The 57,671-nt window shown below is 66.5% G+C and carries 53 protein-coding genes and 2 pseudogenes (1 of these 55 running past the window's edge); 22 read left to right on the top strand and 33 right to left on the bottom strand.

Annotation, left to right across the window (positions count from 1 at the left end):
- From A5688_RS16610 to A5688_RS16600, 3 genes are all read left to right on the top strand, one after another.
- Window positions 1-1,130, top strand: partial view of an MlaD family protein gene (locus A5688_RS16610; protein ID WP_067826456.1) — the 3' portion only. Its footprint begins 427 nt before the window's first position; 1,130 of the gene's 1,557 nt are visible here — the last part of the coding sequence; its start codon lies off the left edge, out of view; it ends in the stop codon at window positions 1,128-1,130.
- The gene (locus A5688_RS16605; protein ID WP_067909619.1) at window positions 1,127-1,606 is read left to right on the top strand and encodes a type II toxin-antitoxin system Phd/YefM family antitoxin; all 480 of its coding nucleotides are present in this window, start codon (window positions 1,127-1,129) and stop codon (window positions 1,604-1,606) included. The genes A5688_RS16610 and A5688_RS16605 overlap by 4 nt, the downstream gene beginning before the upstream one ends.
- Before the next feature lie 86 nt (window positions 1,607-1,692).
- Window positions 1,693-2,547: a pyridoxamine 5'-phosphate oxidase family protein gene (locus A5688_RS16600; RefSeq protein WP_067909616.1), complete on the top strand. Its 855-nt coding sequence runs from the start codon at window positions 1,693-1,695 to the stop codon at window positions 2,545-2,547.
- A gap of 49 nt (window positions 2,548-2,596) precedes the next feature.
- Here the strand turns inward: A5688_RS16600 and A5688_RS16595 are convergent, their stop codons facing one another.
- Window positions 2,597-3,238: a TetR/AcrR family transcriptional regulator gene (locus tag A5688_RS16595; protein WP_431602652.1), complete on the bottom strand. Its 642-nt coding sequence runs from the start codon at window positions 3,236-3,238 to the stop codon at window positions 2,597-2,599.
- Between the two features lie 106 nt (window positions 3,239-3,344).
- Here A5688_RS16595 and A5688_RS16590 point away from each other — a divergent pair, with 106 nt between their 5' ends.
- The 3 genes from A5688_RS16590 to A5688_RS16580 are packed head-to-tail and all read left to right on the top strand — an operon-like array spanning window position 3,345 to window position 6,915.
- Window positions 3,345-4,457, top strand: coding sequence for a VOC family protein (locus tag A5688_RS16590; RefSeq protein WP_082951006.1), 1,113 nt, complete (start codon window positions 3,345-3,347; stop codon window positions 4,455-4,457).
- Window positions 4,454-5,392, top strand: a complete 939-nt coding sequence (locus A5688_RS16585; RefSeq protein ID WP_067909610.1) for a fumarylacetoacetate hydrolase family protein — start codon at window positions 4,454-4,456, stop codon at window positions 5,390-5,392. Before A5688_RS16590 ends, A5688_RS16585 begins: the two co-directional genes overlap by 4 nt.
- On the top strand, window positions 5,389-6,915 hold the full coding sequence (locus tag A5688_RS16580; protein WP_242660240.1) for a bifunctional 3-(3-hydroxy-phenyl)propionate/3-hydroxycinnamic acid hydroxylase: 1,527 nt from the start codon (window positions 5,389-5,391) through the stop codon (window positions 6,913-6,915). The genes A5688_RS16585 and A5688_RS16580 overlap by 4 nt, the downstream gene beginning before the upstream one ends.
- An 8-nt stretch (window positions 6,916-6,923) precedes the next feature.
- Here A5688_RS16580 and A5688_RS16575 read toward each other — a convergent pair whose 3' ends face one another.
- The 11 genes from A5688_RS16575 to A5688_RS16525 all read right to left on the bottom strand — a co-directional run bounded on the left by A5688_RS16575 (window position 6,924) and on the right by A5688_RS16525 (window position 17,209).
- Entirely contained in the window at window positions 6,924-7,814 is an 891-nt protein-coding gene (locus tag A5688_RS16575) for a universal stress protein (RefSeq protein WP_067909604.1), read from the bottom strand.
- Window positions 7,815-8,070: 256 nt separating this feature from the next.
- Window positions 8,071-8,985, bottom strand: a complete 915-nt coding sequence (locus A5688_RS16570) for a formate/nitrite transporter family protein (RefSeq protein ID WP_067826473.1) — start codon at window positions 8,983-8,985, stop codon at window positions 8,071-8,073.
- Complete coding sequence (locus A5688_RS16565; RefSeq protein WP_067909601.1) at window positions 8,985-9,251, bottom strand: hypothetical protein; 267 nt, start codon at window positions 9,249-9,251, stop codon at window positions 8,985-8,987. The genes A5688_RS16570 and A5688_RS16565 overlap by 1 nt, the downstream gene beginning before the upstream one ends.
- On the bottom strand, window positions 9,248-9,874 hold the full coding sequence (locus tag A5688_RS16560) for an RNA polymerase sigma factor (RefSeq protein ID WP_067826477.1): 627 nt from the start codon (window positions 9,872-9,874) through the stop codon (window positions 9,248-9,250). The genes A5688_RS16565 and A5688_RS16560 overlap by 4 nt, the downstream gene beginning before the upstream one ends.
- Window positions 9,875-9,884: 10 nt before the next feature.
- Window positions 9,885-10,952 (bottom strand): acyl-CoA dehydrogenase family protein, encoded by a 1,068-nt coding sequence (locus A5688_RS16555; RefSeq protein ID WP_067909598.1) that lies wholly within the window; start codon window positions 10,950-10,952, stop codon window positions 9,885-9,887.
- Window positions 10,949-11,452 (bottom strand): cyanase, encoded by a 504-nt coding sequence (gene cynS, locus A5688_RS16550; protein ID WP_067826484.1) that lies wholly within the window; start codon window positions 11,450-11,452, stop codon window positions 10,949-10,951. The genes A5688_RS16555 and cynS overlap by 4 nt, the downstream gene beginning before the upstream one ends.
- Entirely contained in the window at window positions 11,449-11,982 is a 534-nt protein-coding gene (locus A5688_RS16545; protein ID WP_067909595.1) for an OsmC family protein, read from the bottom strand. Before A5688_RS16545 ends, cynS begins: the two co-directional genes overlap by 4 nt.
- A gap of 161 nt (window positions 11,983-12,143) precedes the next feature.
- On the bottom strand, window positions 12,144-13,460 hold the full coding sequence (gene efeB, locus A5688_RS16540; RefSeq protein WP_067909592.1) for an iron uptake transporter deferrochelatase/peroxidase subunit: 1,317 nt from the start codon (window positions 13,458-13,460) through the stop codon (window positions 12,144-12,146).
- A gap of 2 nt (window positions 13,461-13,462) precedes the next feature.
- Window positions 13,463-14,629, bottom strand: a complete 1,167-nt coding sequence (efeO, locus tag A5688_RS16535) for an iron uptake system protein EfeO (RefSeq protein ID WP_347503039.1) — start codon at window positions 14,627-14,629, stop codon at window positions 13,463-13,465.
- 86 nt (window positions 14,630-14,715) lie between these two features.
- Entirely contained in the window at window positions 14,716-16,284 is a 1,569-nt protein-coding gene (gene efeU / locus A5688_RS16530; protein ID WP_242660239.1) for an iron uptake transporter permease EfeU, read from the bottom strand.
- Between the two features lie 91 nt (window positions 16,285-16,375).
- Entirely contained in the window at window positions 16,376-17,209 is an 834-nt protein-coding gene (locus A5688_RS16525) for a DUF3097 domain-containing protein (RefSeq protein WP_067909625.1), read from the bottom strand.
- Window positions 17,210-17,430: 221 nt separating this feature from the next.
- On the opposite strand from A5688_RS16525, the gene A5688_RS16520 reads away from it, so the two are divergent.
- Window positions 17,431-17,718 (top strand): DUF3349 domain-containing protein, encoded by a 288-nt coding sequence (locus A5688_RS16520; protein ID WP_067826491.1) that lies wholly within the window; start codon window positions 17,431-17,433, stop codon window positions 17,716-17,718.
- Between the two features lie 84 nt (window positions 17,719-17,802).
- Here the strand turns inward: A5688_RS16520 and A5688_RS16515 are convergent, their stop codons facing one another.
- The 5 genes and pseudogenes from A5688_RS16515 to A5688_RS16495 all read right to left on the bottom strand — a co-directional run bounded on the left by A5688_RS16515 (window position 17,803) and on the right by A5688_RS16495 (window position 22,980).
- Window positions 17,803-18,873, bottom strand: coding sequence for an ABC transporter ATP-binding protein (locus A5688_RS16515; protein WP_067826494.1), 1,071 nt, complete (start codon window positions 18,871-18,873; stop codon window positions 17,803-17,805).
- A gap of 2 nt (window positions 18,874-18,875) precedes the next feature.
- Window positions 18,876-19,718, bottom strand: a complete 843-nt coding sequence (locus tag A5688_RS16510) for a carbohydrate ABC transporter permease (RefSeq protein ID WP_067826497.1) — start codon at window positions 19,716-19,718, stop codon at window positions 18,876-18,878.
- Window positions 19,705-20,609, bottom strand: a pseudogene (locus A5688_RS16505) (carbohydrate ABC transporter permease); the annotation flags it as partial. The gene A5688_RS16510 and the pseudogene A5688_RS16505, both read right to left, overlap by 14 nt.
- Before the next feature lie 60 nt (window positions 20,610-20,669).
- Entirely contained in the window at window positions 20,670-21,995 is a 1,326-nt protein-coding gene (locus A5688_RS16500) for an ABC transporter substrate-binding protein (RefSeq protein WP_067909586.1), read from the bottom strand.
- Entirely contained in the window at window positions 21,985-22,980 is a 996-nt protein-coding gene (locus A5688_RS16495) for a sigma-70 family RNA polymerase sigma factor (RefSeq protein ID WP_067909583.1), read from the bottom strand. Before A5688_RS16495 ends, A5688_RS16500 begins: the two co-directional genes overlap by 11 nt.
- A gap of 166 nt (window positions 22,981-23,146) precedes the next feature.
- Here A5688_RS16495 and A5688_RS16490 point away from each other — a divergent pair, with 166 nt between their 5' ends.
- Entirely contained in the window at window positions 23,147-23,497 is a 351-nt protein-coding gene (locus A5688_RS16490) for a DoxX family protein (RefSeq protein ID WP_067826508.1), read from the top strand.
- Between the two features lie 21 nt (window positions 23,498-23,518).
- Here A5688_RS16490 and A5688_RS16485 read toward each other — a convergent pair whose 3' ends face one another.
- Both A5688_RS16485 and pncA read right to left on the bottom strand, forming a co-directional pair.
- Window positions 23,519-24,319 carry a ketosteroid isomerase family protein gene (locus A5688_RS16485; protein ID WP_067826511.1) on the bottom strand — a complete coding sequence of 267 codons (801 nt, stop codon included), beginning with the start codon at window positions 24,317-24,319 and terminating at the stop codon, window positions 23,519-23,521.
- The gene (gene pncA, locus A5688_RS16480; RefSeq protein ID WP_082955056.1) at window positions 24,319-24,879 is read right to left on the bottom strand and encodes a pyrazinamidase PncA; all 561 of its coding nucleotides are present in this window, start codon (window positions 24,877-24,879) and stop codon (window positions 24,319-24,321) included. Before pncA ends, A5688_RS16485 begins: the two co-directional genes overlap by 1 nt.
- 93 nt (window positions 24,880-24,972) lie before the next feature.
- Between pncA and A5688_RS16475 the strand changes: the two genes are divergently transcribed.
- Window positions 24,973-26,028: a DoxX family protein gene (locus A5688_RS16475; RefSeq protein ID WP_067826518.1), complete on the top strand. Its 1,056-nt coding sequence runs from the start codon at window positions 24,973-24,975 to the stop codon at window positions 26,026-26,028.
- A 25-nt stretch (window positions 26,029-26,053) separates the two neighbouring features.
- Here A5688_RS16475 and A5688_RS16470 read toward each other — a convergent pair whose 3' ends face one another.
- The 5 genes from A5688_RS16470 to A5688_RS16450 form a co-directional block, all read right to left on the bottom strand.
- Window positions 26,054-26,632, bottom strand: coding sequence for an AAA family ATPase (locus tag A5688_RS16470; RefSeq protein ID WP_067826521.1), 579 nt, complete (start codon window positions 26,630-26,632; stop codon window positions 26,054-26,056).
- Between the two features lie 30 nt (window positions 26,633-26,662).
- Window positions 26,663-27,052 (bottom strand): TA system antitoxin ParD family protein, encoded by a 390-nt coding sequence (locus A5688_RS16465; protein WP_067826524.1) that lies wholly within the window; start codon window positions 27,050-27,052, stop codon window positions 26,663-26,665.
- Between the two features lie 69 nt (window positions 27,053-27,121).
- Window positions 27,122-27,616 carry a gluconokinase gene (locus tag A5688_RS16460; protein WP_067826527.1) on the bottom strand — a complete coding sequence of 165 codons (495 nt, stop codon included), beginning with the start codon at window positions 27,614-27,616 and terminating at the stop codon, window positions 27,122-27,124.
- Complete coding sequence (locus A5688_RS16455) at window positions 27,613-29,634, bottom strand: phosphotransferase (RefSeq protein WP_067826531.1); 2,022 nt, start codon at window positions 29,632-29,634, stop codon at window positions 27,613-27,615. Before A5688_RS16455 ends, A5688_RS16460 begins: the two co-directional genes overlap by 4 nt.
- A gap of 18 nt (window positions 29,635-29,652) precedes the next feature.
- Window positions 29,653-31,170, bottom strand: coding sequence for a carboxylesterase/lipase family protein (locus A5688_RS16450; protein WP_067826690.1), 1,518 nt, complete (start codon window positions 31,168-31,170; stop codon window positions 29,653-29,655).
- A gap of 79 nt (window positions 31,171-31,249) precedes the next feature.
- Between A5688_RS16450 and A5688_RS16445 the strand changes: the two genes are divergently transcribed.
- On the top strand, window positions 31,250-31,924 hold the full coding sequence (locus tag A5688_RS16445) for a hypothetical protein (protein ID WP_067826537.1): 675 nt from the start codon (window positions 31,250-31,252) through the stop codon (window positions 31,922-31,924).
- Here A5688_RS16445 and A5688_RS16440 read toward each other — a convergent pair.
- A complete protein-coding gene (locus A5688_RS16440) occupies window positions 31,914-32,882 on the bottom strand; it encodes an SDR family NAD(P)-dependent oxidoreductase (RefSeq protein ID WP_242660280.1) in 969 nt (322 codons plus the stop codon). The genes A5688_RS16445 and A5688_RS16440 overlap by 11 nt on opposite strands.
- A complete protein-coding gene (locus A5688_RS28160) occupies window positions 32,879-34,093 on the bottom strand; it encodes a cytochrome P450 (protein ID WP_067910674.1) in 1,215 nt (404 codons plus the stop codon). Before A5688_RS28160 ends, A5688_RS16440 begins: the two co-directional genes overlap by 4 nt.
- Window positions 34,094-34,185: 92 nt before the next feature.
- Between A5688_RS28160 and A5688_RS16430 the strand changes: the two genes are divergently transcribed.
- Complete coding sequence (locus A5688_RS16430) at window positions 34,186-34,815, top strand: TetR/AcrR family transcriptional regulator (protein WP_067826543.1); 630 nt, start codon at window positions 34,186-34,188, stop codon at window positions 34,813-34,815.
- Window positions 34,816-34,827: 12 nt separating this feature from the next.
- On the opposite strand, the gene A5688_RS16425 is transcribed toward A5688_RS16430, so the two are convergent.
- The 4 genes and pseudogenes from A5688_RS16425 to A5688_RS16410 form a co-directional block, all read right to left on the bottom strand.
- On the bottom strand, window positions 34,828-35,463 hold the full coding sequence (locus tag A5688_RS16425; protein ID WP_067826547.1) for a hypothetical protein: 636 nt from the start codon (window positions 35,461-35,463) through the stop codon (window positions 34,828-34,830).
- A 166-nt stretch (window positions 35,464-35,629) separates the two neighbouring features.
- Window positions 35,630-36,383: pseudogene (locus A5688_RS16420) on the bottom strand (mycofactocin-coupled SDR family oxidoreductase).
- Between the two features lie 76 nt (window positions 36,384-36,459).
- Window positions 36,460-37,542: an NAD(P)H-dependent amine dehydrogenase family protein gene (locus tag A5688_RS16415; RefSeq protein WP_067826552.1), complete on the bottom strand. Its 1,083-nt coding sequence runs from the start codon at window positions 37,540-37,542 to the stop codon at window positions 36,460-36,462.
- Between the two features lie 64 nt (window positions 37,543-37,606).
- On the bottom strand, window positions 37,607-38,395 hold the full coding sequence (locus A5688_RS16410; protein ID WP_067910677.1) for an SDR family NAD(P)-dependent oxidoreductase: 789 nt from the start codon (window positions 38,393-38,395) through the stop codon (window positions 37,607-37,609).
- 211 nt (window positions 38,396-38,606) lie between these two features.
- Here A5688_RS16410 and A5688_RS16405 point away from each other — a divergent pair, with 211 nt between their 5' ends.
- On the top strand, window positions 38,607-39,206 hold the full coding sequence (locus A5688_RS16405; protein WP_067826557.1) for a TetR/AcrR family transcriptional regulator: 600 nt from the start codon (window positions 38,607-38,609) through the stop codon (window positions 39,204-39,206).
- Between the two features lie 5 nt (window positions 39,207-39,211).
- Here A5688_RS16405 and A5688_RS16400 read toward each other — a convergent pair whose 3' ends face one another.
- Window positions 39,212-40,315, bottom strand: coding sequence for an NAD(P)H-dependent amine dehydrogenase family protein (locus A5688_RS16400; protein WP_067910680.1), 1,104 nt, complete (start codon window positions 40,313-40,315; stop codon window positions 39,212-39,214).
- A gap of 397 nt (window positions 40,316-40,712) precedes the next feature.
- On the opposite strand from A5688_RS16400, the gene A5688_RS16395 reads away from it, so the two are divergent.
- The 10 genes from A5688_RS16395 (at window position 40,713) to A5688_RS16355 (ending at window position 49,183) form a co-directional block, all read left to right on the top strand.
- A complete protein-coding gene (locus tag A5688_RS16395) occupies window positions 40,713-41,360 on the top strand; it encodes a hypothetical protein (RefSeq protein ID WP_207546685.1) in 648 nt (215 codons plus the stop codon).
- A gap of 259 nt (window positions 41,361-41,619) precedes the next feature.
- On the top strand, window positions 41,620-43,143 hold the full coding sequence (locus A5688_RS16390) for a nitric oxide reductase activation protein NorD (RefSeq protein ID WP_067826561.1): 1,524 nt from the start codon (window positions 41,620-41,622) through the stop codon (window positions 43,141-43,143).
- A gap of 22 nt (window positions 43,144-43,165) precedes the next feature.
- Complete coding sequence (locus A5688_RS16385) at window positions 43,166-43,972, top strand: CbbQ/NirQ/NorQ/GpvN family protein (protein ID WP_067910683.1); 807 nt, start codon at window positions 43,166-43,168, stop codon at window positions 43,970-43,972.
- Between the two features lie 15 nt (window positions 43,973-43,987).
- Window positions 43,988-44,116: a hypothetical protein gene (locus A5688_RS28340; protein ID WP_011724800.1), complete on the top strand. Its 129-nt coding sequence runs from the start codon at window positions 43,988-43,990 to the stop codon at window positions 44,114-44,116.
- A complete protein-coding gene (locus A5688_RS16380) occupies window positions 44,113-44,808 on the top strand; it encodes a hypothetical protein (RefSeq protein ID WP_067910686.1) in 696 nt (231 codons plus the stop codon). Before A5688_RS28340 ends, A5688_RS16380 begins: the two co-directional genes overlap by 4 nt.
- Window positions 44,809-44,829: 21 nt before the next feature.
- Window positions 44,830-45,270 carry a hypothetical protein gene (locus A5688_RS16375; protein ID WP_067910690.1) on the top strand — a complete coding sequence of 147 codons (441 nt, stop codon included), beginning with the start codon at window positions 44,830-44,832 and terminating at the stop codon, window positions 45,268-45,270.
- A complete protein-coding gene (locus tag A5688_RS16370) occupies window positions 45,267-46,319 on the top strand; it encodes an NAD(P)H-dependent amine dehydrogenase family protein (RefSeq protein WP_067910693.1) in 1,053 nt (350 codons plus the stop codon). The genes A5688_RS16375 and A5688_RS16370 overlap by 4 nt, the downstream gene beginning before the upstream one ends.
- A gap of 19 nt (window positions 46,320-46,338) precedes the next feature.
- A complete protein-coding gene (locus A5688_RS16365) occupies window positions 46,339-46,761 on the top strand; it encodes a hypothetical protein (protein WP_067910696.1) in 423 nt (140 codons plus the stop codon).
- A gap of 11 nt (window positions 46,762-46,772) precedes the next feature.
- Window positions 46,773-47,960: a cytochrome P450 gene (locus tag A5688_RS16360; protein ID WP_067910709.1), complete on the top strand. Its 1,188-nt coding sequence runs from the start codon at window positions 46,773-46,775 to the stop codon at window positions 47,958-47,960.
- Entirely contained in the window at window positions 47,957-49,183 is a 1,227-nt protein-coding gene (locus A5688_RS16355; RefSeq protein ID WP_067910699.1) for a cytochrome P450, read from the top strand. The genes A5688_RS16360 and A5688_RS16355 overlap by 4 nt, the downstream gene beginning before the upstream one ends.
- Here the strand turns inward: A5688_RS16355 and A5688_RS16350 are convergent.
- Together A5688_RS16350 and A5688_RS16345 are read right to left on the bottom strand one after the other, a co-directional pair.
- Window positions 49,180-51,789, bottom strand: a complete 2,610-nt coding sequence (locus tag A5688_RS16350; protein WP_067910702.1) for a sugar epimerase family protein — start codon at window positions 51,787-51,789, stop codon at window positions 49,180-49,182. The two genes, A5688_RS16355 and A5688_RS16350, sit on opposite strands and share 4 nt — an antisense overlap.
- Before the next feature lie 20 nt (window positions 51,790-51,809).
- Window positions 51,810-57,671: type I polyketide synthase (locus A5688_RS16345; RefSeq protein ID WP_120312552.1), on the bottom strand; the 5,862-nt coding region annotated here is incomplete at its 5' end.

The raw sequence follows: 57,671 nt of genomic DNA, 5'->3' as shown, positions 1-57,671 counted from the left end.
CCAACCGCGGCCTTGCGGTGCTGCCCAAGGAGAAAATCGGCACGTTGCTCGACGAAACAGCCCAAGCGGTCGGCGGATTGGGCCCGGCGTTGCAACGGCTGGTCGATGCGACGCAGGCAATCGCCGGCGACTTCAAGACCAACATCACGGACGTCAACGACATCATCCAAAACTCGGGCCCGATCATCGACAGCCAGGTCAACTCCGGTGACTCGATCGAGCGCTGGTCGCACAACCTGAACATCCTGGCCGCCCAAAGCGCGGAAAACGATCAGCACGTGAGAAGCATTCTGTCCCAAGGGGCCCCGACCGCCGATCAGGTCAACGAGGTGTTCGGCGACGTCCGCGAGTCACTGCCGCAGACACTGGCGAACCTCGCGATCGTGCTCGAGATGCTCAAGCGCTACCACAAGGGCGTCGAACAACTGCTGGTCGCCTACCCCCAGGGCGCATCGGAGGGCCAGACGGTCACGTCGGCCTTCCCGGGCTACGCGTCGCTCGGCACCTCGCTGACGATCAACCAGCCGCCACCGTGCCTGACCGGATTCCTCCCGGCCTCCCAGTGGCGGTCCCCGGCGGACACCAGCCTGGAGCCGATGCCGGGTGGAATCTATTGCAAGATCCCGCAAGACGCTCCCGCCAACGCCGTGCGCGGCGCACGAAACCTTCCTTGTGTCGATGTCCCCGGTAAACGCGCCGCGACGCCGCGGGAGTGTCGCAACGGCAAGCCGTACGTTCCGCTGGGGACCAACCCCTGGTACGGCGACCCCAACCAGATCCTGACCTGTCCGGCGCCCGCGGCCCGTTGCGACCAGCCGGTGAAGCCGGGGCAGGTGATACCCGCGCCGTCGGTCGACAACGGCCTTAACCCGGCGCCCTCCGACAAGGTGCCTGGGACGCCACCGCCGATCAGCGACCCACTGACCCGGCCGGGAACGGGAACGGTCGAATGCAATGGGCAGCAACCAAATCCGTGCGTGTACACCCCCGGTGGGCCTCCCCGGGCCGTTTACAGCCCGCAGAGCGGCGAACTGGAGGGGCCCGATGGCGTCAGGTACGCGGTTGAAAACTCGAGGAAGACGGGAGACGACGGGTGGAAGGACATGTTGACACCTCCCGGGGGCGGATGAGCACCGATCCGAGCGAAACTCGGGAAGCGATCGGCCTGGGCCAGCTTCGGAGTAACGCGTGCGCGTATCTCGAGCGGGTTGGCGCAGGGGAGGCATTCGACGTCATCCGTCGCGGCAGACTGGTGGCGCGGATCGTGTCCGTCGGTGACTGGCGGGCCGCCCCGATCCCGGCGCGGTCTGACGAAGCGGGTGGGTGGGTCGGACTCGACGAATTGCGAACACGCGCCGGACGGTGCTTCGACCGGGTCGCTGCCGGGGAGACGATCAGCGTCGTCCGGGGCGGCAGATTGCTCGCGCGGATCGTGTCCGCCGGCGACGCGAAGACTGCCCCGGCTCCGGTGAATGCCGGCGTGGGGATCGAGCTCGACGAGCTACGAAAACGTGCGGGGCGTTACTTCGATGAGGTTGCGGCAGGCCGGACCATCGAGGTCACCCGTGGCGGCCGGCCGGTTGCACGCATCGTGTCGGTCGCCTAGGAACACCGCCCGCCGCATTACCAGCCGCCGGTGGCCCCGGCGATACCGCTAGGAAGCATTGCGTCGCTGACATTGTTACGACGGGTATGACAGCGACCGGTTTCCACGAGGGGGAGCTCGCCATGCAGCGCCGCGCGGGCGTCGAAGCCCAGGCCGGGCGGCTCGAGAGCATGCTTGACTCGCCGGTATTGTCCCGGGGCGCCGCAAGCTTTCTCGCGTCACAGCGGTTCGCCGCGCTTACCGGACGTGACCACGACGGCGTCCTATGGGTCTCGCCGTTGGCCGCGCCACCGGGTTTTCTCCGCGGGCAAGCAGGTGTCTTGCAAGTGTCGGCGCTGCCCCGTGCCGGCGATCCCCTGCACCAGATCCCGATCGGTCAGCAGGTCGGATTGATCGCCATCGACTTCGCCACCCGCCGCAGGCTGCGGGTAAACGGCGAACTCGTCGGTGCGGACCACGCGGGCATGACCGTCCGCGTCGACCAGTCGTACGGCAATTGCCCCAAGTACATTCACCGCCACCCGATCGATGTCGCCAGTCTTAGCGCCCCCGCTTCGCAACTCCCCAGGCGCGCAACGGTTCTCGACCCGACAGAACAAGCCACGATTGCGACCGCCGACACGTTCTTCCTGGGAACAAGTCATCGTCGACGCGGTAGCGATGCATCACACCGGGGAGGCCCGCCCGGATTCGTCCGCGTCGACTCACCCGACCGGCTGTGGTGGCCGGATTTCCCGGGGAACAACATGTTCAACAGCTATGGCAACCTGGCCGTCGACGACGAAGCCGCTTTGCTGTTCCTGGATTTCGAGACCGGCGCCACTTTGCACGTCACCGGGACCGCAAACGTGCGGTGGACCGCGCCTGGGAATGATGGCGCCGCCGGAAGGAATGTCGCATTCGCGGTTGGCGCCGTCGCGGCGCTACCCGGTCTGGCATGAGCGTCGACATGTTCTGAGCCACCGATTGAGGGCGTGGCGGCGGCACTCGCTAACCCTCGAGGAAATCGTCGTCGGGCAGCGGCCGTTGGCAGATGGCGTGCGCCTCGGCGGCACCGACGCCGAACAGCCGCAACACGTTCTCGGTGACGACGTCGGCGGCGCTCGCGTCGTCCCGATCGGGATCGTCACGCAATAGGTTTCCGAGGCCCATCAGCGCACCGCCGGCCATGGCGAGGGCCAACTCGGGATCGTCGACGTCGAACCGCCCAGCCGCCACGCCGGCTTTGATGTCGCGCAGCGCGCGCGGCGCCAGGCCGTCGGTTGAGGACAACAGCGCCAGCCCGTTGGCCAATAGAATCTGGCTCTCCTGCGGGCGGCGCCGGAAGAGCCGGCCGGTCAGCCGGAAGCTGATGGCGAACGTCTCCGCCGGGTCCTCGATGGACTCGGTGAGCCGATCCAGCATCGCCCCGTAGGCGTCGAGTACGTCGGCGACGGCCGCGTCGAACAGCTGCTCCTTGCTATCGAAGTGGTTGTAGAAAGACCCCATCCCGACGTCGGCGGCCTGGGTGATCTCCAGGACCGGCACGTTGACCTTGCCCTCGGCGATCAGCCGCTGTGCGGCCTTGACCAGTGCCGCTCGGGTGCGCTGTTTGCGCCGCTCCAAGCGGTTGGGCGTCTGGCCGTCGGGCATCGCGTTCATCTCCAGCAGTATGCATCAGTTGTGAGGATTCCGTCAGAAACCTTGACTGAACATTGACTCGTATGTGACGATTTCGTCAGTTAATGGGAGGCGGTTGATGGACCTGACCAACAGCGCCCGGCAGGGCGCGCTACCCGACGAGCATCCCGGCCGAGCGCGCAACCCGGTGATCAGAGTCGTCGATATCGCGTGGTTGGCATTCGAGCGACCGGACCTGGCCCGCGCCGAGGCGTTCGCGCGGGCGTTCGGCTTTCAGACGGCGCAGCGCGGCCCGGATGAAGCGCAGTTGCGCGGCACGCTGCCCGGCGGTCCGTGCCTCATCCTGCGCCGCGGTCCGAGGCGGCGATTCGCCGGTGTGGCGTTCCGGGCTTGCGACGAGGCGGACGTGCAGAGGTTGGCCGATGCCCACGGTGCTCCCACGCGTCCGCTGCCCGACGCCATCGGCGGCCGATCGGTCGAGCTGGTCGACCCCAGCGGCATGTCCGTCAGCGTGGTTGCCGGCGTCACGGAACTTCCGGAACTATCTGCACAGCAGCCACTTTCATTCAATTTCGGAGCCGAACCACGACGCATCAACGAGACCCAGCGTCCCGCGCGCGCGCCCGCCCGAGTGCAGCGCTTGGGCCATCTGGTCATGCAGTCCACGAGATACCTTGCGGCACTGAACTGGTATCTGGACAACCTCGGGATGATCGTCAGCGACTTCTTGTACTTCCCCGGCCAGCGCGACCGAGGACCGACGATGAGTTTCATCCGCTGCGATCGTGGCCTCACCCCGGCCGACCATCACACCCTGGCGATAGCACTCGGTCCGGCCAACCGCTACGTCCACTCGGCGTATCAGGTCAGCGACCTCGACGCTCTGGCCGCCGGCGGCGAATACCTGCGCGAGCATGGCTATTTGCGGTCCTGGGGAATCGGCAGACACATCCAGGGCAGTCAGATCTTCGACTACTGGCGCGATCCCGACGGCTATTTGTTCGAGCACTTCGCCGACGGCGACCTGTTCGACAACACGCTCGAGCCCGGATGGGCACCGTTCACCGCCTCCGGATTGGCCCAGTGGGGCCCCCCGGCGACTAGGGACTTCCTCGGAACCGATCTGAAATCGGCTCGCCACGAACTGGTTTCGATCGCGACCGCCCTTCGCGAACACAACGAATTCGATATCGGCCGTCTGGCCGGACTACTGAAAGTGCCCACCTCATGACCCTTTCCGTCCTGCACACCGCCGACTCCTGGTGGCTCAAAACCGCCAACGGCGCCGTGAAGATCGACACCGCCGCTACCAGCACCGCAGCGCTCCTGGCCGACCGGGCCGCTATCCACAAAGCCGCCGACAGCGCCGACAGCGTGAAACTCGATGGTTTGCGGTTGGTGTCGCCGGTGACCAGGCCGTGCCGGGTCATAGCGCAGATGACGAACTTCGAGTCGCACGTCAAGGACGCGGGCATGGATCCGTCGGCGGTTCCCCTGACCTTCTTCCGCAAGGCGTCGGCGTCGATCAACGGCCCGTTCGACGACATCGTCAGACCGCAACACGTCAAGCTTCTCGACTACGAGGTGGAGATCGGGCTGGTGATCGGGCGCACCATCCCGGTCGGGACCAGCATTTCCGATGCGAATCTCGCCGACCTTATCGCCGGTCTGGTCGTCACCAACGACATCTCGGCGCGCGACGTCCAGCTTCCGCAAACTCAGTTCTACGAGGCAAAGTCGTATCCGACGTTCACCCCGGTCGGCCCGGAGTTGGTGCTGCTCAGCGCGGACGAACTCAAGCGGTTCGGCGATCTGCGGTTGCGATTGAGTGTCAACGGTGAAGAGCGCCAGAATGCGCTGGTGGAGCCCGACATGCTCTACCGTCCGCTACAGGCGCTGCAGTCGCTGACCCAGTTCCAGGAACTCGCGCCGGGCGATTTGGTGCTCACCGGAACCCCGGCCGGCACCGCGTTGAGCGCCCCGCCGAAACCGCTGCAGATCATCGGAAACCTGTTGCCGCCCAGCGTGAAATGGAAGGTCTTCTTTGCACGCCAGGCCGGTAACACGGATTATCTGCAAGACGGTGACGTCGTGGAGGCGTCGATCGCAAGCGATGACGGGGTCATCGATCTCGGAACACAGCGCGCCACAGTCCGATTCGCGTGAAGCCCGGTGACGCCCGGCGCAGCTCCGTGATCGTGGTCGGCGCCGGCCCGACGGGCATCACCACTGCGACCCTGCTGGCGCAATACGGCGTGGATTGCCTGGTGCTCGACCGTTGGCCCGCGGTGTATCCGCAGCCGCGGGCCGTGCACCTGGACGACGAGATCTATCGCGTCATCGCCGGCCTCGGCATCGCCGATGAGTTCAAGTCGATCTCCAGACCCACACGGGGATTGCGGTTGTTGGCCGCGGATTTCGGTGTGCTGGCCGAGTTCAACCGTGACCAGTCCCCCGATGCGAACGGCTTCCCGCAAGCCAACATGTTCGACCAGCCGGAGCTGGAGGCGCTGCTGCGCGCGAACCTCGAGCGCCATCCGAATGCGCAGTTACGCGGCAACGTCGAGGTCACCGGGATCACCCACGGCGCCGACGGCATCTGCGTCACGTTCACCGACCGCTCCGACGGTCGAGTGCACCGGGTCGAGACCGGCTATGTGCTGGGCTGCGACGGCGCCAACAGCATGGTGCGTGCCCACATTGGGTCCGCGATGCGGGACTTGAACTTTCAGCAGCGATGGTTGGTCGTCGATGTGGCCACCGACGCCGATCTGGGCCAGTGGGACGGCGTCCACCAGGTGTGCGACCCGGTGCGCGCGGGAACGTATATGCGCATCGGGGAAGCCCGCTACCGCTGGGAGTTCCAACTGCTGGGCGGCGAAACGGCTGCGGACTTCGGCACGCTGGAGGCGTTGCGGTCATTGATCGCACCATGGACGGACAGGGTCGCCAACGGCGAGCTTCGCCTGCTGCGCGTCGCCGAATACACCTTCCGCGCTCAGATCGCCGACCGGTGGCGCCGCGGCAACGTGTTCATTCTCGGTGACGCAGCGCATCTCACTCCCCCGTTCATCGGCCAAGGCATGGGGGCGGGGGTCCGGGACGCGGCGAACCTGGCGTGGAAGATTGCCGCGGTCCATCACGGCGCCATGGCCGCCGACGTCCTGGACACCTACGAGCAGGAACGCAAACCGCATACCCGGCAGATGATCCGGTTGGCGTTGGGCGTCGGTTGGGCAATGACCGGCGGTGGCCGCGCGGGCGATGCGGCGCGCCGGCTGGTGCTGCCGCGGCTGCGCTTCCTCCCCGGCGTGCGCCGCAGGATCGTCGACTCGACCACGCCGTCACTGCATTCCTCTGCGCTGGTGTGTCGTTCGCGGCTACCGCGCCGCCTCGCCGGCAGGTTGTGCCCGAATCCGTTGCTGCCTGATGGACGGCGCCTCGATGACGCGCTCGGCGCGCGTTTCGCGCTGATCACCACGATTCACCCGACTGCCGCCGACGAAACATCCCTGGTGCGCCGCGGCGTCACCGTCGTGCTCGCCCGACCCGGAGATCCCTTGGCGACGTGGCTACGTCGAGGGCACGCCAACGCGGCGCTCGTACGCCCAGACCGGACCGTTGCGCGGGCCGGGCGCAATGTCGCGGCTGTGTGCTCGTGGACGACTGCCGTCCTGCACGATCAGTGACGTCGCGATTATTCGGGCGCCGCCGGCCGGGCGACGATGACCGGTACCCGCACCGAGTGCAGAACCGTGTTACTGACCGAGCCCAACAGCATGCTGGCCAGCCCACCCCGCCCGTGACTGCCGACCACCACCAGCTGTGCGCCTTCCGCCTTGTCGATGAGGTGCCGCGCCGCCCGGTCGCGGGCGACCAGTCGATGAACGGCGACGTCGGGATAGCGTTCTTGCCAACCCGCCAGGCTCTCGGCGAGGCTACGTTGCGCCTCGCCTTCCACCGCCGGCCATTCGGCTTCGAAGATTTCTGTCACCGCGGTGTCGCTCCAAGCGTGGATGGCGACCAGATCGACGCCGCGCCGCGACGCCTCGTCGAACGCGATCTCGGTGGCGAGTTCGGACGCCGGTGAACCGTCGGTGCCCAACAGGACATAACCGTTCCGCGGATCCGGCAGCTCTTCGTCCCGGAGCACCGCGACCGGGCAATTCGCGTGCCGCACCACGGTCGAGCTCACCGAGCCCAGCACACCACGCGCCAGCAACCCGTGGCCGGAGCTGCCCACGACGATCATCTCCGCCGTATCGGACATCTTCAGCAAGGCCGGCACCGGAGCCGAATACACCAACTCCCGCCCGATGGGCACCTTGCGGTCCGCGGGCATCGCCTCGTCCGCGATTTTCATCGCGTGCATGATCGCCTTTTTGCCTTCGTCTTCCAGACTCGTGACCAGAGACTCGGGGTATGGCACCGGTGGGTACGTCGCGGTGGGTGTCGACACCGCGTGCAGGACGGTCAGCGGGACGTTCCTCATCGACGCTTCCCGGGCCGCCCAGGACGCGGCGACATTGGACGCTGGCGAGCCGTCAACAGCGACGACGATGCCGAGTTGTTTGTCGGGTGCCGACATTTCGTTCTCCCTCCGTCGTGGACGACGCTATCCGACGGGGGTTTATCGATCGTGAGGCTTTAGTCCTCAACCGTCGGGACGGAGGACTCCGGGCACATAACCCGCTGGTGGCGACCCGCTGCGCCCGGCTTCGCCGCGCTTGCGATCGCCACTAACCCGCTGGTGGCGACCCGCTGCGCCCGGCTTCGCCGCGCTTGCGATCGCCACTAACCAGCTGGTCAGGGGGAGGTCAGCCCCTGTTAAGGCACGGCCGCGGCTAAGTCTGGCGCCGCTGCAATCGCGCAATGATCCAGAACGGCAACGCCACGAACACCGTGCCACCGATGAGATTGCCCACGGTGGTGATGCCGATGTTGGTGAGCAAGCCGTGTTCGCCGAACCCCCAGCTGATCACGCCCCGCGGTGCGGCCGGGTGGAAGAGGTTGAGCAACAAGGGAAGACCGAGAAATCCGACGTTGGCGATCACGTGCTGGGTGCCGCCGATCACAAAAGCGAACGGGCCGTAGAACGCGAATGTCATCCGGGCGACGTCGCTACGCGCCTTGAAGAACATGCACATCGACGTCTGCAGGAACCACGTGCATACCACCGCGAGCAGCAGAGCCGTCCAGAACGGCTGCCCGGCCTTCAGCGTGCCGACGATCGCCGCCCGCTCGGCAAACGCACCCAGATAAGGGCCGCCGGCCGCGGCGCACACCGAAACGAACACCAGAGCGCCGACGATGTTGCCGATCAGTCCGACGGTGACCAACACGACGTAGCCGCCCACGGTCAGCGTGCGGTTGAGCACGGCGAGGAAACCCGCGGCCATGTCCGCGGTGATCAGTGACATGCCCGACACCAGGATGAGGACGAAGGACATGCCGAACGCCAGGCCCATCAGCAGGCTCGCCACGCCCGGTGTCTTGACGCCGGTGCTCACCACCAGGGCCAGCAGCGCCCCGAACGCCACCATGACACCGCCGACCAGGGAGCGCATCAGGAATGCCAAGGGGTGCGCGGCCTTTTCGACCGCCATGGCCGCCACCCGTTCGACCATGGCGCCGACCGGCAGCGGCTCGAACGGATCCTCGGACACGCCGCTCGCCCTGACGTCGGAAGGGAAAGCGGTCACGTTGTCCGCAATCACAACGTCGCTCTGACGCTGCGGCGCTTCAGCGTTGATCGTCATCAGTGTTCGCCTCTCCTCAAACTGTGGATCGTATTGATGACACCGGCAATGTGCTCCTCGCTGAGCCGCTCTCCGTCGAAGACGTGACTGAGCAGAATTTTGAGGTCGAGCATCTGTTGCAGGTAGACCAGGCAGGGTGGGCATTCGTCGAGGTGCTTGGCCACGATCGGCCCCCACTGCTGGGGGTCGGAGTCGACGAGATCGTCGACCAGGCGGACGAAGTCGACGCAGTCGATGGCGGGGACTGCGTTGTCATGAACGGTCATCGCTGATACCGCTTTTCCAGTTCGGTTCGAAGGTTTCCCCGGGCGCGGTAGAGCAGTGCCCGCTGCGCCTCGGCGGACAGGTCGAGAAGCGCGGCCGCCTCGTCGGCCGAGGTTCCGACGATGTCACGCAGGATGACCAGTTGCCGCTGTCGTTCGGGCAGCCCCTCCAGCGCCGCCCGCACATAGCCGAGGAGTTCGGTTTCGACGGTGTGATCTTCGGGCAGAAAGCGATGCGACGGCGGGACGCTCCAATGTCCGGCATCGGGGTGACCGGCGGGATGCATGCGACCCGACAGCGGATCGTCGGCTTCGCCGTCGGCGGCCAGCACCTCATGATGGCGGATCCGCGATTCCCGTTGCCGGTGCCGGGACGCGGTGTGTCTGACAATGCCGAACAGCCAGGTGCTGACCGACGAACGCCCCTGGAACGAATCCGCCGACTGCAGCACCTGCACCCATGCCTCCTGCACCGCTTCCTCGGCGACGGTGGGCGAATCCACCATGGTGCGAGCGAAATTCACCATCGGACGGTGAAAGTCGCGCACCAAGCTGGCCAGCGGAACCCCGCCGACCCGGCGTTCGGATTCGGTGCCCTCCGGTGGCACCGCCACCGGAGTCACCATCGACCCGCGCTCAGACGCATCTGGCCAGTTCCCAGCGCAGCTGTCCTTCGGACGGCGACTGGACGGGGATAAACGCCGCCTCGCGGTAGCGCCTGCTTGCCGGCGTTCTGCTCGCATATCCTTTTCCGCCGGCGGTCCGGATCTCCAAGTCGGCACTGGCGCTGGATAATTCGGCTGCGGCCAGTCGCAGCGACAGCAGTTCCTTCTTGGTGGGCGGCTCGGTTCCGCCCACGGCCGCGGCCAGAGTCGCCAGCGTGGCCTCGGCTTCGATCAGGCTCTGCGTGACGCGGTCGAGATCGGCGCCGAATACCTCGTTGACGCCGCCGATCCCCAACCGGGCCTGCGCCACGGCCGTCCGGGTCAGGCCCAGGCACATTGCCGACTGCAGGACAAGGAAAGTCGGGCGGGCCGCCTGCAGGAACCCCTCGAAGTCGCGCGACAACACCTGTCCGACGGAGACGTGAGCGCCGTCCAGATTCAGGTAGGACGAGGCGGTGCTGCCCATGGCCAGCAGATCGAAGTGATCGCCGAGAACCACCCCGGGCGTGCCCAGGGGCAGCGCGACGATCAGTTTCTCGCCGGCATCGGTCCGCACGGCGGTCACCATTGTCGAGTCGGGGTGCAAGTTACTGGCCCATCTGATCGGGCCGGACACCCGGTACCCGTCGACCACCGGTGTAGCGGTCAGCTCCAAGCTGCCACAGCCCGCCGCCTCCTTGAACGCCGCGGCCATGCCGGTCACCCCCAGCACGCTTCCCGTGAGCAGCGGTTCAGCCGCAGCCAGACTGAATTCCGTTGCGGCCCTGAGCAAATACTCGACCGTCATGCGATGCGCCCACAACGAGAACCCGGTGCTCATGCACGCCCCGGAGATCGACCGGATCACCTCGGCCATCACCGGAAGTCCGCCGTCGAGATTGCCCGGAGCGCCGATCCCGAGCAGACCGGCCGCTCCCAGCGCGGCGAAACTGCGCCGGGAGTGGTCCTCGCCGCGGTCCAGCGCCGCGGCGTGGGCCCGAATGTCTTCCAACAGTTCGACATCCAACCGGCTGGCGGCAGGATCCATGGTCGCCGTCATTTCGCTGCCTCCTGAGCGTGCGGGGCGGAGTGCTTCCACGCGTAGTCGAGGAACTTCCCGTCGAATGTGACGACCACCCTGTCGCCCTCCGGATGCGGGCGACGTTGCACGCTCAGTTGGAAATTGATGGCACTCATGATGCCGTCACCGAATTCCTCGTGGATGAGTTCTTTGATCGCCGGACCGTAGACGGCCAGCGCTTCGTGGAACCGGTAGATCGTCGGATCTTTCGCTATCGTCCCATCGGATCCCCGATACGGCATCATTTGCAGAACCGCGACCGCCCCATCGTCGAGGCCGAGAAGCGAGACCACCGTCGCGGCGTCGCCGGCCGAGAGCGGATGCTGCCCGAGTAGCGCGGCGACGGTCCATACCGGGTCCTTGCCGATCGATTCCGCGATCTTTGCCCAACTCAGTCCTTGCCGAACCCGTGCCAGCCTGATGGCGTCGCCGAGCTCGCTCTTGGTGAATGTCTTTGCTAGCGACAGGCTTTGCGTCATGATGCTGATTCGCTGATCAGGGTCGAGCCGACCGTTACCGGGTTGCGAAACGTGTTCACCACCGGTGACCAGGCGATGGCGTTGTCGTGGATCTCTTTCAGCGTCGCTTCGTCCGCGTCGCCGGCCAGGCTCACCGTGCAGCGGACCGCGCTGAAGCCGAGCTGCTTGCCGGGCGGGGTGTCCCCCACGCCCCACACCGCGGAGATGTCGATGTCGCCTTCCATCTCGACTTCGATCTTGGTCAGAGTCACGCCACGATGGGTCGCGTTGGCCAACAGTCCCACCGATACGCACGACCCCAGCGCGGCCAGCGCGGTCTCCGAGGGATTGGGTGCCGAGTCGTCGCCCAGCAGCGCGGGCGGCTCCCCCACCAGCATCGGCGCCAGGTCCCGGACATAGGTCATGTTGCGGAACCCGGTCTCGCACACCGTCTTGGCTTTGAGTGTCTTCTTGCCGGTCTCGGGGCTGGCCTTGGCGGTACAGGACAGCCGGTCAAGGCCTTCGGCGTCGATGACGAGTGCGTCGGTCATGTGAACTCCGTTTCTCGCTGATTGTGCGGCTTCACGGAGTTAGTGCGCGGCGGGCGCCGATGCGTGACGGCGGGCGCGATGGATTTACCGTCCCGACACGAAACATCACGCGTCCGAAACACAGCGCCACCGACCGGCCGCAGCCTATCGACGAAATTTGCTCAGCCGAACAGGCTTTGCGCGATGTAGTGGCCTTCGGCCGGCGCCGGCGGCACCGCGAAGATTGCTGACCCGATGTGGCGAATGTATTCGTTGAGCAGGTCGTGGGCACCCAGTCGGTTCTGCAGGCGGATAAAATCTTGGGGATCTTTTTGATACGAGACGAACAGCAGACCGGCGTTGAGTTGGCCGTTGGCGTCGAGACCGTCAGTGTAGTTGTAGGACCGCCGGCGGATCATGATGCCGTCGTTGTTTTCCCGGGCGGCAAGGCCGACGTGAGACATCGGATCGATGAGCGGGTTCCCGTCGGCGTTTTTGGCGGCGAAATCCGGTGTATCGAATTCGTGCTTGCCGCTCAGCGGCGCACCTTCCTCTTTGGTGCGCCCGAAGATCCGCTGCTGATTACCGATCCGGTCGACATCCCACGTCTCCATCAGCATCCGGATCTTGCGGACGACTTGATACGTCCCCCCGTTCATCCACGGCTGGTCACTGTTGTCGACCCAGACGAATTTGGCGTACTCGGCATCGGTGGCGATGTTACGGGTACCGTCCTTGAACCCCAACAGGTTTCGCGGCGTGTGCTGGCCGGGGCCGGCGGAGGCTCGCCCGAAACCCAACACCGCCCAGAACGGTGACACGATGTTGCGGCCGAGACGGGCCAGGTTGCGCACCGCGTGGTAGCAGACCTGGGGGTCGTCGGCGCACGCCTGCACGGACAGGTCCCCGCCATGCAGGCGGGGATCAAGGTTGTCTCCGTTCAGTGGCGGCAGGTCGGTGAACACGGCGGGCCGCTTGGCGGCCAGTCCGAACCGATCGCCGAACAGCGACGGGCCCAATCCGACGGTGACGGTGAGGCTGGCGGGGCTCAGTCCGTAGGCCTCTCCGGTGTCGGCGGGAGGCTGCACCTCGACCTGGGGCTGTACGGTCCCTACCGGCTTGCCCTGCTGCAGGATCGCTGTGGCGGCCGACCAGCGCGCCAACAGCGTCTGCAGCTCTCTGCGGCCAGTGCCGCCGACCACCGAGAACGACATGAACATGGCGTAACGCTGTGGGGGCGTGTCGATTCCGCCTTGGTGGGGCTGGCCGTAGAAGGGGTAGCTGCGGCGCAGATCGACGGTGTCATCGTCGTCGCCGCGCTGTCCCGCCGCCATCGCGTGGCCGGCGAAGCCGCCACCGACGGCGCCGATCGCGGCACCGCCCAGCCCGGCCAGCACGGCGCCGCCCAGCGCGCGCCGGCGCGACACTGTGCTGGATTCTGCCGGCGTACCGGCGTTGTCCGGGTCTCCGCCGGAGGGTTCGGTGATGTCGTCGGTCACGATCAGCCGGCCGTGACGACTTTTTGGGCGACGGTGGACAGGCTCTGGTGCAGTGGCTGGATGACCGCGGTCAGCTTCGGTGCGTCGCTGGCCTTCAGCGCCGGGGTGTAGGTCTTGTAGCCGCCGAGCGCGGCCGCGTCGCGATACCCATCCAGCGTGGCGAGCACGCTTTGGAACTGCTGATCGATCTGGCGGACGAGATTGCCGTCGATCTTTTCCAGGCCCGGCCTCAGCGAGGCGTACGCCTGTTGGGCGCCTTCGACGTTGCCCGAAAAGTCCACCAGGTCAATGTGACTGAAGGCCTCTTCCTCACCGGTGATCTTGGTGTTCTGGATCTCTTCGATCAGGTCGCTGGCGCCGTTGGCCAGGTCCTCGGGCTTGTACTGCAGGGTGGCGACGATGCCGTTCAATTTGCCGACGTTGCCGACTAATTCGGTGCTGAGTGCTTTTGTTCCGGGGGTGATCGCGGCGCCCTGCCACAGATCTCGCTCGATGGCGTGAAAGCCCTTCCAGCCGACCTTCGCGTCGACCGGTGTCGACTCGCGCATGTCGATCAGATAGTCCAAGCTGCCGGCGTTGTCGCCCACCGCGAAGCCCGGCAGGACGAAGCCCTCCACGGTGGACTCCGAACGCTCCCAGAACAACCGGGCTTTGGCGTAGGCAGCCTTCGCGGCATCGACATTGCCCGCCTGCACGGCAGCATCGAGTGCCTTGACGCCATCGTTGAGCTGACCGATCTGGTTGACGATGTAGGCCGCGTAGTCCTTGGTGCCCTGGCGCAGGATGCTGGCCACCGTGCCCGTCGGCGTCGCCTGCGTCTGGCCCGTCACCGTCAGGCTCTGGTATTCGGTGCTCGCACCCGGACAGTAGAGCTGGTAGGCACCCCCGTCCAGCGAAACCGTGAACGACACCGGGTCCAGGCCGGGCGCGAGGTTTTCCTTCTCGCCGACGATCCGCTGGTCCCTGAGTAATTCGACTTCACTGATGCCCGGCGCATTGGTATTTGCGACCGTGAAGGTCACCGGCCCGGCGGGCACGCTGGTGGTGTCCAGTGCGCAGCCGTCCCTGCCCCCGTCGTTGGCCAAGGTGACCTTGACCGCATTGGTGCCTCCCGGTTTCGGCGGTTGGGCATGGCTCGAGTTATCGGTCGAGTGGCCGCATGCGGTCATGGCCAATGCCGCGGCCGCGGCCAAAGCCGTTGCGGCGGGCCAGCTCGTGGAAGACCGGCGCCGTGCCCGGGCGATGCGACTCACCATCAGATCGATTTCCTCTCGTCTTGCCTGCGGTCCGCGCGCACCGCGGCTATCGCCGACAGCGCGCAAGCCAACGCAAAACCCGCTATCACCAATGGAAGCCAGACGTTCCAGAGCTGCCGCTCGCCGCGATCGCGGTCGCTCGAAACGAGCTCGGCGGCAGTCGAATGGTCCTCGGCTCTGGACGTGGACCAGTCCGTCGTCAGCCCGCCGAGGCTGACGGTCTTGGCACCGGTCAGCCCACCGCCGGTCAGAATCGCCGTGCGGTTGCTCGTCGCTTGCGCACTCACCACGGAATCGCCTTGCGCGAGCACGGTATACACGGTGATCGTCGACCATTGACCCTGAAACGGCCCCGGAGTGCGGCCGACCGCAAGACCGACCGGCAGCCGGCCCCCCGTCATGCTCCGCAACTGATCCAGCGTGACTGCCGGCGCACCATCGGCCCCGGCGGGCTCGGAAGCCTGCCAAACCTGCACCGGCAGACCGTCCACGGTTTGGTCGTCTCCCGGGACCAGCACGATGTTGTGGGCGGGCGAGGTGCCCTGGGGGACGACGGTCAGTTCGCGTCCGTGCGGCCCGGTCGCCATCGACACCGCGGCGGTGTGGCCGGAGCGGTCGGTGACGGTGCGCACCCGCACCCCCGGCGACGAGCTGGCGGCGGGCGTCACGATCGCCAGGGCCGCCGCGACGATGACCAGCACCGCCGACGTCGCCGCCAGCAGCCGGCTGCGGGCCCGCGGCTTGGCGGCGATCCGTGCGGGCCAGAGAAACACGACGAGTACCGGCACGGCGTATAGCAACCAGCCCAGCACCTCGATGAGGCGCGGGTCGGCGGGGATGCCGAACACCCCGGTCGTGGCCGCACCCAGCACCGAGTTGCTGGGTATCCAGCGGGACAGGTCGAGCACCTGCCGCTGGCCGATGCTGACCCAACCCGCCTCGTGCGCGGTGCGCAGCGCACCCAGCACCAGCCCGGCGGCGATCAGCACCAGAAACACCCCGGTGACCCGGAAGAACCGGCCGAGGTTGATCCGCAGGCCGCCGTAGTACAGGCCCACGCCCAGCCCGACCGACGTCGCGATGCCCACCGCGCCACCCAGCACGGCGAACCACCGGTTCCCGTGCGACGTCTGCGCGGCCGCCAGCAGGAAGACCGACGTCTCGAAGCCCTCCTTGAGGACGGCAAGGAACGCCATCACGGCCAGGGCGAACGCGCTGCCCCGGTTGACCGCCCGACGGGCTTCGCGCTCGAGCTCCCCTTTGAGCTGGGCGGCGTTGCCGTTCATCCAGATGATCATCGACGTCACGAACACCACCGCGATGGCGTTGATGACCGTCTCCATCATCTCCTGCTGGGCCTGCGGCAGGCTCGCGGCGAACAGGTCCAGGCCGACACCGACGCCGACGCTGAGCAGCACGGCCAGCGCGACTCCGGCGAACATCGGGCGTACGGTCTGGCCGTTTCGCTTGAGGAAGGCACCGACGATGCTCACGATGAGCGACGCCTCGAGGCCTTCACGCAGACCGATGAGGAACGTGCCAATGAATACGCCGAATACGCCCTGCATATGCCCTATTTCTGTCCCGCCGGTCGGAACGTTCGGCTTAGCGTAGCCTAACTAACCGGGGGGCATTCGCCCTGGTGCGGCGGCTGTCGTGTCAGGGCACCGGCGCGGTCACGAAATCGATGAGTTCCTCCACCCGACTGATCAGCGCCGGCTCCAGATCGTTCCAGTCGCGCACCCGCGAACGGATATGCCGCCAGGCCCTGGCGATATCCGCCTGATCGCCGTGGGGCAGACCGAGCGCCTGGCATACGCCGTGTTTCCACTCCACCTGCCGCGGCACCTTCGGCCAGGCGTCCAGGCCCAGCCGCTGCGGCTTCACGGCCTGCCAGATGTCGACGTACGGATGACCGACGACCAGGGTGTCGGCGCCGCCCGGACCCCGCCGCACCGCGTCGGCGATCCGCGCCTCCTTGGAACCCGCCACGAGGTGATCGACAAGCACGCCGAGCCGCCGCCGGGGACCCGGCGCGAATTCGGCGACGATGTCCACCAGGTCGTCGACACCACCGAGGTGCTCGACGACGACACCTTCGATTCGCAAGTCCTCACCCCACACCTGCGCGATGAGTTCGGCGTCGTGGCGACCCTCGACGTAGATCCGGCTCGCGCGGGCGACGCGGGCGCGAACACCCGACACGGCGACCGAACCGGATGCGGTCCGGCCCGCCGCGGTCGGCGCGGGCCGGCGCGGCGCGGTGAGGATGACGGGCCGCCCCTCGAGCAGATACCCAGGGCCCAAGGGGAATCCACGCACATGACCGCGTCGATCTTCCAGGTCCACTCGTCCGTATTCGACGCGCACCACCGCGCCGACATATCCGGTCTCCACGTCCTCGACGACCAGGCCCAGTTCGGCGGGGTGTTCGGTCGAGCGGGGCTTGCGCCGCCCCGCGGCGAGAACATCGGTTCCATAGCGATCCACCACGCGGCAATAGTAGAAAGCCTTGCGTCCAAACACCGTTACGGCGCGCCACGTTCGGCGAATCGTCATCGAAGTCACTCTCGGTGGGGCAGCGCGATCCAGTAGGAAAATACGCGTTTAACTGTGTGGCGTTACCTGGCTGATGACGTCGCCGATGGTACGTTGCTAGGCATGGCAAGCACTGCCGCTCACGCGCACGTTGCGGCGGTTAGCGAGGTGGACGTATGGACCTGTCGCATTGGGTGACAAGCATTGTGGCTTTTGTGCGGGCCGGCTACCCCTCCGGCATGCCCGTCACCGGGTATGTGCCGCTGGTGGCATTGACACGCCGACGGCTGTGCGACGACGACATCACCGCCATCGCAACGGATCTCATCGCGCGCCGGCTCCGGCCGATCAGCCCGGTTGATATCGGCGTGGAAATCACCCGGATCACCAACCAGCTGCCCTCCCCCGACGACGTCTCGCGTGTCCACCGACGCGTTCATGCGCTCCGCTGCTCACGCGGATAAGCATCGCCGACCGATTCACCGCCGTCATGGTGCTTCATGCATCCGGGGCGCCGCAGGTCGCGAGATAGTCGACGTAAAGCATGATCAACAGATTCGGCGGCCGTCCACACCGAAGAAGTGCAGGTGCCCGGGTTCCGGGTGCAGCCGCACCCTGCTGCCCTTTTGCGGTGGGTGGCGCCCGTCGGCCCGCGCGACGATGGGAGCATCGATCACCTTGCCGGGGCCGGTAATTCGCCCATACAGGTAGGCGTCCGCCCCCAGCTCCTCGACCACGTCGACCTCCATCTCCACCCCGAAGTCGCCCAGCTCGAAATGTTCGGGGCGGACCCCGACCACGACCTCACCCGCGCTGCCGGCGATCTCCCGCGGCAGGATGATACGCCAGTCACCCAGCGACACAGCGCAATCCGCAATGGGCAGAGTGAAAAGGTTCATCGCCGGCGATCCGATGAAACCCGCCACGAAAACGTTGTCGGGGTTTCGGTAGAGCTCACGAGGCGGTGCGAATTGCTGGAGCACGCCGTCGCGCAGGACCGCGACGCGGTCACCCATGGTCATGGCCTCGACCTGGTCGTGGGTGACGTACACGGTCGTGGTGCCCAGCCGCCGTTGCAACGCGGCGATCTGGTTACGGGTCTGTACCCGCAGTTTGGCGTCGAGGTTGGACAGCGGTTCGTCCATCAGGAACACCTGCGGGCGGCGCACGATCGCGCGGCCCATCGCCACGCGCTGGCGCTGACCGCCGGAGAGGTCTTTGGGTTTGCGATCGAGATAGGCTTGCAGGTCAAGCAGTTTCGCCGCGTCCAGCACCCGCTCGCGGATCTGAGCCTTCGGCGTCTTGGCGATCTTCATGGCAAAGCCCATATTCTGGGCCACCGTCATGTGCGGGTAGAGCGCATAGTTCTGAAACACCATCGCGACGTCGCGGTCTTTGGGATCGGCGTGGGTGACGTCTCGGTCGCCGATCCGGATATGTCCGGAGTCCACGGCTTCCAGCCCGGCCACCATCCGCAGCGACGTGGTCTTGCCGCAACCGGACGGCCCGACCAGGACGACGAACTCGCCGTCGCCGACATCGAGGTCCAGATTGTCCACGGCCGGGCGGTCCGCTCCCTGATAGCGCCGCGTGGCTTGCTCGAACGACACCGAGGCCACGACTACCCGCCCATCCCGGTGACGGCGATACCGCGGACGAACGAGCGTTGCGCGATCGCGTAGATGATGACCAGGGGCAGCATGATCAGCATCGAGGTTGCCATCAGCACCGGCCAGCGGGCAACGTATTCGCCCTTCATCCGGACCAGGCCCAGGGTCAGCGTGGCCAGGCTGTTGCGCTGAATCATCAGCAGCGGCCACAGGAAATCGTTCCAGACGTTGACCCAGGTGAGCACGGCGAGCACCATCACCGCCGGTCTGGCATGCGGCAGCAGGATTCGCCAATACACCTGCCACGGTGAGCAACCGTCGAGTATCGCCGCCTCCTCCAGATCGGTGGGCAGGGTGCGGAAGAACTGCCGCATCAGGTATGTGCCGAATGCGCTGCCGAAAAAGCCCGGCACGATCATCGCCCATGGTGTGTCCACCCAGCCCAGGGTCCGCATCACCAGGAACTGCGGGATCACCGTCACCGTCAGCGGCACCATCAAGGTGCCGAGATAGACGACGAACAGTGTGTCGCGGCCACGGAAATCCAGCCGCGCAAAGGCATATCCGGCCAGCGAGCAAAAGAAGACATGCCCCGCGGTGACGCATCCCGCGTAGAGCACGGTGTTGAAAAACATTCGGCCGAACGGCATCAGCGCGAACACCTCGGTGTAGTTGGACCACCGCGGGTGGGCGGGCAGCAGCGTGGGCTCGCTCACCTCGCCTTCCGTTTTCAGCGATCCGGACACCGCCCACGCGATGGGGAACAGCGCGCACCAGGCGACGCCCAGGAGCGCGCCATAGACGATGCCGCCGCGCAAGACGGTGTGCTTGAAGACACCCCTACTTGAGGCCACGCGAATTCTCCAAAGATCGTCGATGGCTGACCCGCAACTGCACCACGGTCAGCACCAGCAACACGGCGAACATCACCCACGCCAGTGCGGAGGCATAGCCGAATTCGAGGAACGAGAACGCATGCTGGAACAGCATGATGCCCAGGACGTAGGTCGCCGATTCCGGCCCGCCGCTGGGGCCGTTGAGGACATAGACCATGTCGAACGCCTGGAAGGCGTGGATGACCGAGATGATGACCACGAACGATATCGACCCCCGGATCAACGGAACGGTGATGGAGACGAATTGCCTTATCTCGCTGGCGCCGTCGATCTTGGCCGCCTCGTAGACCGTTCCCGGAACACCTTGCATCGCGGCCAGCAGCACGACGGTGGCGAAGGGCACGCTGCGCCAGACGCTGACGATGCACAGTGAGGCCATGGCCCAATGGGGATCGACCAGCCACGGGACCGGTCCCAGCCCAACCCAGCCGAGCATGATGTTGAGCAGGCCGTTGTCGGTGTTGAAAACGAACTGCCAGACCACCGCCATCACGACCGATGAGATCGCCAATGGCAGAAAGACGATGGTGCGGAAGATCCCGATGCCCCTGACCTTTTGATTCAGCACACCGGCGACGGCCAGGCTGATCAAGACCGTCGGCACGACCGTCCCGAGGGTGAAGATCACGGTGTTGCGGATCGCGATCAGGAAAAGCGGGTCGGCGGTGAACAGGTCTCCGAAGTTGTTCAGGCCCACGAATTTTGGCGGTGTGAACACATCCCAACGCTGAAAGCTCATGTAGAGCGAGAAGCCCAGGGGAAAGAGCATGAACAGGGCGACCGCCGCCATGTTGGGTGCGACGAACAACCGGCCCGCCCATGCGTGCCGGCGCCACGGGCTCGGGTTCTCCGGGGATTTCGCTGTCGCCCTCCCCGCGGTGGCGGTCATGTCGGTTGCATCCATGGAGGTCATGGGCTGCGCAGCACTTCGTCGACCGAGCGGGACAATCCGCTCAATGACGTCGCCGGCTGGCGGCCCCGCAGCACGGGACCAAAGTTGCGGTCCATCAACGCGTTGACCTTCTCCCAGGCCGGCGTGATGGGCAAGCCCTGTGAATTCCCCGGCCCCTCGGTGAGCACACCGAGATTGCCGAGCCGCCGGTGAGCCTTGGCGAATCCGTCCGAACTCAGCGCCGACCGCAGCACCGGTACGAACAGACAGGATTCACCGATCAACGCTTGCCCGATGGGCCCGGTCGCGAATTTGACGAACTCCCAAGCCTGCTCCTTGCGCGGGCTGCTCGCCGAGATGGCCAGCCCGGTGGCGCCGATATCGGAACACGCGGCGTGTTCCTTTCCCAGCGCCGGGCCGACCGGCAGCGGAGCGACATCGAAATCCAGGTCCTGGGCGCGGATGTAGGTCTGGTAGCGCCAGTGCCCACCGAGCGCGATCGCGGCCCGTCCCACCGCGAACAGGTTAGGCGTGGACATGGACTGCGTCTCCGAAGCGTTGGGCGCAACCCGGTATTTGTTCGACAGATCGGCGTAGAACTGCACGGCTTCCTGGAACGCCGCCTTGTCGAAGTTGAAGTGGGTCGGATTCAGTCGCGGATCGGACCAGGCAACGCCGTTGTTCATCGCGAACAAACCGGCCGAATAGTAGGAGCCCCAGGTGTTGACGAACCCGTACTGCGCGGCCCGGCCCGAGGCGTCACGCTTGGTCAGAGCGCGCGCCGCGTCCAGGAATTCGGCGAAGTCCCAGGGCTGCTCCCACGTTTTGGGCGGCGCCGGCACCCCGGCTTCGGCGAAGAGCCGCTTGTTGTAGAACAGGTAGTTGCCCGACCACTGCTCGGGGAGCGCGTACTGCTTTTCGTTGAATGTGAAGGTTTCGTACAGCGCCGGGATGCTGTCCGCCTTGAGCTGGTCGGCGAACGCCTTGTCGCGCGCCAATAGCGTGTTCATGTCCAGCAACACACCGCGCTCGGCGAGTTCGGCGTAGGACAGTTCCCACGCCATCAGCACGTCGGGGCATCTGCCGCCGACGCAAAACGTCGAAAGCTGTTGCATGACGCCCGGACCGGACTGCACCGGCCGGACTTTGATATCGGGATGGCGGCGCGCGAATTCGTCGACGATGCGCATCCTGGCGTCACGCTCGTCCGGATTGGCCGCGAAGAAAAAGGTGAGCGCGTCGTCGTCGGGGGCGCACCCGGCCGGCCACGGCGCCAGCGCCGCCGCGCACAGCGCGCCGGTGCCCCGCAGCAGGCTGCGCCGCCCGAACGGCTTATCGAGCATGGCTCTCCCGGTCTTGCCCCGTGGCCGGCTCCCCGGCCGGCGGTGTCTGACGTCCTTGGTACCCGATGAGGTTGTGATGTTCCTGGGTTGGCCACCGGGGCAGCGTCAGCGCCGCCAGACGGATGCGCTTCGCATCGCCGGTGATGTCGATCGTGTGGATGCGATCGTCGGCGCCGATGCCGATCACCAACAGGATTTGAGCGCGCCCGCGGCCCGCGATCACGATGCCCGGTGCTCCGTCGATGAGCATGACAGCACCGGCGCGCGCCCGCTGTGCGAATCGGCGGGTCTCCTCGGCGACCTCCCTGGCGCCGCGCAACTCGGTCGGCACGTCCGCCGGGACGAGGGCCCGATCGACCGTGCGCACCACCTCGGGAGCCAGCAATCCGAGCAGACCGGCGATATCACCGCCGCGCGAGGCCGTCAGGAACGCCTCCACCACCTCGAGGTGGTGGGCTGTGCGACGGGGCTGGGCGGCCGGGTCGGCGTGCAGTCGCGCACGCGCCCTGCTTGCCAGCTTCTTCGCGGCGTCCGGTGACCGGTTCATCGCCGCGGCGATCTGGTCGAACGGCATGGCGAAGACGTCGTGCAGCACGAACGCGACGCGCTGCGCCGGGGAGAGCCGGTCGAGCACAACGAGCAGGGCGCCGCTCACCGACTCCGTCAGCAGCGCGTCCTCGTCGGCTGGTGCCGACGCCGTCCGGGCCAGCCGGTCCAGTTCGTCGGCCTCGGCGAGCAGTTGTTCGGCGCGGCGCTTGCGCGCCCGAAGCTGGTCGAACGCCTCGCGCGCGGTGATCGTCGTAAACCAGCCGGAGAGGTTGTCGACCGCGGCGAAGTCCGCGCGACTGGCCTTCAGCCACGCCGACTGCACCGCGTCGTCGGCGTCGGCCACCGAGCCCAGCAGCTGAAAGGCGACCGACCTCAGGTGTCGGCGGTCGGCGTCGAAACGCTGGGCGAGGTCCGCCAAATCTTGTGTTGCGCTCATGGGTCACCTTTTCCGCACGGAAGTCGTCAGGAAGATGACCGCGTCCAACGGACTTCCATTCGCGAAGGAGACAAGCACCATGACCTTACCGATTGTGCGCCGCGGTGCGCCCCGCATGCATCCGACGTGGCGCCGCGGAAACTGCTGCGAGACAGGGAATTGATCCATGAACACCGCACTTGTCGCGACCACGCTGGTCACCGCCGCAGTCACCGCCGCGATCGCCGTGGCCGACCTCATTCCAGCGCGATTCGTGCTGGCCAACTCCGCCCAGGTCGGCGTGCCGCGGTCGTGGCTACCGGCGCTGGGCGGGCTGAAGCTCGCCGGGGCCGCCGGAATAATTGTGGGCCTGCTGGGCCTGCGGGAATTGGGAATCGCGGCCGCCGCCGGCCTGGTCCTGTTTTTCGTCGGGGCGGTGGTGACGCACCTGAGGGCACACGTGCTGTACAACATCGCGTTTCCCGGCGCGTACCTGTGCCTGTCCGCGGCGTCGCTGGCGCTGATGGTCGCCCGGTGAGACAAGCCCGAACGCGGTGAGTCAGGCGGGAAAGTACCTGATCCGGGTGATCGCATCGCCGCGCCAGGCCACATCGGCGAACACGATCGCCCGCCCGTGCCCCGAGTTGAGTGAGACCGCGACGGTGGGGCCCGCGCTGATCATCTTCGTTGCACCGGCCCCGTCCAGTTGTTCCACCAGCTCGGCCAGATCGAGCGGATCACGGTCACCCAGCGTCAGTGCGCCGTCCGATGACAGCGCCCGCGCGGCGGAGAACTTGTCGTTGCGCGCCGCGGCGTCGAGAAACGTCGTCACCAGCCGCTGGTGGCGCGCACCCACCCGCCGGAATCCGCTCACAAAACCCGCGGTCCCCCGCCAGCCTTGGTTGCTCAACAGCGCTTTGGACAGGTTCAGCGCGGGCCGCAGGGCACCCGAGCCGGTGCGCAGGAACTGCAGCATCATGACGGGCAGTTCCCAATAGGCCCGCAATTCACCAATCTTCCACTCGCCGTTGGTTTCTCGAAGGTCGTAGCGCAGGAACGCGGGAATATACATCGTCACGGCCGAGCCCATCGCCACCTCGAGCTCGAGATCGCGCAACACCGTCGTGCCGACCACGATGTCGAGATCGCGGTGGAACCTGATGTCGCGCGGACCGATGAACGTGTCGTAGAAGCGGCCGATCTGCTCATGCCCGACGTGCGGTCGCGAACCGACCGGGTCCTCGATCCGGCCGTCAGCGGTGAACAGCCCCACCCACCCGGCGCGGTCGTGCGCGGCGGCCGCCTGCGGCGAGCGCTCCACGGCGGCGAGCAGATGTTGCCGATCCAGCGGCACCACCATTACGGTCCCCCCACCAACTCGATGCCGGCGGAGCGCATTTCCGCCAGCGCTGCGGCGCCCGAGTCCGCGGCCGCGGCCGCGGTCAGGTCCACCAGCACCCTGGTGGTCAGGCCCGCCGCCGCCGCGTCCTCGGCGGTCCGCCGGACGCAAAAGTCCGTCGCGATGCCGACCACGTCGACCTCGTCGACCCCCCGCTGCCGCAACCACTGCAGTAGCGTCGTCCCGTTCTCGTCCACGCCCTCGAAACCGCTGTACGCCGCGGCGTAGGCGCCCTTGCGGAAGACGGCATCGAGGTAGCCGGTATCCAGATCGGGGCGAAGATCCGCGCCCGTGCTTCCCGCGACGCAGTGCACGGGCCACGAGGACGAATAATCCGGCCGGTCGGAGAAATGATCACCCGGGTCGATGTGGAAGTCCTGGGTAGCCACGACGTATCGGTAGCCCGGGTCGCCGGACAGATAGGCGTTGATCGCGGGCGCCACCGCGACGCCGTCGGCCGTCGGCACCGAGCCGCCCTCGCAGAAATCGTTTTGCACGTCGACGATGATCAACGTTCGCACGCGCTCCACCCTATCGGTGCGCACCTATGCCGCTCTAGCTGGTGATATCGGCGCCACGGTTTGCTCGACAGGCAGCCGGGTAATACACCGGCCATGGTGCTCAGGAGAATCGCGCGACCCCTGTTGTCAGTGGCCTTCATCGGGCAAGGAGTCAATTCACTGCTCAATCCCAAATCCGCGGCGGAAGCCGCGGCGCCGGCCGTCGACGGCCTGCAGGCGTTGCCGGATTCGGTGAGCAGCAGCATTCCCAGCGACCCTGAGACGGTCGCGCAGATCACCGCGGCCGTGCAGATCGGCGGCGGCCTACTACTTGCGACTGGCAAACTTCCCCGGATCGCCTCGGCGGCGCTCGCGGTGACGGTGTTGCCGGCCAACCTGGGGGCGCACTCGTTCTGGAACGAAAGCGACCCGGTGGCCAAAGCCCAGAAGCGCCAGCAGTTTCTCACTGACCTCAGCCTGCTGGGCGGGCTGTTGATCGCCTCCGCCGACACCGCCGGCAAGCCGTCACTCGGGTGGCGTGGCCGGCGGGCGGCCGAACGGCTCTCCGAGCGGGTGTCGTCGGCGCTACCCGGTTCCGACGACACCGATTTCTCCGAGCTGGGTGAACGGATCGCGCACGGCTTGCAGATCGGCGCCGAACGCGGCCGCGAACTGGCCAGCACCGCCGCCGAACGCGGCGCACCCTACGCCGAAGCCGCGCTCGAGCGCGGCCGCGAACTCGCCAGCACCGCCGCCGAACGCGGCGCACCCTACGCCGAAGCCGCGCTTGAGCGCGGCCGCGAACTGGCCGGCACGGCGGCCGACCGCAGCCGGCCGCTGGCGAAGAAGGCCCGCAAGCGCGGGGAGGAATGGGCCGACGAGGCCGCCGACCGCGCCGCATATCTGGCCGAGAAGGCACGCAAGCGCAGCGAGGAACTTGCCGACGAAGCGGCCGATCGGGCCGCGCCACTGGCCAAGAAGGCCCGCAAGCGCAGCGAGAAGCTCGCCAAGAAGACACGCAAGCGCACCGAGAAGCTCGCCGGCACGGCCCGGGCGCGTGGCGAGGAATTCGCCGAAACCGCCCGGCAGCGCGGCAGCGATCTGGCCGACACCGCGCGCGAGCGAGTCGGCGGTCAGGTCGAGACCGGCCGCCGCAAGCTCTCCTGGTAGTGGCGCAAGCCGACGGTAACCAGCGCTAGTCGGGCCAGCGGGTTCGCAGGATCTCCGGCGCCCACGTGGGCCAGTCGGGTTTGCCGATTGTCAGCCCGCCGCTGAGCCGCGCGATGATGCGCGGGCCACGCAGGCGGCTGTTGTCGTAGACCGTCGTGAGATCGGACAGGGCGATCGCCTCGGCGACCGGCGTCCACAGGCGGCGATGGCGCTGACGGATCTTGGCTTCCGGCACGTCGTGACCGCCGGCTTGCACGCGGTGCCGGACACGTTCGACCGCAAGGTCTTCCGGAATGACTACCACGTGCAGGACGACCGTAAAGCCGCCGTTGCGGGCGGCGTGGATCAGGTCCAGCTTCGAGGGGTGAGAGAACACGGTCTCGGCAATGAAGGACCGGCCCAGGTCAATCAGCTTTGCGCGGGTGTCGGCGGCGATGCGCGCGGCGTCGTAGGAGTGCGCCGCCGCATCCTGTGGCCAGCGCTGCCTTGCGATTTCGTCGGCGTTGACCACGAGGCTGCCCGGCAACAGCGGCGCCAAGGTGAACGCGATGAACGTCGACTTGCCGGCACCGTTGGGCCCGACGACCAGGTCGAGTCGATCCATCGGAACGCCGCACCGCCGGCCGGTGCCGGGTCAGCGCCCGCCCGCGAGCACCACCGCGGCGCCATCGGGGCGGTACTCGACGATCTCGCCATCGTCGTTGAGGGCGACCGTGGTGACGCCCTGCCCGGCCAGAGTCGCCCCGTAGTTGGTGCGTGCCAGGCTTTCTTCGATGGCCGCGGAGATCTCGGCGTTGAACACCACGCCCTCCTCGACGGTGAGCTCGCCGGTCGCGAGCTGGCCGGCGAGCGCGGCTTCCACCCGCCGCCGCGAGGCGGTGTGCTGGCTGGACACTGCGCGCCCGACCCGAGCCCAATGGTCGAGTTGCTGCTTGGCCGAGCGGCTCTGCCGGGCGCCTTCCGCCGCCGCGCTGTCCATCAGGTCGGACGCAACCCGCGTGACACGATCGAGGGCCTCCGCCATGGCTTTCCTCCAATGCAGCACTCCGTTACAAGCCGTAGCATAATGCTACACGGAACGGTTGCGCCCAGGCTACTCGCGAGCCTTCACGACGGCGTCCACGATCGCGTCGACGTCGCGACCGACGTCGACGGTCGTGCCGGCCTCGTTCGAACCCAGTGGCTCCAGGGTGTCCAGTTGCGACCGCAACAGCGCGACCGGCATGAAGTGGTCGGTCCGCGCCGCCAGCCGGGCACCGATCAGTTCCGCCGAACCCGAGAGGTGCAGGAACTCCACGGCCGGGCAGTGCGCGCGCAGCTGGTCGCGGTATCTCCTTTTCAGCGCCGAGCAACTCACCACGGCCCCGTCGCGGTGGGCGGCCAACCATTCGCCGACCCTGTCCAGCCAGGGATAGCGATCGCCGTCGTCGAGGGGCTCACCGGCCGCCATCTTGGCGATGTTGGCCGCCGGGTGCAGGGTGTCGGCGTCGATGAACGGCACCCGCAAGCGTTGGGCGAGCGCCGCCCCCACCGTCGACTTGCCCGATCCGGAGACGCCCATCACCACGACGGGGGCCGATCCGCTCACCCGGTGCGTTCGCCGAGGTTGCGGTTCCATTCCAGCCAACCGACCCCGCTGCGCCCGTCGGCTGTGCTGATCGTGGCCCAGACGCGGGGAAACTGGCTGACCCGCCCGTCCGTCGCGACGAGCCGGACCGGTGCCTGACCGCGCACGTCCACGTCGGCGGTGATCGCCCCCGGCTCGAGCACCAGTGTTGCGTCGAGCGGTAGCCCGTTGCCGGCGAAGGATTCTCGCGAATCAACGGTCTGCAGCTCGGTGACCTTGCCGTCGGCCCCCTGCTCATAGCCGATGCTGAATGCGGGCGCGCCGGGAATCCGGATGTTCACCGCGTGCAGATGCGTGCCGTCGTCCAGGTGCAGCGCGCTCCACATCCAATCCATGCCCCACCAATCGCGCACGCCCCAGGAGTGATCACGCTGGCCGGGAACGGAATCCACCCGGTAGCCGGTGCCGTCGATCGTGACACTCCCCGAGACGGTGCACGGAATCTCATAACGCGTCGTCAACCCGTACTTGTACGGGGTGCCGTCGGTGGCCCACACCAGGTTCATCGTCAGCTCGACCGGGGTGGCGGGCTCGCCGGTCAACAAGGCCGACGGATCGGCGTAGGCCTGGCCGCGCGCGCGCACGTCGACGCGATAGGTCTGCAGGGGCGCGTCGGCGGCGTGTACGAGTTCGAAGTCATCGGTGCGCACGGCCCACGGGTCCGGCGGCAGCGGCACTTGCGCGTCGACGGCGACGGTCGGCAGGTCGGGGCCGCACAACAGCACGTGCACCCACGCGGTCCGCTCGTTGGCCACCCGGCCGAGGCGGAACCAGCCGCCCAATCCCTGTGCCGCATCGGCGAAGTCGGCGTACCAGCTTTCGCTCCACAGCGGTTCGGCGGTGGGGTCGTGGGCCAGTTCGTCCTCCGGCGACGGCAGCAACGGTTCGGGTGCTACCGCGGCGGGCAGCGTCGACAGCGCATCTGTGTCGAGGACATGGTCACAATGCCGGCGCAGCATCGTCATGAACATCCGGTCGCCGCGGTCGGTGCGCTCGACCAGCATCGACGAGACGATCGCCATCATCACCCCGAAGAAGCTCTGCCGGCGCACACCGTCGGCGACGTCGGCCAGCGTGAGGGGTGCCTCGGGCCCCAGCGCCTCGTGGTAGGCGCGCAGCAGCGCGTCGTAGTGCTGCCGGCGATCCTCGGTGGCCAACGCGCAACCGAGGAAGTACGCCAGGTCGGTCAGCGCCGGACCCCAGGACACGGTCTGCCAGTCGACCACCGTCAGCGCGCGATCGGCGCCCTCGGTACCGAACAGCATGTTGTCCAGTCGGTAGTCGCCGTGCACCAACCCCTGGATCCGGCCCGGACCGGACGCCTCGGCCTCCTGGGCCAGGTAGCCGTCGAACGCGGCAACCAGGCGTTCGCACACCACGCGGTGCTCCGGTGCGATCTGGTCGCCGTAACGGTCGACGAAACCGGCGTACAGCGGGGTGATCATGGCCTGGCTCAGTGGGGCCTCCCGGTTGAGCCACGGCGCCTCGGCCAGCGAGGGGTCGCCCAGCAGCGGTCCGTGCAGCCGTCCCAGTTCGACGACACCGAGGCGGGCCTGTTCGATTGTGGCGCCGGCGATTTCGTCGCCGACAACGGCCGGCCCGGCGTCGCCCAGCAGCAGGTCGAACACGCCCGTCGAGGTGTCGACCGCGGCGTGGTAGCACGGCGCTATGGGTCCACCCAGGCGTGGCGCGACGTCGCCGTAGAAGCGCACCTCGCGCTCATAGAGTCCCAGCGCCAGCCCGGTCTGCCGGCTCACCGGATCGGTGGCCGCGACCTTCAGCACCACCGACTCGGGCCCATTCGCGGGCCCCTCGGCCTCGGCATAGCTGAGCCGGACGCGGTAGCACTCGCTCATCTGGCCGGTGCCGATGCGCTCCACCGAGAAGTCGGCGATGGGTCCGGTGCCGATCACCGCGGCCAACCAGGCGGCGGTGAGGTCAGTGGGTCGTTCGATGACTTGCTCGGTCTCGGCATGCATGAGGGTTAGCGTGCCAGGTCACTGCGCCAGTGAGAAGCCGTCCCAGGCCATCCGCCGGTGCGGGTGTGGATCGAACTCGACGCGAGACTTGCGGTCGAAAACCATCACCGCACGTTCGTCGGCCGTGTAGAGGGGCCAGTCCTCCCCCGGCACGCCGGTTCGGCTGAACGCGCGCCAGCGCCGTTGCACCTGATTGCTCACCCGCAAGGCGCCGCGCCGATCCGCCGCCGCGGTCAACAGCGCGCCGAATCTGGTGCGGTAGACGTCGAAAACGGCGAGCAACTCGGTGGCGTGGGTGGCTCCGAAGCCGGACCAGCGCAGCGTGCGCGGCGCGTAGTCATACCGGTAGAGGTAGGTCGGCGCGTGCGTGCCGTGCGCCTCCGCGATCTGCCAGGCCGCCGAGGCGAACGCGAAATCGCCGCCGAGCTGGATGCACGCGGCCCGCTCGGGATAGTCGGGATATGCGGCGGTAATGCGTTCGCGTACAGCGGGTTCCGCCTCGGCCAGCAGTTCTTCGACCATCGTCTCGTTGGTCGGCAACATCGCGAGGAAGCGGGTGAACAACCGCCCTTCCTCGGCGTTCGTGCCCACGATCAGCGGGACCCGGTGGGCCTCACCGCGCCGCATCGCCTCGACCGGATCCCTCGGCAGGATGTCGTCGCCGAAGACGGGGCCAATTGGGAAGGCGCCCAGCCTCTTCTGCATTCCCTCGTCGATCAATCGGTGTTGAGTCTCCACCAGTTGAGCCGCGGACGCCTGCATCAGTGCGTTCGCGGCATCCTGCTTGCGCACCCCGAGCAGGTTGGCGAACCGGTTCGCGAACTCTGCGGCAACCTCTTTCGACCGCACCAAACCCGACGCCGGGCTTTCCGAGATCGCGCGGGCGAACAAGCCCCGAGCGGCGGGCACCGCCAGCAGCGAGGCGGTGATGCACGCGCCCGCGCTCTCGCCGAAAATGGTGACGTTGTCGGGATCGCCGCCGAATCCCGCGATGTTGTCGCGAACCCACTGCAACGCCAGCACCAGATCGCGCAGGTACAGGTTGCTGTCGATGGTGACCTCCGGCGTCGACAGCGACGAGAAGTCCACACATCCAAGCGCGCCGAGCCGGTAGTTCACCGAGACGTAGACACATCCCCGGCGTGCCAGCGCCGCGCCGTCGTACAGCGGTGTTGCCGAACTGCCCAGGAAGTAGCCGCCGCCGTGGATGAACACCATGACCGGCAGCGGCCCCTGGGTGTCGCCTTCGGGCGCCACCACGTTGAGGGTGAGGCAGTCCTCGCTCATCGGCTGATAGCGGCCACCCAAACCTGACATGCCGAGCAGGGTGTAGCGGCGCTGCTGGGGCGCGCAGTTGCCGAAGCCGTGGCAGTGCCGAACACCCGACCACGGCAGCGCCGGCTGGGGCGCCCGGAAGCGCAGGGGTCCCACCGGCGGGCGGGCATACGGGATCGACCGCCACCGATTGACCCCGTCGCGGGTGAAGCCTTCGACGGTGCCGATGGCCGTGCGTGCGCGGACAGTGCGGTCATGCATCATCCGACGGTAACCGAAATGACGGTGATAACGCGCGCGCAGCGCCTTATTTGCCCGGCGCGGCGGTTAGCCTGACTGGATGCGGATTGCCGCGCTGCTCGCAGCGTCGTTACTGGTCGCCGGGTGCTCACACACTACGGGCGGCCATTCACAGCCAAGTTCGAGCACCACCCAGACATCCACGGCCGCCGGCGCGCCGGGAAGCAGAGCGCCGGGACCAACCGCCGCGCCGGGTGCCAAGGCGCCGATATCGGACGTCATCACCTGGATCGAGGCCGGTCACCCGGCCGATCCGGGTCGCTTTCACACGGCAACCCGCGACGGCACGGCCACGCCGTTGGGCGACGACATCGCGCTGACGGCCATGGGCGGCAAGGTTTCCTGCATGACCGATGCCAAACACACCGGCAACGCCCTGTTGTGCCTGGTGAGCTTGACCAATCCCCCTCCGGCGCCCGCGACGGCCTACGGCCAATGGCACGGCGGTTGGATCAGCTTTGACGGGGTGAACCTGCAGGTCGGGTCCGCCCGTGCGGATCCCGGTCCCTTCATCAACGGCAACGGCCCGGAACTGGCGATTGGGGATTCGCTGTCGTTCGGTGACTACCGGTGCCGCGCCGATCAGGCCGGCCTGTATTGCGTGAACTACGCGCACCAGTCGGCGGCCAAATTCGGTCCCGCCGGTATCGAGCCGTTCGGCTGCCTGAAGTCGACGCCCCCACCGGATGGCGTCGGCACGGCGTTCAGCTGCTGAGGCCGGCCATGATGGTGGCGAAAAGCTCGCTCATTTCGTCACCGGGACCACCGGGCACGGTGTAGCCGGCTTCGTCGCGGATCTCGTCCAGATGGTCGCGCACCTCCTCGACGGAGAGTGCGGGGCTGTAGAAGCCCTTCGTCCGTCCGATGAAGAAGCGCGAAACATGGCCCGCGCCAACGGTGTAGATCTCCCCCGACACCGGGCAGTCACGATGCGTCAGGAAGGCCGCCACCGGAGCCACCAGCGCCGGGTCAAGCTTCTGAAGATATTGGCCCACAAGGTCATCCAGCACCGCCTGGGCGTCCGCGTCGTCCGGCCGGACGGCACCGTCCACGGAGTGCGCCAGCATCCGGGTGTAGGCGATGGGGGCGATGGCGTTGACCTTGATGTCGCGGTCGGCGGCTTCGGCGGCGAGAACCCGGGTCAGGCCGATCAACCCGGTCTTGGCCGAGCCGTAGTTGCTCATACCGGGAGCCCCGAGTATTCCCGCGGCCGAACAGGTATTGAGGATGCGGCCATATCCCTGTTCGTACATCACTTTCCACGCCGGCCTCGTCACGTAGCAGGCGCCCTTGAGGTGCACGTCCAGCAGCGGCTCGAACCGATCCGCGGTCATGTCCTCGAACGGTGCGTCCCCCACGATGCCGGCGTTGTTGATCACGATGTCGACTCGGCCCCACGCGGTCAGGGCGGCGTCGATAATCGCCTGTGCGCTTTCGGGATCGGTCACACTGTGACTGTCGGCGACCGCCTCACCGCCCAACCCGCGGATCTCGTCGACGACGGCGTCCGCCGCCGCGGCATCGGAGCCGTCCCCGGTCACCGAGCCGCCGATATCATTGACGACGACGCGGGCGCCGCGTGAGGCGAGCAGCAATGCGTACTGTTTGCCCAGACCGCCACCGGCGCCGGTGATGACGGCGACCTGGTCGTCGAACCGCAGCTCGCCGGTCACCAGCTCACCGGAAGTTCTTTCATGCCATAGATGTTGGCGTCTTTGAACCTCAGCCGCTCCAGCGGCACGGCCAGCTTGAGCCCGGGCAGGCGGCGTGCCAGCGTGGCGAACGCGACCTGCATCTCGACGCGGGCCAGGTTGGCACCGATGCATTGATGCACGCCATAACCGAAGCCCAAATGCCCTCGGGTATTTCGGTCGGCGTCGAAGGATCCGGGATTGTCGACGAAGTCGGCGTCCCAGTTTCCGGCCAGCAGGCTCATCATCACGTACTCCCCCGCGCGAATCAGCTGACCACCGATCATCAAATCTTCCGTCGCGATGCGGTCGACCTGGCTGTGCACGATGGTCAGGTAGCGCATGAGCTCTTCGACGATGTTCGCAATGACGGCGGGATCGTCGGTCTGCCCGAGTCGCTCGAACACGTCGGGATGTTCCAGCAGCACAACCGTTCCCAGCGAGATCATGTTGGCGGTGGTTTCGTGGCCGGCCTGCATCATGATCACGCTGTTCATGGCCGTGGTGGTGTGGTCGAGTTGGCCCGTCGCCACGTATTCGGTGAGCAGGCGGCTGATCAAGTCGTCACCCGGTTCGCGCGCCTTTCGCTCGACCAGCTCCTCGATGTAGGCGTACATGGCCCCGAACGCCTGGCCCTTTTCCTCGTCGGTGGATTTCTGGTCAAGCCCCTTCGTGGTGTTGTGCTGGAAGAGTTCAAGGTCTTCGGGCGGCACCCCGAGCAACAGCGCGATCACCATCGACGGAACCGGCAGGGCGAATTCGCGCACCAGATCGGCCGGGGCGCCGTGGTCGACCATCTGGCCGAGGTAGTGGTCGACCATGTCCTGAATGTGCGGGCGCATCGATTCGCAACGCCGAAAGGTGAAGTTGCCCGTCATCATGCGGCGCAACCGATGATGCTCGGGATCGTCGGTCCGCGCGAACATCACCGCGACCTTGTTGTCGGCGTCCGTCGGCAGGATCGAATCCGGAATGGTCTTCGCGGACAGTCGCGGATCCACCAGCGCCGCCCTGATGTCCTGGTAGCGGCTGACCACCCAGACCGGGTTGCCTTGGAACATTGCCCGTCGCAGCCCGGGCTGTTCGCGCCACTCCGCGAACTCGAGCGGGGCCGCGAGCGGGCAGCGTGCGGGCCGCGGGATGGGCAGCGCGGGGAGGCCGGCGTCGGATCGGACTTCGGAAGTTGTTGACATGGCCCACGTTTCCCATTAAGTGTCAGATGTCTGCCAGTTGTAGAGCGTAAAGCGCCAGTTGTTGGCAGTCAACTGTCAGTTACGCTGTCACCATGACCGCGGTTGAGGACCGGCCGTTGCGGGCTGACGCGGCGCGCAACGTCGAGCGCATCCTGCGCGCGGCGCGCGAGGTCTATGCCGAATCGGGACCGGACGCCCCGGTGGAAGCGGTCGCACGCCGCGCCCGCGTCGGCGAGCGCACCCTCTACCGCAGGTTTCCGGCGAAGGCGGACCTGGTGCGCGCCGCCCTGGACCAGAGCATCGCCGAGGACCTCACCCCGGTGATCGACCGCGCCCGCCTCGCAAAGGATCCGCTGCGCGGCCTGACCGAACTGATCGAAGCGGCGATATCGCTGGGGGCGCGGGAACACCACCTGCTGACCGCCGCGCGCCGGGCCGGGTCGCTGACGTCCGACATCTCGGTGTCGCTCAACGCCGCGCTCGGCGACCTCGCCCGCGCGGGCCAGCGGGCCGGCAGCATCCGCGCCGACCTGGTCACCGACGACCTGCCCCGCCTGGTCGCGATGCTCTTCGGCGTGCTGTCGACCATGGATGCGGACAGCGACGGCTGGCGGCGCTACGTCGCCCTGATCGTCGACGCGATATCGGTCAACGAGCGGCAGCCGTTGCCGCCGGCCACCGCCTTGCGATATGAGGTGCAGCCGGACAGCTGGCCGCTGTGAATGCGCGGCCGCTCAGCTCGCCGGCAAGCCCGCTTTGATCGCGGCGTCCTGCTTACGGGCGAGATCGAGCATGACGTCGGCCGGCGTGGGATTGCCGATGACACAGTCGGATTCCAGGTCGACCATGGCCCTGCCCTCGACGAACACCACCTCGGAGATCTCCATCGGGTTGGCCGGGTCGGATCCCTGGCCGATCACCATGAACCCGTTGGTGCCGACGTCGATGGGCTGCTGCTGGCCGTTGACCTTCTTACCGACGACGTCACGCATGTTCGCCGCGGTCTGGGCGGCCGTGCCCGCATCCGGAAAGACCGCGATCGTGTCGACGATGGTGCGCTTGCCGTCGGGGTTCTTGAAAACCTGTCCCACACCGGTGATGCCGCTGGGATTCTGGCTCGGCGGCCCGTCGGCGGTGGCGTTGGGGCCGATGTCGGTGGGCTTGATCAGCAGGTTGCTGTAGTCCGCCGGGGCTCCCGGTGAGGGCGGGGCCGCGCCGGCCGAGGGGGTGGACGAGGCGGCCGAGCTGGACGACGCGGCCGAACTCGAGGACGCCGTCGAGCCCTTGTTCCCGCCGCAGCCCACCACCGTCGCGCCGATCAACACCGCGGTCGCTGTCAAGCCGATTGCGGACGTCCGCACCGTGTTCATCAGGGTCTCCTTCTGAAGTCAGCTATTTGTATCCCTTACCCCGCACGTCGGCAGCGCGAACACGCAGAATTCGGATGCCGAGCATCATCTGGGCGCCAGCCTATGGCGTTGACACGATCTCGGTAAGTGCGGCCGTTTCGGCGGCGCCCGTTGGCCGCTCGGAGTGCTAGTTGATGGTCACCCCTGCGTCGACCTTGAATTCCAGTCCTGTCACATATCTGGACTCATCGGACAACAGGAACAACACCGCGCTGCTGACGTCGGCGGGCTCCACGGCCGGCGTGGGCATCGCGTTGACGAAGATCGGAATGAGGTCGGACCGTTGCTCGCCAAGGAGGGGCCCGAACGACGGCGGAACCATCCCGGTGGGGACGCCGGTGGGAAGCACGGTATTGACCCGCACATTCTGCGCCGCCAGCTCATTGGCCAAGGCCAGCGTCAAGCCGACGACCCCGTGCTTGGCCGCCGTGTAGGGCGTCTGCAGCGGAAATCCCTTGATGGCACCGGCAGAGCTGATGTTGACCAGGCTGCCCCCTCCCCGATCGAGCAAGTGGGGTATCGCGGCCGCGCATGTGTTCCACACGCCGATGAGATTGACGTCTACCACCGTGCGCCACTGCTCGGCAGTTGTCTGGTCCCAGGACGCCACCGTGAGCACGCCCGCGTTGGCTACCGCGCCGTCGAGGCCCCCCCAGTTCGTCGACGCCCTCGTCGACCGCCGAGCGCAGCTGCGCCTCGTCACGAACGTCGACGACGCGACTTATGCAGCGCTGGCCGAAATCTTCTACCAGCCTTGCCGTTTCGGCTAGGTCGTCTTCAGTGGCCATGGGGTATTCGACCTGCGGCAAGGATCGACAGATGTCGACCAGGATGAGCTCGGCGCCCTCCTGCGCCAACCGCACGGCATGACCACGCCCCATACCGCGGGCGGCACCGGTAATCAGAATGCGCTTACCGGCAACGCGTCCCGAATGTGGTGTCACGCCACGGTCCCGCCTACCGCTCGTCCCACATCAGACCACGCATCGTCGCGGACAGCGGAATGTCCTCCACCGCAATCAGCCCGGCGGGCGCGCGGCACACCCAGTCGATGGCATTTACGGCGCGGCCCGCCGTCGAGATGCAGCCGGCGTCAGTGGAATCGAAGAGAGGGTGCGAAACGTGGGTGTTGATCTCCACGCGCGGTTCGCCTTCCACGACGACGCGGTGTACGCCGGTGTGCCCCTCGGGCGGGAACTCCCAGTCCGGCGCCGCGGCCTGAGTGAGCCTGGTGACGTGCTCGAGGGTGATCACGGGCTTTTCGTCGCGCACGCCCTCCGTGGCGAATCGGACCGCGCCCATCTGCCCCGGCTCCACCGTCATCATCGTGCACTCGATTCGTTCCGGCGTGTACCAGGGTTCGACCCGCTGGCGCACGTCGTCGAGCTTGATGTCGAGATTGTCCGCCAGGCTGCGGACCTGACCTCCCCACATCGACACGATCACCCCGGGCAGGAACATCATCGGCGAGTCGTCATCCGGTGTCGTCCCGAAACCCATTGCCGCGCCGGTGAACTCGGCGTCATCATAGTTGCCGTAGTCGAAGATCTCCTGCACGGTGATCGACGAGATGCGGGTGGTCAGGCTGGCCGCCGAGTGCACCAGCGTATCGCCGGAGAAACCGGGGTCGATGCCGTTGACGTAGAGCGAGGTGTTGCCTGCTGCACAGGCACGCTCCAATGGCTCCCGCAGCCAGTCGTCGGCATGGCGAGGCGTGACCAGCCAGACCATCGACGTCCCGACGACGTTGATGCCCGCGGCAAGGAACTTGGCCATCTGCTCGATTGCCTCCATCGGCCGCGTCTCACCCTGAGAGGTGTAAACCACGCAGTCGGCGCCGAGAGCCACCAGCGCGTCGATGTCATCGGTGGCAACGACGCCACTCGGCTTGTCCAGTCCGCACAACTGCGCCGCATCCTTGCCGATTTTGTCGGAACTGGCAGCGTGCACACCGACCAGCTCGAGATCCGGCCGGCCGATGACCGCCCGCAATGAATGCCGCCCCACGTTACCGGTGGAGAATTGAATGACTCTGCGCATGGCTATCCTCGTCCTTCCGGCGGTGGGTGATGACCCATCATGACGCGTTCAATCGGAGCGCAGGTCAGTAATCGGGTATCGGCAGCGGCGAATTGTTTGAGTCGATGCCGCCATCGACGTGGAACGTCGCGTTGGTCGCATAACAATCGCGGGTGGACAGGTACACCGCGAGCCGTCCGAGATCTTCGACATCGCCCAGCCGATGCAACGGTGTGGCCTCTTGCATCTTTTCCAGCGACCCGGGCATCAAGTCCAGGCTGCCCTTCAGACCGTCCGTGGCGAATGACCCCAGGGCAATGGCGTTGACTCGAATCTTCGGGGCGAGTTCCTGTGCCATGGCGCGGGTAAGCGCTTCGAGGCCGCCCTTCGCAACGCAATAGGCGGTCAGCGCCCTTATGCCGAATCGCGCGGAACCCGACGAGATATTGATGATGGAACCGTGTCCGGCACTGAGCATATGCGGCGCCACGAGCTGACTCATGATGAAGGCGGAGGTCACACACCAGTCGAAAGTGTGCCGGAAATCTTCGTCGGTGATGTCCAGGAATCGCGCGTAGGTCGACCCGCCGACATTGTTGACCAGAATGTCGATGCGCCCGAAGCGCTCCGTGGCCGTGTTCACGACCCGTTCTCCGTCCGAACGATTCATCGCGTCCGCAACGAGCGCCAGCCCTTTGCCGCCCGCGGCCTCGATACCCTCAATCGTGCCAACGATATCCGCCTCGGTGCGCGCGGTGCCCACGACTGTGGCGCCCGCCTCCGCCAACACCCGGGCGATGCCTGCCCCGACACCTTTCCCGGCACCCGTGACGATCGCGACCTGTCCGTCCAGCCTGAACTGCTCCAATGCCATGCTGGGCTCCTTCGGCCGCGTGTGACGGGTGCGCCGTTCAATCTATGAATATTGCTGACTAAAGTCAACGAATTTTCACGGACGATATCTGCCGTAGTGCGGGCAGCCCAACAATGATCAAGTTATGCGAGCCTTTTCGGCCACGACACGGCATAATGGTCAAGTCAGCCTCGAAGCTCTTACATGAGTCAGGTCAACTGTTAGGAAGAAAATGGCTGTGACGGATAGGCTGTCGGCACGAGAAGCTAAGCGCCTGCAGACGAGGGAGCGATTGATGGGCGCCGCGATCGCGGAGTTCGCCCGCGCTGGGATGGCCGAGGCCGATGTCGGTGCCATTGTGGCCGCAGCGGGTGTCGCCCACGGGACCTTCTTCTTCCACTTCCCCACCAAGGAGCATGTGCTGCTGGAGCTCGAGCGCCGCGAAGAGGACCGCATCGCCAAACAGTTCGCGCACTTCTTGAAGTCCAAGCACGATCTTGTCTCCGCATTGAATGAGGCGGTCCGCCTGGTGGTTGGGTTGGAACGCAGACTGGGTGATCTGCTCTTCAATGACTTTCTCGCGCTGCACTTCTCGCAGACCCGTCCGCAGACCGAAGACGGCAGGGATCACCCCCTGATCGTCTTGGTCGCCCAGGAGATCGCGCTGGCTCAAGAACGCGGCGAGACGGATTCCCACGTCAATGCCATGAACAGCGCGGTGTTCTTCTTGCTGGGTCTCTATGCCCTGTTGATCACCACCAACCACTGGCCGACTGGCCACACCCTGCTGGAAGACTTTGTCGCAAGGACCTTGCGAAGTTTGATGCCCTGATCGACCTAGGGTCGTATGACGCCACGCAGCGGCATAAGCCCAAGTTCGTTGTGGGACATGAACCCCGGCGGCGCGTCGCAGACGGCGGGTATGGCGTTCGCGGGGCCCATCGCGGTCCAGGTGTAGCCGGGCAGCGCGTAGCCGCCATTCGGGTCCTGTGCGCCCTGCAAGATCAGCTCCGTGGACGAATCACCCTCAATTACTATTCGGTAGTGGTAATGCTGAGGCCAATCCTCCTGCGGTTCAATGGCATCGAAGGTATCCATTGTGTATATCTCGTGAAAAATGACGAGGGGCCTACCGTCCACCCACGCCGTCCATTTGTGATGCTGACGGGCGACGGTGCCCTTCTTGATCACGCCCCTAAAGCCCGGCATGTCGCTGGTCTCCCCCCCTTCGAAGGGGATGTCGCGCGTGGCGGTTCCTAGCTCCACCTCGGTCGTGTATCTTTCGACTGTCTTGCCCATTCCCTCCACAACCATTGCCATCGACTGTGCGAACAACGGCCATGCTTGCCCCAACAGATTCGGGCCATCCTCAAACCCGGCAGGTTCGCTCCCCATTCCCATCTCATACAGGTACTTCAGGGTGTCCCGCCCGAAATTCACCACCTCGTAGATGTGAATCGTGTCGATCTGACTGACGATTCGGGCCAGCGTCAGGACGAGAAGGTCTCCGGCAAAACCCGGATTGACACCACCCGCATGGAACGACGTGCCGCCCTGGTGGCATGCGGCATCGATCTTGTCGATGTCCGCCTGGCTATGCTCCGTTCGATACCACCATGCGCCACCCGACGCGACGACGTTCTTGCCGCCGCGGAGTATGCGGCACACCTCGTCGGGGTCAGACCATAGTGGTGCATAGAACACGCAATCGGCGTCCAGTGCCTCGATTGCAGCCTTGTCGGTGGTCGCCAGTACACCGGTCGGCGCTTTACCGCAGAGTTCACCGGCATCCTTGCCTACCTTCTCCGGACGATTGCACAGCACGCCGACCAGTTCGTAGGCCGGGTTGTGCACAAAATGACGGAGCGCAATCGTTCCGACATTGCCTACGCCCCACTGGATTACGCGGTACTTCTTCTCCGCCGGCGACCTGGGCGTCATTGCTACTCCTTGCATAGCCGAAGGGCTGAATGCTCGCTGCAGCGTAGGCGCGCCGCGGACAGTGTGTCAACGATTCGGGGCTGACTTTCGTCAGTAAAATGTTGTCGACACCGCGGCTCGTAGGACAGTGCCGCATGCAAATGCCGCTCGCTGTGCTGCGCGCTAATAGGGTGAAGTTGTAGCGGCAGCAGCAGTTTGGCCCAACATCATGGAGAACCTGGTGGAGATCTTCTACTGACTGTAGTCAGCCTGTTATAGTTCACAAGACCGATCCAATCAGTGTCGATGACGGGGAGGGCTCATGAATCTGCCGAGGCTGCACCAACGCGAAGCCGGCACCGGCCCGGCGGTCGCGTCAGGCGGTGCTGTCTCACCGAGTCTGACAATCGACGAGCACATGGCACGCTCACAACTCGCGCAGCGCCAGGCCGACAAGTGGCTTATCTCGGGCAGTCTCTTGATCGGCACCGCGGCCCTCGGCGTCTTCGGCTTGCCGCTGTTCCTCTGGGGAGTGCGGTTGCTGCGCCGCGCTCAACGCGACGGCCTCTCTGTGCGGCCGATGCTGGTCACACTGCTCGGTTACCTCGTCATCATCGATGCCGCCATCAACACCGTCGGATGGGCGCTCGACCTGGTGGCAAACCACACCATTCTGGCCCGCGTGCTGCTCAACGGGTGGGGCAACATGTTCGACGCCGGTTACTTCTGGCACTACAACGAGCTATGGGTCGGGGGTGCGGCCGGCCCCGGTGAAAAAGCCTTGGAAGTCGGTCTCATCCTGACGGTCTTCACCATGCGAATCGCGGCTGCCATCGGCTTTCTGCAGATGAAGCGTTGGGGTCATCAGTGGATGGTCGTCACCTGCTGGATGGGTGTGGTGATCTGGATTACCTATGTCTTCAACATGACGATGTTCGCCGACGTGCGCTTCGCCGGCGTCGTGCTGCCCGTCGTCGGGTGGTGGCTCTACGACATCTTCTACATCACCCCCTTCCTCGCCATCCCCTATCTGCACACCGTCAACCGCGAACTCTTCTCCGACTGAAATGCGCTACCCAGAATCCAGCCGACAAGCCGATCGCCGGGCAATCCCGGTGCATCAGGAGAGTTTCGAGTTCTGAGCATGTATCACTTGACTACGTCACCGAGGAGGTCAAATCGTGGGCTATGTGTGGGAGATCCTTCGCTACGTCGCCGCGTGGGGCGGCACCGGATTGATCATCTGGTTTTGGTATTGGCTGTTCTCCAACATCGGGACGTTCTGAACCGCGGACCGGGTAGGCGAAGCAAGCGGGATTCGGTCAATGGCTGAACTTTCCGATGGCTACGCGATGGCACTGGAACGCAGTTGTGCCGTGACGGCGGTCGCGCTCAGCGAGCAACGCCGCGAAGGTGTCCGGCTCGTCACGGGCGACCGGCGGGGTTTCGGTTTAAACGCCACACTCACCTTCATTCATGTCCCCTACCCGTCCAATTGGAGACGCAGAACACTGACATGCGGTGTGGCCCTGCAATGTTCGCCCTCGAAAGAACGCATCATCGAATATCGCCTCAACGAGCTATCCGCTCGCGAACTGCGTGCGCTCACCCTTGTCGAGGCCGGCGTCGCCCTCGGCTGGATAGCATCGCGGTGGCCCGGGCTGTTACCCGAGATTCAACGAGCACTCCCCGACTTCGGAACCGAACCCGGCGACATGGATGGCGCCGAGATGCTCAACCGGGCAATCGCTTTGGCGGCCACCGGCAAGGCACTGACGATTCATCCGCTGCTGGGCACGTTGCCTCTCGCCTACACGGCGCCGCACGGATTGACCGATAAGTTGCGGCGCAGCTTCGGCCGGATGCCCTGGACGACGACGCAGAAGCGCATTCCACGGCCGTACTCGGTTCCCGTCGGCGGCGACGGCGGCGTCCGCAATCCCAACCTGCCACCACCGAGCCGGCCCCAGGACAACGATCTCGACGTCACACCGGAACACCGGCCCGGGATCCCCTATCCCGAATGGAACATGTGGACGCAGCGATTCATGCACGACCACGTCGCCGTCATCGAGCATGCCGACGGCCGGCGCATCCGCGGCCCCGTTCCGGTGGCCGTCGACGTACGCAAGTGGTTCGAGGAACACACCCATCGCGCGATGACCAACCGCCTCGAGGACGGCTCCGACCTCGATGTCGACCAATACGTCAACCACTATATTGACCTGTCTACCGGCGAAGCCAAGGAGCCGAGGGTATTTCGTGAGCTGCTGCCCAGCAGCCGCGACGTCACCACAGCCTTGCTGCTCGACGGCAGTTCGTCGTTGGGAGTGCATGGCGGCCGGGTTTTCCAGCTCGAATTATCGTGTGCTGATGCGCTTTCGCGTGCCATGACGCTGGCGCGCGAGCCCCATGGTGTTTTCGTCTTCACCGGCAACACTCGTCATCGTGTCGAAGTGCGATGCCTGAAGGATTTCGAAGACCGCCGGTTCGTACCGCCCAGCGGGCTGGGCCTGTCCACTCGCGGTTACACCAGACTCGGCGCGCCACTTCGTCATCTGACAAGTCGGCTGCTGGCCCAGCCATCCGAGCGCCGCCTGCTGATCATCATCGGCGACGGGCTCATCTCCGACGAAGGTTACGAGGGCCGTTACGCCTGGGCCGATGCCGCGCACGCCGTCGAGGAGGCGAACGAGGCGGGGGTGTCGATGTACTACGTGGGCGTGGGGCCGACGCGGGTCGATCCCCTCCCCGAGGTGTTCGGGCCCCGCCGGTCGCAGCGGATCCGGCGCATAGAGGAGCTGCCCCGGGTACTGGCCCATGTCCATCGTGAACTGGTCGCAGCGTGACCGCCGACCATCTGAGGAAGAGATGACCACCGAGACATATTTCGCTAACGGCAACGAAGTTCAGCTGTTCGAGCAGGCCTTCCACCGACGCATCCCGGTGATGCTGACCGGCCCGACCGGGTGCGGCAAGACCCGATTCGTCGAACACATGGGCTCACTGTTGCAGCGGCCAGTGGTCACGATCAGTTGTCACGATGATCTCACTAGCTCCGACCTCGTCGGCCGCTTCATGGTGACGGGCGGCGATGTGGTCTGGACCGATGGTCCGCTGACCCGGGCCGTCAAGGCCGGCGCGATCTGCTACCTGGACGAAGTCGTCGAGGCCCGCCACGACTCACTGGCGATCCTGCATTCGCTCACCGATCACCGGCGCTCGCTCTACCTCGACCGGGCCGGCGAGGTCGTGAAGGCACCAGACGAGTTCATGCTGGTGTGCTCGTACAACCCCGCGTATCGCAGCTCGCTCAAGGAGCTCAAACCCTCGTTCCGCCAGCGGTTCGCCACGCTGGCGATGGACTATTTGCCGCCGGACCGCGAGGCAGAGGTGATCGTCGCCGAATCCGGAATACCGTTGGCCACCGCCCGGCGGCTCGTCGGATGCGCGGTCGCGATCCGCACCGCCGACCAAGCCTTCCACTTCGAGCCGCCGTCGACCAGGGTGCTGGTCACCGCGACCCAGTTGATCGCCGCCGGCGCAACTGAATTGGATGCGGCCGACGCGTGCATACTCGCGCCGCTGAGCACCGACGGCGCGGTCACCGACGGTCTGCGTGAAGTCGCGGCGGCCAGCCTGGGGAACTCGGACACATCCGCATCGAGCAGATCTTAGAAAGGAGCAATCGGCATGGACCGACAGGAGCAGAAGCGCAAGAGGGCGCTCATCGTCTTCCAAATCTTCATCTACGGCTACCTGCTGGCGATGTTCGGCGTCCAGCTGTACATGTCGTTCGCCCGAGGGTGGTGGGATCTGTGACCCTGTCTGCCGCACAATCGAGTTCGGCCGGCCTCGAGGATCATCACGACGAGTCCCGCCAAGCTCAGCGGCGGGCCGACAAGTGGATGATCGTCGGCGCTGCGTTGATGGGCATGTGGGCACCGGGCCTGATCGGTTTCCCCATCTTCATGCGTGGGGTGTGGCTACAGCGCCAGGCCTTGCGGGCCGGCCTGTCCGTTCGGCCGATGATCGTCACCCTGATTGGCTATCTGACCTTGATCGACGGAATGCTCAACAGCCTGGGCTGGGCCCTGGATCTGGTCGCCAACCACACATTGATCAACCGCGTGCTGATGGTCGGTTGGGGCAACATGTTCGACGCCGGTTATTTCTGGCATTACAACGAACTGTGGATCGGGGGCGCGGCGGGACCGGGCGAAAAGGCCTATGTGGCTGGGCTGATTCTCACGGTGTTCTCCATGCGGGTGGCCGCGGCGATCGGATTCTTACAGATGAAGCGGTGGGGCCACCAGTGGATGGTCGTCACCTGCTGGATGGGCGTGGTGATCTGGTCGGCCTACGTGTTCAACATGACCATGTTCGCCGATGTGCGGTACGCCGGTGTCGTCTTCCCCGTCATCGGGTGGTGGCTCTACGACATCTTCTACATCACCCCGTTCCTCGCCATCCCCTATCTGCACACCGTCAACCGCGAAATCTTCTCCGACTGAACAGGTTTAAGGAGCAACACCATGACCGCACCGACACCGACCGACGAAAAAGATTCGACGAAAGATTCTCAGAATCTCGAGCCGGGGACCACGCCGTACTACGCGCGAATGCACAAGTGGATCAAAAGGGCGGTGCTGGTGTGTCTGGTGGCACTGGTCATCGAAGGTGCATTCACCTTGCCGTTCATGGCCGTCTACTACGGATACCCGACGCTGAGCCTCACCCAGATCTGCAGTGAGCTGCTGAAGATCAGATACTCCAACGACACCTTGGAGTGCAAGTACCCCTACCCACCCTTCGGGCCGCCCGAGGGCGCTGAAGGTAAGGCGACCGCGCAAGACGTGTGGGGCATACAGCCGATACCGAAGTACCACCGGCTTGGGTTCCGTGAATTGGTCAGGATCCACGACGAACGGCTCGCTCGCCAGGCGGCCCAACAGCACGCGGCGCCGCACCCGTGAGTTATCGGGTCGTTCAGTGGACGACCGGTAACGTCGGCAAGAGTGCGGTGCGGGCGATAGCCAGAAACCCCACACTGGAGCTCGTTGGATGTTACGCGTGGTCGCCCGAGAAGGTCGGCCGCGATGTCGGCGAACTGTGCGGGATCGAGCCCCTCGATGTTAAGGCCACCAATGACATTGACGCGCTGCTCGCGCTCAAGCCAGACTGTGTGGTCTACAACCCGATGTTCGCCGACGTCGACGAGCTGGTTCGCATTCTCGGTGCGGGCATCAACGTGGTGGGCACGGCCGGGTTCGTCACCGGTCACTTCCTGGGTCCGGGACGTGATCGCATCGCCGAGGCGTGCGACCAGGGTGGGTCGACCATCTTCGGCAGCGGCATCAACCCCGGTTTCATCCAGCTCTTCGCCATCGTCTCGGCAGGCCTGTCGGACCGGGTGGACAAAGTGTCAATGCTGGAATCCGCTGACACCACGATCTACAACTCGCCCGCAACCGAAATACCCATGGGGTTCGGCTATCCCATCGATCATCCGGATCTGCCGGCCATCACAGAGAAGGGCGCCGGCATCTTCCGCGACGCGGTTCTGTTGCTCGCCGATGCCCTGGGCGCCGAGCTCGACGATGTGCGCTGCGAAGTCGAATACGCCCAAACCACCGAGGACCTCTACCTTCCCGGCGAGTGGACGATTGCAAAGGGGTGTGTCGCCGGCGTAGACGTCCGCTGGAAGGGAATTGTCGGCGGCCGCGAAATCATCGAGATCCGCGGCCGGTGGCGCAAGGGTCAAACGCTGGATCCGGATTGGCCGTTGGACATGGGCTACACAATTGAGGTACAAGGCCAACCGACGATTAAGACCACACTGAGCTTCCTTCCGCCGCCAGACTTTCACGGCGAGACACTGGACGACTACATCATGTTGGGGCTCACCATCACCGCGATGCCGGCGATCAACGCGATACCCGCCGTCGTCGCCGCTCCGCCCGGCATCGCCACCTACAACGACCTGCCGCTGCTACTTCCGCGCGGGGTCCTGAAAATCAGTTGATAAGAAAGCCGGTCCGCCCATGACTGCAAAACAAGAACCCTCGCTGCATCACGTCGTGTTCGCCGTCGCACCGGAGCGGCACGCCAAGACGACACAAATGTTCAGCGATCTGGGATTCGTCTTCGACCCTTTGCAACTGGCCGAACTCGGCCTGGACATTCACCTCGACTGGAATCGAGGCATCGAACTGATCAGCCCGATCCCGGGGTCGACCGGGGAGGTGGCCAGCTCGGTGAATGAGTTCCTCAAGCGTCACGGAGACGGGGTATACACCGTGGTGATCGGAGTACCGGCGGCCGAGACGGCCGACGCCGTCGCCGAACGCTACGGCGCGGCAACGCGATTCCGGCAGCGTTTCGAGGGCGAGGGCATCTATCTCGACGAAAGCGACCTGTCGATCCTCGGCCTGCCGCTGACGTTTCTGACGACCAATATCCCGTGATCGGAGAAGACATGGCTGAAATTGTTGACCCGCAGGGGATTCCGGAGCTCGACTTGAACGATCTGCCGATGTCCCTCGACCGGGGTGTCGGCTGGGCCACGTTGCGGGAAGCCGGCCCGGTGGTTCTCAGCGACGGGTGGTACGCGCTGACCCGTCGCGAAGATGTACTCGCGGCGCTGCGCAACCCGAACGTGTTCTCGTCCAAGAAGGCGTTCGAGGTGGTCGGCAGCCCGCTTCCGCTGGTGCCGGCGGCGTTCGATCCCCCTGAGCACACCCGGTTCCGGAAGATTCTGCAGCCGTTCTTCAGTCCGCATGCCCTCGCCGCGATCCTGCCGTCGATTCAGGCGCAGGCGATCGACATCATCGACTCGATCGCGCGGCGCGACGAGTGTGAGGTGATGGCCGACCTTGCGACGCCCTACCCGTCACAGGTGTTCCTGACCCTGTTCGGCCTGCCGCTGCGGGATCGCGAGCGGCTGATCGGGTGGAAGGACGCCATCATCGAGCTGAGCATTCCGAACGCGGCCGGTGAAACCCCAGACCTGACACCGGCACTGGAACTGTTCGCCTACCTTACCGAGGCCGTCGCCGAGCACCGGCGCAATCCCGGCGACGATGTTCTTTCGCAGGTGCTCGCCGGCGACGACGGGCTCACCGACGACGAGGCCCTCGGAATGGCGTTCTTCTTCGTCCTCGCTGGCCTGGACACCGTCACCTCGGCCATCGGGGCGGCCATGCTCGAACTGGCACGCCGGCCCGAACTGTGCACGCGACTGCGGGAAAAGCCGGACCAGATCGGCGTTTTCGTCGAGGAGATCGTCCGCCTGGAGTCGTCGGCGCCGGTCGTCCCACGGGTGACCACCGAAGAAGTGACGATCGCGGGCATCACACTGCCGGCCGGCTCTCGGGTGCGCCTCTGCCTGGGCGCGATCAACCGGGACGGCAGCGACGCGATATCCGGTGACGAGCTGGTGATGGACGGCAAGGTGCACAAGCACTGGGGCTTCGGTGGCGGCCCGCACCGCTGCGTGGGTTCGCATCTGGCCCGGATGGAAATGAACGTCGTCGTGACCGAATGGTTAACCCGGATGACGCATTTCGAACTTGCGCCGGGCTACCGGCCCGAGATCACCTGGCCGTCCCCAACCTGCACGCTGCCGCTCTTGCCGCTGCGGATCCTGACAGCAGAGGCGTCATGACCGTCGACACGACAGCCCCCAGCGTCTTCGATGCCGGACTCCCGGCGCTGGACTACGACATCACCGAAACCGTGCACGACGTCGCCCCACGCATCCACGAGGCGCGCAAGCGGTCGCCGATCGCGATCGGGCCGCTGGGACCCGAGGTGCTGGGCTACGAGCTCGCCCGCGGCATTCTCCGTGACCCCCGATTCGTGTTCCCGCCGGGCATGCACATGACGGCCCGCGGGATCACGTCCGGTCCGCTCTACGACAGGGTGCTGGGCACCATCCTGGGCATGGAAGGCGACGAGCATCGGCGGTTACGCGGTCTGGTGTCAAAGGCTTTCACGCCGCGGGCATCCGGGCGCATGGAAGACACCATCGACGCGGTGATCAACGAGTTGATCGATCGGGTCGCCCCAGTTGGCCGATGTGACTTCGTCACCGACATCGCCCGGCCCTACCCGATCCCGATCATCTGCGCGCTGTTGGGCGCCGCTCCCCAAGACTGGGAGCAGTTCTCCCTATGGGCGGAGGACATATTCAAGATCGTGAGGTTCGACTCCGACCTCGTCAACGAGCAAGACGTTGTGATGCGGGCGTGGGATGAGTTCGACGCATACATCGACGACATGATCGCCGAGCGGCGGAGCCGATTGACCGACGACCTGATCTCCGAATTGATCCGCGCCCAGGACGGCGGCGACCGGCTCAGCAACGCGGAGATGCGCATGCTGGCGTTCAGCATCCTGAGCGCCGGCACGGACACCACCCGCAATCAACTGGCCGCGTCCATGCACGCGCTGTGTGACCATCCCGGCCAGCTGGCGTTGCTCCGCGACAATCCCGACCTCGCGATGCGCGCCGTCGAAGAATGCATGCGCCATTCTCCGGCGGTATGCGCCACGCTCCGCACGGTCCTCGACGATGTCACCTTCGCCGGTTACACGTTTCCGGCCGGCACCTTCATCTCGGTGAATACCTATGCGGCCAACTGCGATCCAGAGGTCTATCCCCACCCGGAATTGTTCGACGTCTCCCGAGTCGACCCGCCACCCATCTTGACGTTCGGTGGCGGCGCCCACTATTGCCTCGGCGCGAACCTGGCCCGCGTGGAGCTCGCCGGAGCACTCAAAATCCTTGCCCGGCGTATGACCAACCCGCGCCGCGTGGCAACGTCACCGTGGAAACCGATGCTGGGACTGAGCGGGCCCACCAATTTGGAGATGGAGTTCGACTAGCTCGGCAGCGGGTGTTCAGCCGCGAGCTCCACGACGCGAATCTCGCCCGTCGTGCCGTCGACCTCCACCAGGGCGCCCGACGGCAACGACTTGGTGGCCCCCTGCACGTCCACCACACACGGAAACCCGAATTCGCGGGCGACCACGGCGGCGTGCGACATGGGCCCACCCAGCTCGGTCACCACGGCGGCGGCATAACAGAACGCCGCGGTGTAGCCGACGTCGGTGACCTCCGCCACCAGGATTTCGCCGGGCTGTAGGTCGTCGATCGTCTCGGGCCGCACGATACGCACCCGGCCGCGTACCCGCCCGCCGCCCACGCCGACGCCGCGAATGATGTCGCCGCTGGCCAGAGCAGACGACGAGGTCGTGGTCGGCTGCCAGCTGCCGCTGAAGACCGTCGGTGGAACGACGGTGGCCAGCCGGCGTTGTTCCGCCCGCCGCCGGGTCACCAGCCCACTGACATCCGCTGGGAGTGCATCGAGTTCGTCGACGAGTAGATAAAACACGTCATCGGCGGTGTCGACGATTCCGGCCTCGACCAATCTGCGCCCATACTCGCGCATCAAGTTGCGCAGCACCCAGTTGGCCCGCACCACCTTGTCGCGCCGGACCTCGCGGTCGCGCAACTGTCGTCCGGCCAGCTGGGCAACGGGCTTGGCCCGCAATGGAATCCGCGGCCGCCCCGGCGGCGGGGCCGGCGGGGCGCTCAGCGCCTTGGTGACCATCCGGATGAGCAACTCGGGATCGTCGGCGTAGCTGCTGGACAGCATCTCGAGCTCAGCCGGGCCACGATGCCCGATCAGCGCCAGTTCCGCCACGACCGCGGCGTGAAACCACGGCGCCTCGACGGCCAGCTTGGCCAACCGCTCCCCCGGTTGCGCAAGCAACGCCGACACTTTCGGGTCGCGCTGGGCGGCGACGACCAGTCGCTGCATCGCCTCGACCGAGCGGGCGCTGACCAATTCCGGGCCCGCCGGCGCGGCGGTGTCTCGCCCACACAAACCGCGCAGCAAGACGTTGAACGCGGCGCACAGCATGAACGACGCCGACGCGAGCACCCAGCCGTGCACGACATCGTCGCGCGCCAGCGAGATGAGGCTGAGTAGCCGACGATCGTCGAGCAACGTGACGTCGTCGCCGGCCAGGCGTTCCAGGCGATCGACGTCGGCGACGTGCTCGCGGGTGTCTTTGGCCGAGCCGGCGGACAGACCGATCAGGTTGACGCCGAAAACGCCGATATTGCGAACGGTCCGCAGTTGCCTTCGGATGCGGCCGGTTTCGGAGTGCGGACGTTCCGCACCGAAGATCGGCAGGGACGCCATGCTGGGTCCGAAGAACCCGCTGTTGCTGACGATCGTCGAGGGCTTGGCGAACGGCACGGTTTCGGCCATGAAATGCGCCGACGTGATGGCCCCGTAGAGGCGGTGGGCGAACACGGCGACCGTGCGCGTGGCGATTTCACGCTGGATGATCCCGCCGGGCCGCAACCGCTCGGCAATGGCCACACCGCCGGCGCGCAGCCCGCGCACGGTCACCGAGGCCGACGCCGGAGAGAACGGACCCGGCAGCGCCTCCGACAGATTGGTGGCCAGAAAGGTGGGAAACCGCGGATCTATCGGGGTGTCGAATTCCCCATTATCCCCAACCGGCCCAGCCCAATTGGGCTTCACCCCGTCCTCTGTCGGCGCATCGACCGAAGGCAGGTCTCCGATACTGGCCATCCGCCAGGGCAGCGACAAGACCCGGCTGCCCACCGTCACCCGACCGCGCACCGCCAGCGCGAAATCGTCGATGCATTCGCCGGCCTGCCAGGCCGGTCGGAATCCCCAGTCCTCGGCCAACCGCGAAATGTCCATGAGCGGGGCGCTGTGCACCCGTTGCAACTCGGCCCCACCGAAGCCCAACCGCACGACCGGGCGTCCGAGCACGCCGGTGATCTGGCCGAATGTCGGCTCACCGCGGGCAGCGAGATTGATTGGACCGCCGGTTATTTCGGCGTCTGTGATCGCGCGGTTGAAAAGCCGAAGCGCATCGTCGAGGTGGACAACCTGCATGGGCCGGTCGGCCGGCCCGTCGAGGAATACCGGTGACGCGAACAGCCGGCGCACCCAGTTGTCGACGCCCCGGCCGAGGATCAACGCGGTACGGATCGCGACCCATTCCAAGTTCGAATCCTCAAGCATGCGTTCGACCTCGGCCTGATGGTGGCCCTCGACACTGGCCGGGGTTATCGCGTCGTGCTCGGTCTTCAACGTGTCACCCGGGCCGTAGACATGTGCCGACGACCCGAAAACGATCCGCCCGGCCCCGGTCTCGGCCATGGCCGCGAGCACGTTGCGGGTGCCCCCGATGTTGACCTGCCGGCTGACGCGGTCGTTACCGGGACTCCTCGCCCACGCGCAGTGCGCGACGACGTCCGCGCCGGCCAGGGCGCGCTTGACGGCGTCGGCGTCACGGATGTCGGCGGCGGCGAAGTCCGCCGCGCTCGACCAGCTTTCGGGGCGATGGCGCGCGAGCCCGACGACATCGTGGCCTTCGCTGAGCAGCCGGGCGGCGAGGCCGCGCCCGAGCACACCGCTGGCCCCGGTGACCGCGATTCTCACAAAGAGCCCTCACTCATTTGCTATTCACCGTCGTCGTCCAGCAACGCGGCGTTGAGCAGGTCGTCGAGGTCCATGTCCGCGATGTCCTTCTCCGTGGTCGCCTCAGGCGCAGCGGGCTGCCCGTTGCCGCTGGACGATTCGTTGGCCAAGGCCAGCAACAGCTCCAACACGCCGGCCTGCCGAAGGCGCTTGACCGGAATCGACCCGACGACCCGCTGAATCTCGGCTTCGCCCGGTGCGGCGGCCACCGCGGGTTGGTCCGCCGAACCGACCAATTCTCGATACATGTAGCCGGCCAGCGCGGCGGAGTTCGGGTAGTCGAAGATCAGCGTCGGTGAAAGTGCGAGCCCGGTCGCGGATTTGAGCCGGTTGCGCATTTCGACCGCGGTCAGCGAGTCGAAACCGAGTTCCTGGAACGCCCGGTCCGGGTGGATCGCCTCCGGGCTGGCGCTGCCCAGCACGGTGGCGATGTTGGCACGCACCAGATCGAGCAGGATCGCTTGTTGCTCATCCTCGGGGAGCCCTTCGAGGCGTTGCAGCAGAGCCGATTTCGACTTGGCGGCGGCCAGCGAGTCATCGACCTGGCGCCGGGTCGGCGCGTTGATCAGATCGACGAACATCGGCGGCAACGTGCCCCCGTCGAACTTGACCCGCAACGCCGCGAGGTCGATGTGGGCGGGCAGCATGAATGGCTCATCGACGATGAGCGCGGTGTCCATCAGCTCCAGTGCCTGGTCCGAGGACATGGCGACGATCCCGTCCCGGCCGAACCGGGCACGGTCGGCGGCGCCCAACGCACCGGTCATTGCGCTGGCCTGATCCCACAGGCCCCAGCCCAGCGAGATCGCCGGCAGCCCGTGCGCCCGTCGATGGGCGGCCAACCCGTCCAGGAACGAGTTGCCGGCCGCGTAGTTGGCCTGACCCGATGCGCCCGCGAGCCCGGCGATCGATGAAAACATCACGAACGCCGCGACATCCAGCTCGCGGGTCAATTCGTGCAGGTTCCACGCCGCGTCGACCTTGGACCGCAACACGGATTCGATCCGGTCGGGCGTCAAAGAGGTCACCACCGCGTCATGCAAGACCCCGGCGGCGTGGATCACCCCGGTCAGCGGATGCTGCATCGGGATCTCGGCGATCACCTTGGCCAAGGCCTCGCGATCGGCGGCATCACAGGCCACCGCCTCCACCTGCGCACCGGCCGCGGTCAGTTCGGCGACCAGCTCCGCGGCGCCCGGCGCATCCAGACCGCGCCGGCTGACCAACACCAGATTCCGTGCGCCGTGGCGGGATACGACGTGCCGCGCGACCGCCGAGCCGGCCATGCCGGTCGCGCCGGTGATCAACACCGTGCCGGCCGTCCACGCGTCGGGCATGGTCATCACGACCTTGCCGACGTGGCGGGCCTGACTGAGGTAGCGCAGCGCGGCGGGGGCGCGCCGCACGTCGAATCTGGTCACCGGCAACGGCCGTAGCACGTCTTCGCCGAACATGGCGGCCAGCTCGTCGAGCATCTGAGCGATGCGATCCGGTCCGGCTTCGAAGAGGTCGAAGGCGCGATAACGCACACCTGAGTGGTCCCGGGCGACGACCTCGGGGTCGCGGATGTCGGTCTTGCCCATCTCCAAGAAGACCCCGCCGGGGGCCATCAAGCGCAGGGAGGCGTCGACGAAATCACCGGACAGCGAGTCGAGGACGATATCCATCGCGCGCCCACCGGTGACCGCCCGGAACTTGCCCTCGAATTCCAGGCTGCGCGAGTCAGCGATGTGGTCGTCGTCGAAGCCCATGTCCCGCAGCGTGTCCCACTTGCCGCGGCTCGCGGTCGCGAACACCTCCAGACCGATGTGGCGGGCCAGCTGGACCGCGGCCATTCCGACGCCACCGGCCGCGGCGTGCACCAGCACCCGCTGACCGGGCTCGGCGCGGGCCAGGTCGACCAGCGCGTAGTTCGCCGTGGCGAAGACGACCGACGCCGTCGCGGCGGCGGTGTGCGACCATCCGTCGGGCACCTTGACGAGCAGGCGCTCGTCGGTCTTGGCGATGGTTCCGGTCCCGTCCGGGAACAGCCCCATCACGCGGTCGCCGGTGGCGAAACGCCCGTCCTGCGAGGCGGTTTCGACAACCACGCCGGAGGCTTCGATGCCCATGATCGCCTCGGGGTCGGGATAGAGGCCCAACGCGATCATGACGTCGCGGAAGTTGGCCGCGATGGCCGACAGCGCAACCCGCACCTGACCGGGGCCCAACGGCGCATCGGCGTCGGGAATGCGCTCTATGCGCAGATTCTCGATCGTTCCATAGCTGCTCATGCCAAGGCGCCAGGGACCCTCGTCGGGCGGCAGCAGGAGGCCGCCGACGGCGCGGCTGCCGAGCACCCGCGCGGTGTAGACCGTCCCCTTGCGCAGGATGGCCTGCGGCTCGCCGAGTGCCAGAACCGCCGCTATCGCCTCGGAATCCAGCGCCGCATCCTTGTCGACGAGCACGATTCGTCCGGGGTGCTCGGTCTGCGCCGAGCGCACCAGCCCCCACACCGCCGCACCGGCCAGGTCGGTGACGTCCTCGCCCGGCAGCGTCATGGCGCCCCGGGTCGCCACCACCAGGGTTCCGGCGCCGTCGCGGGACAACCAGGACTGCAGCACGGGCAGCACCGCCCGCGTCGCCGCGTACACCTCGGTGATCACATCGCCGGACACCGGCCGCGATTCGAACAGCACCGCCGACCGCTCAGCGTCGGTGTCATCCGATTCCGGTGCACCCCAAGCGGATACCGATACCGGCGGCACCGCCGACGACGGCTGAGCGGACCAGATGACCTCGAAAAGCCGGTCCGGTCCCGAATTCGACACCGCGGCCAGCAGCTGCTTATCGGTCACCGGACGGGCCACCATCGACGCCACCGAGAGCACCGGCAGTCCCAGCCCGTCGGCCAATTCGATCGACACCGCCGACGGGCCGACCGGCACGATCCTCGCGCGCACCGCCCCCGCACCCGCGGCGTGCAGCGACACCCGCTGCCAGGAGAACGGGACCAGCATCGAGCCGTCGGGGAGTTCTGTGCTGTCGGAGGCCAACATGACCGCGTGCAGCGCCGCGTCGAGCATCGCCGGGTGGACACCGAACCCGGCCGGCGAAACCCCCGCGTCGGCGGGCAGCGACACTTCGGCGAACACTTCGTCACCGCGGCGCCACATCGACGTCAGGCCGCGGAACGCGGGACCGTAACCGTAACCGCGCTCGGCCAGTTGCTCGTACCCGTCGCCGACATCGACCGGCACCGCGCCCACCGGCGGCCACGCCGACAGATCCGCGCTCGGCTGCACCGACCCCGCCCGCAGCGCACCCTCGGCATGCAACGACCAGCCCGAGCCGGCTTCGGCCCGCGAAAACACCGACACCGCACGGGCACCCGCATCGTCCGGCCCGCCGACCACGACCTGAACCGCGACCGATCCACCGGCGGGCAACACCAGCGGCGCCGCGAGATTCAGCTCGTCGACGACCCCACAGCCCACCTCGTCGCCGGCGCGGATGGCCAACTCGACAAACCCCGCGCCGGGGAACAGCACGACACCGCCGACGGCATGATCGGACAACCAGCCCTGCGTGCTGGGCGACAGCCGGCCGGTCAGCACCACCCCGCCGGACGCCGGCAGTTCCACCACCGCACCCAGCAGGGCGTGCTCACCGGCGGCCAGGCCCAGGCCGGCGGCGTCGGCCGGGGCACCGTCGGCGGCAAGCCAAAAGCGTCGCCGGTCAAAGGCATACGTGGGCAGCTCGACGAGGTGTGCGTCGCCCATCGCGCCGTGCCAATCCACATCCATCCCGGCGACGAATCCCTGCGCGATGGCGTTGATCAGGGCGACCGGCTCGGGTCGGTCCTTGCGCAGGGCGGACATCGTGGTCACCGGGGAATCGGAAGCCAGCGATTCTTCGATCGACGCCGTCAAACCGCTGCTCGGCCCGACTTCGAGGAACCGGTTCCCGCCGGCCGAGTGCACGAAACGCACGCTGTCGGCGAACCGCACCGCCTCGCGCACGTGCCGCTTCCAGTACGCCGCCGAGGCGAAGTCGTCCCCGGCCGGCTGTCCCGTCAGGTTGGACATGATTGGGATGGAGGGCTTGCCGATGGCCAATCCGGCAGCGACGGTGCCGAACTCGTCGATCATCGGATCCATCAATGGGGAGTGAAAAGCGTGCGACACGGACAGCTGATGGACGCGGTGGCCGTCGGCGCGGAATTGATCGGCCACCGCGGCCACTGCGTCATGGGCGCCCGAAATCACCACCGAGGTGGGCCCGTTGACCGCGGCGATGCCCACGACGGCCTCGTCGGAGGACGTCAGCTGGGCCCGCACCTCTTCTTCGGTGGCCTGCACTGCGACCATCGCGCCGCCTTCGGGCAGCGCCTGCATGAAGCGACCCCGGGCCGCCACCAGCACCGCGGCGTGCTCCAGCGACAGCACACCGGCGACGTGCGCGGCCGCCAGCTCTCCGATCGAGTGGCCCATCACGAAGTCGGGCCGCACACCCCAGGACTCGAGCAGCCGGAACAACGCGACTTCCACGGCGAACAGCGCGGGCTGCGCGAATTCGGTGCTGTTCAGCAGGTTTTCGTCGTGTCCCCACATCACCTCGCGCAGCGGGCGAAGCAGGTGTTGATCCAGTTGAGCCACAACGGCGTTGAACGCCTCCGCGAACACCGGGTAGCCGGCGTGCAATCCCATGCCCATGCCCAGCGTTTGGGAGCCCTGGCCCGGGAAGACGAAGACCGTCTTGCCGGCCGTGGCCGTGCCGCGAATGATCGAGCCGGCCAGGTCGTCACCGGCAAGCTCGTCCAGCCCGGCCAGCAGGTGGTCGCGGTCGCTGCCGACGATCACGGCCCGCTGTTCGAAGGCCGACCGGCCCGCCAGCGACCACCCGACATCGGCGATGTCCAAGTCCGGGTGGGCGCGCAGGTGCGCCGCCAACCGGGCGGCCTGAGAATTCAACGCCGACAGCGATTTCGCCGACACCGGCCACGGAACCACCGGCGCCTTGGGACCGTCCACGACGCGCGGCGGCTCGGCCGCCACGCCCTCGACGATGACGTGCGCGTTGGTGCCGCTGATGCCGAACGACGACACCCCCGCCCGGAGCGGACGGTTGCCGGGCTTAGGCTTCCAGGCCCGCGGCTCGGTCAGCAACGACACCAAACCCGTCGACCAGTCGACGTGCGGGCTGGGCTCATCAACGTGCAGCGTCGCGGGCAAGGTCTCGTGGCGCATCGCCAGGACCATCTTGATCACCCCGGCCACCCCGGCGGCGGCCTGCGTGTGGCCCATGTTCGACTTGATCGACCCCAGCCACAGCGGCTCGCTGCGATCCTGGCCGTAGGTGGCCAGCAGGGCCTGCGCCTCGATCGGGTCACCCAACGTCGTTCCGGTGCCGTGCCCCTCGACGACGTCCACATCGGCCGTCGTCAACCCGGCATTGGCCAGCGCCGCACGCACCACCCGCTGCTGCGAGGGACCATTCGGCGCGGTCAGCCCGTTCGACGCGCCGTCCTGGTTCACCGCCGAACCCCGCACCACCGCCAGCACCGGATGCCCCAGCCGCTGCGCATCCGAGAGGCGCTCCACAACGAGCATGCCGCCGCCCTCGGAGAATCCGGTGCCGTCGGCGGCACCCGCGTAGGCCTTGCACCGGCCGTCCTCGGACAGCCCGCGCATGCGGCTGAACTCCACGAAGATGTCGGGGGTGGCGTTCACGGTGACGCCGCCGGCCAGGGCCAGGTCGCACTCCCCCGAGCGCAGCGACTGCACAGCCATGTGCAACGCCACCAACGACGACGAACACGCGGTATCCACCGACACCGCCGGACCCTCCAGCCCCAGCACATA

This window comes from Mycobacterium mantenii, assembly GCF_001667865.1.
Classification (GTDB): domain Bacteria; phylum Actinomycetota; class Actinomycetes; order Mycobacteriales; family Mycobacteriaceae; genus Mycobacterium; species Mycobacterium mantenii_A.
This window is presented reverse-complemented; position numbering and strand designations above follow the sequence as displayed.

Coding starts and splice junctions, on each gene's coding strand:
- A5688_RS16485 (WP_067826511.1), bottom strand. CDS start 24,319: ATGGTGGTGCCGCTGGATCGGCAACATCTGCTCGCCGCCGTGGAGCGC.
- A5688_RS16585 (WP_067909610.1), top strand. CDS start 4,454: ATGACCCTTTCCGTCCTGCACACCGCCGACTCCTGGTGGCTCAAAACC.
- A5688_RS16395 (WP_207546685.1), top strand. CDS start 40,713: ATGGCACGCTCACAACTCGCGCAGCGCCAGGCCGACAAGTGGCTTATC.
- A5688_RS16590 (WP_082951006.1), top strand. CDS start 3,345: ATGGACCTGACCAACAGCGCCCGGCAGGGCGCGCTACCCGACGAGCAT.
- A5688_RS16405 (WP_067826557.1), top strand. CDS start 38,607: ATGGCTGTGACGGATAGGCTGTCGGCACGAGAAGCTAAGCGCCTGCAG.
- A5688_RS16455 (WP_067826531.1), bottom strand. CDS start 29,634: ATGCATGCCGAGACCGAGCAAGTCATCGAACGACCCACTGACCTCACC.
- A5688_RS16560 (WP_067826477.1), bottom strand. CDS start 9,874: ATGGTGACTCCGGTGGCGGTGCCACCGGAGGGCACCGAATCCGAACGC.
- A5688_RS16425 (WP_067826547.1), bottom strand. CDS start 35,463: ATGAACACGGTGCGGACGTCCGCAATCGGCTTGACAGCGACCGCGGTG.
- A5688_RS16595 (WP_431602652.1), bottom strand. CDS start 3,238: ATGCCCGACGGCCAGACGCCCAACCGCTTGGAGCGGCGCAAACAGCGC.
- A5688_RS16600 (WP_067909616.1), top strand. CDS start 1,693: ATGACAGCGACCGGTTTCCACGAGGGGGAGCTCGCCATGCAGCGCCGC.
- A5688_RS16465 (WP_067826524.1), bottom strand. CDS start 27,052: ATGGCGGAGGCCCTCGATCGTGTCACGCGGGTTGCGTCCGACCTGATG.
- A5688_RS16470 (WP_067826521.1), bottom strand. CDS start 26,632: ATGGATCGACTCGACCTGGTCGTCGGGCCCAACGGTGCCGGCAAGTCG.
- efeO (WP_347503039.1), bottom strand. CDS start 14,629: ATGACCGCATGCGGCCACTCGACCGATAACTCGAGCCATGCCCAACCG.
- A5688_RS16385 (WP_067910683.1), top strand. CDS start 43,166: ATGACCACCGAGACATATTTCGCTAACGGCAACGAAGTTCAGCTGTTC.
- efeU (WP_242660239.1), bottom strand. CDS start 16,284: ATGCAGGGCGTATTCGGCGTATTCATTGGCACGTTCCTCATCGGTCTG.
- A5688_RS16400 (WP_067910680.1), bottom strand. CDS start 40,315: ATGACGCCCAGGTCGCCGGCGGAGAAGAAGTACCGCGTAATCCAGTGG.
- A5688_RS16360 (WP_067910709.1), top strand. CDS start 46,773: ATGGCTGAAATTGTTGACCCGCAGGGGATTCCGGAGCTCGACTTGAAC.
- A5688_RS16565 (WP_067909601.1), bottom strand. CDS start 9,251: ATGACCGTTCATGACAACGCAGTCCCCGCCATCGACTGCGTCGACTTC.
- A5688_RS16570 (WP_067826473.1), bottom strand. CDS start 8,985: ATGACGATCAACGCTGAAGCGCCGCAGCGTCAGAGCGACGTTGTGATT.
- A5688_RS16375 (WP_067910690.1), top strand. CDS start 44,830: ATGACCGCACCGACACCGACCGACGAAAAAGATTCGACGAAAGATTCT.
- A5688_RS16500 (WP_067909586.1), bottom strand. CDS start 21,995: ATGCTCGATAAGCCGTTCGGGCGGCGCAGCCTGCTGCGGGGCACCGGC.
- A5688_RS16430 (WP_067826543.1), top strand. CDS start 34,186: ATGACCGCGGTTGAGGACCGGCCGTTGCGGGCTGACGCGGCGCGCAAC.
- A5688_RS16415 (WP_067826552.1), bottom strand. CDS start 37,542: ATGCGCAGAGTCATTCAATTCTCCACCGGTAACGTGGGGCGGCATTCA.
- A5688_RS16445 (WP_067826537.1), top strand. CDS start 31,250: ATGCGGATTGCCGCGCTGCTCGCAGCGTCGTTACTGGTCGCCGGGTGC.
- A5688_RS16450 (WP_067826690.1), bottom strand. CDS start 31,170: ATGCATGACCGCACTGTCCGCGCACGCACGGCCATCGGCACCGTCGAA.
- A5688_RS28340 (WP_011724800.1), top strand. CDS start 43,988: ATGGACCGACAGGAGCAGAAGCGCAAGAGGGCGCTCATCGTCTTCCAA.
- A5688_RS16355 (WP_067910699.1), top strand. CDS start 47,957: ATGACCGTCGACACGACAGCCCCCAGCGTCTTCGATGCCGGACTCCCG.
- A5688_RS28160 (WP_067910674.1), bottom strand. CDS start 34,093: ATGTCAACAACTTCCGAAGTCCGATCCGACGCCGGCCTCCCCGCGCTG.
- A5688_RS16475 (WP_067826518.1), top strand. CDS start 24,973: ATGGTGCTCAGGAGAATCGCGCGACCCCTGTTGTCAGTGGCCTTCATC.
- cynS (WP_067826484.1), bottom strand. CDS start 11,452: ATGACGCAAAGCCTGTCGCTAGCAAAGACATTCACCAAGAGCGAGCTC.
- A5688_RS16490 (WP_067826508.1), top strand. CDS start 23,147: ATGAACACCGCACTTGTCGCGACCACGCTGGTCACCGCCGCAGTCACC.
- A5688_RS16390 (WP_067826561.1), top strand. CDS start 41,620: ATGGCTGAACTTTCCGATGGCTACGCGATGGCACTGGAACGCAGTTGT.
- A5688_RS16520 (WP_067826491.1), top strand. CDS start 17,431: ATGGACCTGTCGCATTGGGTGACAAGCATTGTGGCTTTTGTGCGGGCC.
- A5688_RS16575 (WP_067909604.1), bottom strand. CDS start 7,814: ATGTCGGCACCCGACAAACAACTCGGCATCGTCGTCGCTGTTGACGGC.
- A5688_RS16365 (WP_067910696.1), top strand. CDS start 46,339: ATGACTGCAAAACAAGAACCCTCGCTGCATCACGTCGTGTTCGCCGTC.
- A5688_RS16605 (WP_067909619.1), top strand. CDS start 1,127: ATGAGCACCGATCCGAGCGAAACTCGGGAAGCGATCGGCCTGGGCCAG.
- A5688_RS16555 (WP_067909598.1), bottom strand. CDS start 10,952: ATGACGGCGACCATGGATCCTGCCGCCAGCCGGTTGGATGTCGAACTG.
- A5688_RS16545 (WP_067909595.1), bottom strand. CDS start 11,982: ATGACCGACGCACTCGTCATCGACGCCGAAGGCCTTGACCGGCTGTCC.
- A5688_RS16410 (WP_067910677.1), bottom strand. CDS start 38,395: ATGGCATTGGAGCAGTTCAGGCTGGACGGACAGGTCGCGATCGTCACG.
- A5688_RS16495 (WP_067909583.1), bottom strand. CDS start 22,980: ATGAGCGCAACACAAGATTTGGCGGACCTCGCCCAGCGTTTCGACGCC.